Here is a 57,671-nt window from a genome sequence, read left to right as displayed (position 1 = left end):
GATCGGCTATCCCGAGCGCTGTCCGTACCGTAGGGCCATCAGCGGATGACTGAGTGGTTGACTCATCTGGTGCTGACGTGGAATCAGATTCAGTCGTCTCGGTCTCTGCTTCGTCTTGCGTGCCATCCTGTCCAGTAGTGGCTGTCGAGGTGTCGGTGGCAGGCGGTGGTGAATCCATGGTGAATTACTGATGGGAGTCGTGGTCGTCTTCCGCTTCGATTGTCTCGATGTCGAGCCCAGCGTGGCGGACACCAACCACATCTTGGGTTTTCGTCGTTTCCGCGTCGGGTCGTATCCGGCGATTGCGGTAGGTGGTCGTACCGAGGTAGTAGTGTACACAGGCTCGCGCGTAGCTCAGCGGCCGCTGTGCAGCAGGCGTGATGAGGAGAATCACCACACCGAGAGCAAGCGCAATTCCGGTGGCAATGAGAAAGAGATCGCCTGAGGCGCCGAGACTCTGGGCAATGCCCAGACCGAGAAACGGAATGACGAGTGCTTCGCCAATATCACGGGCAGTCAGACCAAAAATGAGCTTTGTATTGATGATCTGGCCGGCGATTGGGAACGTTTCCATTTGATATTATCTTATGCTATGACTAGTTAATAATTACTCTAAATGTCGATTTTTGATTTGATTCTCACCAACACTAAGGTATTATTCTAACCACGATACGTCCCACAAGAGCCGATGTACACCAGTTCCCCCGTAACGCAACAAAACGAGATAATTAGCCGGAGAAAGAATTATCTCGCTTAAGCATCTATACGCTAGTATGTCGACTGACCCACCGTTCTCAGATCGTCCACCGATCGATGACCTCGAATCGGTCTTCACTGACACTCCCTCGACCGAAGAACGCATCTACAGTCTCCTCGTGCAGAACACGGGCGGTGTGAGTGCGCCAGACGTCGCCGAGCAACTCTCGTGTTCAACAGACACCGCTCGCAAGTATCTCAACTGGTTCACTGAACTCGGCGTCGCGACCAAACGCGACGGCCGACCAGTCCGGTATGAACGTAACACAGAATATTTCGAATGGCGGTATGTGAGTGAACTCGCCAATACCCATTCACTGGAGGACCTTAGAGGGAATGTGCTCGAAATTCGGGATCAGCTCACAACGTTCCGTGATCGCTATGACGCCGATACACCAGCCAGCATCGACGTCGTCGAGGCGGCCGATCGCCTCGATATTGATCTCGAAGAAGCGTGGGACGATCTTTCGACATGGGCGAGCCTCAAGGAAGAACTGCGACTCCACGACCGCGCTCGCCGTCGTCTCAGTGACCGCGCTGAAGCGAGCGCTGACTAACGATGGGTTCTCACGACGCGCATACTCCTGTCGGGAGTGTTGACCGCACAATCCTTATGAGTATCAAACAGCGCTTGGATACCGCGGCCTACATCGGCACCACTACCATCTCGTTGAAACACGGGAAACCGACGCTCACGGCGACATTCATCCAAGACTATTTTCCACCGGACGTCGAGGACGCCTACTACGATATTCGCTGGTACACGAGTGGCGACTTCGAACTGCATTATCAAGAGAACTGGAGCGACGAACGAGGATGGAAACGCCGGTGGGACAAGCATCCCCGGGATGGCAAGCGAACCCACTACCATCGCCCACCAGATGCCGGTCACCCACCCGAACCAGCCGAGTTCCCGGACAATTACTACGAGATGCTTCGGTACATCGACGAGCAAACGCTTGCCCATATCAAAGAACATCCACTCCTCGAGATGGACTGAGTGCTGTTACTCGCTCTGTCTATAGGTGGGAATACCACCGACGTATTATGGGTTTGATCCGCTTGTACTTCCTCGAACGATTGGTGAGAACCTCAATATTGCAAAGCGTGCGGTTTCTCTTGCGGCTGAGCACCGCCAATGTACGATACTCAATTTCCATCATTTTGATTCCAGCAATACGATGGGAGTACATGATTATAAAAAAACTCCTTGCGTATATCGATCATACAGCGGGTATCGAAGTTATTACGTTCTCAGATCTATGGGATATACGGCGAAACAAAACCTGAGAATATTCTAATTTTACGGATACTTTCCAATCCACATTTCGTGAAATCGAACTAATTCAATAGACGAACTTCAATGCGAGCCCATGTTTTGTAATCCTCTCGCTGGGGTAAATGGTATTAGTATTTCTCCGAGAGTAGCGACTCGCCCGTTCTCCACTTCCGCTTTTGAAATTAGGAATGTCGCTTCTCACGGTTGCGCAGTTCACGGCGTCAGAATTGCAGTGTTGTGCCTTTGCTGACTACGAAATCACAGTCTCGCCACCGTACGAGGAGACAGTGTTGACCATAACAGGTCCCGATGAAACGCGACAAATGTTCCGCGACGGGATGGTCGACCAACTTGAGGTCGAGACGGATTAGCCACCAACTTGATCCAGAATATGAAACGGACGAACCTCACGACACTGCAATTGGACACGACGCTGTCAATCCGTAGCGTAACTAGCGCCACATACAATATCAATATTATGATTAAATTGGTTTGAGTACAGTATTATTTAGAATGGAGTGAGTAGAGAAGAATCCCGATTCCGGTAGCTTCGGATGCTCTTGAGGCGATGGTTGTATAATCAATAGCTGGAGATGCAGGAGTGACAAATCGTGCGAAAATAGGAAGTAGCATCTCGATGATACTTGGTATAACAGTGATGAATAGTAGCCCAATAGCGAGCAACAGCATCGCCCGGCTGTCATTGCGACGGGCGCCTTGATAAGCTCGCCAAATGATGCTGAAACCAAGGACAATGACGAGTAAGGCAAGACCATTGTTGACGACTGTGATAACATCAATCTGTGACATTAAATCCCCTCCCAAACATCGGTAAATCGATCCGCGGGGTGATCACTCCGGTTTATTCTAATAGAAAATTGGTCATCTGTTAGGTCAACTATAACGCGATCGAGTCGCGCTTGGTAGATCCCTCGATGATGTCCATCTGCATCGATATCAGTTGTTTCTGAGAGAAGGTTGAGTGATTGCAATTGCTCGATTCGCCGATAGACTGTTGGACGTGAAATGTCGAGTGTAGCTGCGAGTTGTGGTGCTGACATGGGTTGGGTGTTCGTTAACTTGAGGATGGCCCGTGCGTATTCATCATCAAGGATGGCGAACATATCAGCGGGGGCATGATCCTCAGGCACGCTTGAAACAACTACTGAACAGGGTATAAAAAGCAGTGCACTGTTTCTGTGCCTGTAACACTGAATCCTAATTTATAAACGTCTCTCGTGTCGTTTCTCCTGCAGGCCCTTGCCTTCCCTTCTGGCGCCCCTCCTTTCTAGATGTGTATCAGTAACTGTATCACCCACCCTTGTGCACTTCCAGTATTTCAAATCGGAACATCGCTAGATTTTGTGATTCGCTGAGAACATGGTGGTGCTCCCAACCACTGCCGTTTATGACTTTAGATGGAAGTGCCCGCTGGCACTCATTCTCTGGAACGGGTTTATTTTATCAAGATGAATGGAGTAACCCACGTCAGTAGTTGATTTGACTAGCTTGGTCAGTCCGGCTATTCTTCGTATATGTACGCTGATCCCGCATGAGTCCATTCAAACCCGTTTTCATCAAAAGATGCTCCAATAAGGGCCGTTTCGCCACCAGAGTCGAGAGCAACTGACAGTCCGAAACGATCATTTTCGTCACCATCATCTGCGATAAGCTTAGTCATTTGGCTCCACTCATCATTGCGCTTCGCAAAGATATACGCCGAGCCAGAAACAGCCCCGTTGTCATCGTCTTCGGAAGCCCCAATGAGGGCGGTCTCCCCACGGTCGTCAAGTGCAACCGAACTGCCAAAACTGTCGCCTGGGTCGCCATCATCTGCGGTGAGGGTGGTTATCTTGCGCCACCCTTCATCAGTCTGCGTAAAGATATATGCCGGACTCCTCTCCGACGACTCGTGATTATCATCAACGGAAGCCCCAATGATGGCAGTTTTGCCACCGCAATCAAGGGCAACTGAACGACCGAAGGCGACGACATAATCACAATCACCTGCGGTGAGTTTAGCCGTCTGAATCCACTCATCACAATCTTTGGCAAAGATGTATGCCGCACCCGAGTTACTCCTGTTTTCATCGTCACGATAATCCCCAATGAGTGCAGTCCTGCCATCATTGTCGAGTGCGACTGACCCACCGAATGAATCGTGATTAGTCTCATCATCTGCGGTGAGCTTAGCCGTCTGACTCCACCCTGTATTAGTCTTCTTAAACATGTACGCTGCGCCCGAATAACCCCCGTCGGGGTCGCCAATGGAAGCACCAATGAGTACAGTTTTGCCGTTGCACGCAAAGGCAACTGAAAGACCAAAGGCGTAAACCGGATTGTCTTCATCTACGGTGAGTTTGGCCGTCTGGTTCCACCTATTATCAGCCTTCGTAAAGAGATATGCTGAATCTGTGTTACGGCCATTGGCTGTAACAAGGGCGGTTTTACCATCGTCATCGAGTGCCACCGACCAACCGAAAATGTCGCGTTCATCCGCATCATCTGCGGTGAGTTTAGCTGTTTGGCTCCACTCCGAATTCATCTGCGTGAAGATGTAGGCTGCGCCCGAGTCCTCCCCGTTGTCGTCGTTATTAAATGCTCCAATGAGTGCAGTTTCACCATCGCTGTCAAGGGAGACGGAATAACCAAATCTGTCGTCTTCAGCATTATCAGTGGGGACGAGTTTGACGAGTTGCTCCTCGACGTCGGTTTCCAAGCTATCACGAGTGTTCGAGGTTTTTAATTGGCCAGCAGGTGTAGTCGAGTTCTTTCCTCCGGCAACACCTCCGAGTCCAAGAGAAACAGCCCCGCAGAGTCCAGCAAAGAATGATCGACGGTCAACGGGTATGCGGGATTCGGATTTGTCTGCGTTGGTGAGCGGTGCGGTCTCATGTTGGTTATCGCGAGATCTCATAGTTTGAAGCTAAAACCTTCTGTAATAAGTTTTGTGATAGTGGAAGGTGCCGGAATTTCAGATCCAGAATTCGGAATTTTCCAACATTTGGTCACTGGTATTTTCGCGCACCGGTATACAGTTATTACAGTAAATTATTCGAGAATATTTTCCCTCCAGGGGGGCTCACCCCTATTATAGTGCTGATCTGTCTATTCTCTATGAATCACGACCTCGTTTCGTATGGGCGCAATGAACTATTCAAAGAGGTATCCGAGGAAATCGCCGAACTCTGCGATACATCACAGAAAGATGCCGAGCTGATGGCAAGCAAAGTGTTGAGTCGTGCGTACAGCCAAATCAAGTTAGTCGGGCTCTAGATTGATGGTAAGCGAGCACTCTACCATTGGGATACGTCGAATCCACCCGCATTTGCGTCGTTAGTACCGTTTAACGAACGCGAAGTGGACAGCAAGAATGCAGTTATCGTGTAGCGATCTTCTGATGAAGATCAGTCGGATGAGTTTGAAACATGGCTCAAGCCACAAATCAACGGGTTGGACTGGATTCACTCGGACTATTTGTCCGTAGAATAGCGATTATCTACTGATTTGTACACCCGTCGCGAGCGCTGTCCGCTTGTGGCGACCGTGTAGAGTCATACAATAGATAGAGCTGTAGACACAGGCTAAAGGCTAAATTTCTGATTGGCATTACATTCACTTAGCAGTCTTTTTCAGAATAGGGTTATCTTTTAATTGGAAGATGAGAGACTTGTACTCATGTTCGATGAAGAAGGAGATGTCTTTCTCTCTGACGAGCCGATCGAGTCGGTTGACCAGGACAAATTTCAGCATCGAGAATATGTCGACGCGCTTGAACAGATACTGGAGATGAGACGGTAATCGAAGCCACACTTTTAATAGTGTTAGAACTTATTTTAATCATGACTGCAGACCGCCAATCACTCTACTTCGCAGCCATCATCGGGTTATTAGGGATTGTTATCACGCAGAATATCGATTGGAGAAATCTGGCGATTTTCGGCGAGTATATTCTGTCATCCCCACTCACAGCTCTTGCCCGGATAGGTTCGCACCCCGAGTGGCTGATTCCCTGCGTGTTTGCACTAATCGGGGTGAGCGCCATTGTCTTTGGACTGTATACATTCACCACCACAGCATACCACGTCTCTCGAACTCACGAAAGGCGACGATTAGAACGGAAATAGAATTGGACCATTCATCGATCAAACAAACATACAGATATTTAAGATGACTCACTGGTTACAGACGTACGATGAGCGACCTCCTCCGCAAACTCTCAGGAACCCGCTCCCAACCAACCCAAGACGGTCTCCTCTGCGATCTTGCCGATGATTCTGGTGCTGCGGTCTTTAGTGTGCTCTCGTCAGAAACAGCACGCGCAATCTATCTTTATTTGCAGGACGAACCCGCCACGGCCACGGAAATAGCCGAGCATGCCGATACCTCAATCCAAAATGCGCAGTACCATCTCAAAAACCTCATCGAGGCAGAGTTAATCGAGATGGTTGATACGGAGTACTCTTCGCGAGGAAGTGAAATGCATGTTTATGCGGCGACTGACGATCCATTGATTATTGTGAGTGGCTCGGAGAGCCGACTCGAAAAAGTACGTTCACGACTCTCGGATCTTCTGGGCGGAATTGGCCTCTTGCTCGGGGGAAGTCTTGTGGTTGAGTGGTTGGCCCAACGTGAGTATCTAACAACAGAATCATCAACGGTTGGGCTCCTCAGTCTCGCAAGCAATACTTCAGAGCCTCATTCATCCCTCTGGGTACCACCGGGATTGATTTTCTTTGCTGGCGGACTTACGGTCTTAATCGGAGTTGCGCTATGGCGAACACTCCATCATAGCAATCGGTAAAATTGGGATTTGAGTGTACGCCAGACCTTTGATACAAACAAGAATAGAAGCAGGCATGCAGAGACTCAGTGCTCGTCTAATCGGTGTCTTTTGGGTGCTGATCGGAGTGCGACTGATTCCAATGACGTTGGGCGCAGAAACCGGGACACTACAGCTTTGTCGAGCGTATGAGCCTGATTTTCTACAGATTGATCTCAGTCGTGCACGACTTTCAGGAGTTGATGTGCGAACAATGACGGTGTCATGGTTCGATGGATGTAACTTGCATGGTTCTCCCTTTCTGCCCCTTCTTTTTGCGCTCTTTTTGATTATTGGCGGATCACTCTTGATCGGTAGTCCGACGATTCGGAGCAAGCTCTGAAGTTGCGTCTGGAGTACTTAGACACAAATTGAGAGAGGTACCGGAAGAGGCCCATTTCATTCATGATTTTGTGGAGGGTCAGCCGAGTGGGTTAGTATACTATACTAACTTCGATAATACACCTACTGACTCCAGAGCATATCTCTGTTAATCATTCGATCGCACACGAAAGTCGGTTGCCAAGAAGGGGTTTGTTCCGAGGATTACGAATCGATAGAGCCCAGTGGTCAAGTCGTATTGAACCGTTTTTGTCTCACTGAGCGTTTCAAGTGCAGAGCGTGTCAGTGTCACCTTCTCAGTGAAGGATTTGCCAGAGGGAAGGATGGATGCGCAGAGGAGGACGCCGTCACTTGTTGACCAAAGCAGTTCACGCCAGCGACCGTTTATCTGCTGTTGAAGCGTCCATGGATTATGACATCCGAGCGTGATTTCGGTCGCACTCGTGTTTGTGATGGTAAATTCGACAGTATCACCGAGCGCTACTGGCTGATCTGGGCCTGAAAGCCGTATTTGATCGTGTTCGTACGTGATCGAGTCACCCAGAACATCTAGATCATTATCGTACAGCTCGGTGAGTGGTTGGCCATTCTTCTTGCGCCCTAATGCCGAACAGCCAGCGAGTGGGATAGCGGTAATCCCGGTAAGGTGGAGGAGTTTCCGACGCGACCATCGACGGTTCATAGCGATAAGCAGTTTCTTCTCCGGTAAATATCTTCTACAGACTGAAATTCCTCTTGTAGTGTTGAGAGTCCCAAATTGATGCATGAGCTCCACGAACTAAGCACAGATCGATTCGGGGATCCCGGGGGGTAACCTACTTCTGCTTATACTGCCCACAGGAAGTAAATCCGCTAAATCGGCCAAATTCAAGAAACCGACCTCGCTACCGTCGCACGTACGAGAGTACAAGAATCCCATGGTGAGTACCGCAACTCGTTTGAGTGTGTACGCCGGACGAGATCTTCTTCGAACCAGTGATCAGGCCGATAGCCACGTATCCAAAGCACGGCTAAGCTGGCGAAGTTGATCGAGAGAATGTTGACCAACACGAGAATTCCAGCACTGACGGCAAGCACGGAATCACCATAGGAGATTCCGAGGCCGACCGCAGCAGTCAGTGGAATGAGAGCGGCCGCAATCATCACTCCAACCAACGGTGCACTTGCGCCTGCAGTGAGTGAAATCGCACCAGCTGCTCCTGAGCCGAGCGCAACAACGAGTGAAAGCGCACCTGGATTGACGCGTGCCGCAACTTCACCGAGCGCTCGAATGTCGATATTTGGGAACAGAGTAAGTTTTGCAACCACTGCAAACACTGTCGCACTGGTTATCGCAATGACTAGGCCGAGAAACTGGGCTTTCACTCCTTCGCGAAACAACTCGTTATCGTTGACGAATACTCCCAACACTTGCCCCGACAGTTGGTCCAAGTAGGGGAGCGATCACCATACTGTCGACGACAACAGCAGCACTGTCAGTCAGTAGACCAGCAGCGGCGACGACAGTGCTGATGATCGTGAACAGCATGAAATTTGGGGTGAACGCAGACATCTCTGCTGCCTGTGCTCGGAGTTCGTCGCGTGAGATTAGAGTAACATCGATTAGTCCATTGTCATCGGCTTCTGTTTCAGGTTGCTGAAACAGGATTGCTTTGACATCAGTAACGATAGCGTAGCCATCACGCTCGATGCCGACACTACGAAAGGCATCTAACAGATCCTCTACTTCGTCCGTTTCGACGGGAGTTGCGATAACAGCAGTATAGTCTCGATCAGACGTCTCGGCGGTGAGAGTAAAATTAAGATCCCGCTGTTCAAGAATCCGGCAGACAATATCCTGCTTGTCCTGCGGGATCGTTAGTTGAATCAATCGTATCCGTGTAAAGGAGGCTTTCGGCAGTATCTGTATAGAACTATGCTTTTAAATCTCTATGATTTTGACACCCTCCAGACAGCCAGTCATCGTTATACAGTAACTTGTTCGATAGTTTTACCACCCTTGTTTGTTTGTCTCCAGTAATGGAGGGTGTTTTATGGTACGTGTTTACCGGAACCCGCGGGGGGCCCAATCGCGTTCGTATTGTCCGCGCCCTCCGAGAACAACCTCGTAACGCGAATCAACTCGCTGAGGAGTTAGATCTCGATTATAAGACGGTCCGTCATCATCTAGATGTCCTTTTGGAGAACAATATCCTGGATCGTGGTGGGGATGGGTATGGCGCGATCTACCTGATTAGTGATCAAGCAACGCAACACTGGGAAACTATTGAGCGAATTAGTGAGCAGATGGGTTAAACTATGGTTGAAATTGGGAAAGCATGTAACCGTGTCCGAAACCGAGGGAGGAATAGATAGATGGCAATCTGGATCGACTCACTGCGGCTCACCATCGGTGTCAATCTCCTGCTGATACTGGGATTGCTCTCGATCTGGGGCCGGAACTTCCTCCAATTTCGCTCAAAGCATACGCTTGGGCTTTTTGTGTTTGGGTTAATGTTGCTCTCGGAGAACCTCTTAGCACTGTATTTCTTCCAGTTTGATCCCGTTCTACACGTGTGGTTTTCGGCGGAAATGCCGATGATTGCCCAGCGAGCGATTATGCTCATCCGGATCTTTGAGACGATCGGACTCGTCTTTCTGATCTGGATCACCTGGGACTGAGATCGCTGTTTCTGCTCGGGTTGCGTGTCGAATTATAATCCATCTGGCTTCTGGAAGTGATATTGGGTTGAATTTGGGTGAGAATCCGGAAATCGTTCTTGTAGGACATGCCTGTATCTAAGCCTGTACCAGACGGGTACAGTGATCGATCATGACCCAGGATCCACAGAACAAGCCAGACACCAAAGGCATCGAACAGGCCAATACCAGCATGCGCGAACAACTCAGTTCTCGCCGTACATTTCTCGCTGGCACTGCAGCCGTCGGGGCAGCAGGTGTAACCGGCTTCGGCATGGGGACGGCCGGTGCGGATGAGCACGAATCGAGCGGTGATGAAAGCAATAGCGGTAGTGACAGCAGCTCCGGAGACAATAGCATGAACGACATCGACATTCTGAATTACGCACTGACCCTCGAACACCTCGAAGCAACCTTCTACCAGGAAGGCCTCGAGAAATTCTCCGCTGACGACTTCATGAATGCCGATCTGGGCTGTGGCGTCTGTGATGAAGTAAAAGAACAGATCCCAGAACAGGTCAAAGTCGTTGGGCAGCACGAAGCAGCCCACGTTGACCAGCTCACTGCAGTGATTAACGACCTCGGTGGCGAGCCCGTCGCAACCGCTGAGTACGACTTCGGCTACGAGACGCCCGCTGAATTCTTGGGCGTGGCGATGGCCCTCGAGAACACGGGTGTGGCCGCCTACGCAGGTGCAGCGCCGTCGATCCAGAACAGTGACTTGCTCTCGGCGGCACTCTCGATTCACAGTGTCGAGGCTCGCCACGCGGCTGTGTTCAACGGCGTGAATATGGAGTCGCCGTATCCGAACGCCTTCGACGAGGCCAAATCCATGGAGGAAGTCAAGAAGATCGCTGGTCAGTTCATCGTCTCGGAATAAGACACCTAACAGGATCCGATTACAGGATTCCTGTTGGTGCGATAAAACGAGCACACCCCCTTTTCACGAAAGCGAATAAGATTAAAGATAGGATTAGCACATGAGCACGACCCCCGAGACAAACAAAACAGACGATGGTGATCTATTTTCTGACGAAGCGAGTGCGACCCACCAGCTTTCGAAAGATACGATTTATCATCTCCTACAAGTCCAACGCCGTCGATATGCACTCCAGTATCTTCAGGGGACAACAGAGCCAGTCGTAATGCGGGATCTCGCGGAGCAAGTCGCTGCCCGGGAACATGGAACAGTGGTCGAGAATCTCCAATCAAAGGAGCGTCAGCGAACCTATATCAGTCTCTATCAATCACATCTCCCGAAGCTCGACAAGGAGGGAGTGATTGAGTACGATCAAACCAATGGTCTGGTAACCCGAACGGACACCGCCACTCAATGTGATCCGTATCTTATAGCATGTCAAACACAGCAAACTATCCCAGAAGCAACCGAGTCTGAGTTGAGCACAACTCCAAGTCGGTGGTGGATACAATGGTACTGGAGTGTAGCGATAGTCAGTTGTAGCCTTCTAATAATTACTGCTGTTGATGTTTCCGTTGGTACACAGTTATCTGAGCAACTGGTGTTGACCATTACTGTTCTCCTCTTTGGGCTAGTTACAGGAGGATACCACGTGAGTCAACAGCGATCAGATTCAGTCACGATGCAAAACTAACCAGGGTGGATTGAACAAACGCTTCAAGAGAAACGACTGATCTGTGGGCTGCCTTGTAGCAATACAATGGCATAGAATTCGACAATCGATGTTACTACTAGCCAGAGTAAGTCTAAAAGAAAGATTGAGCGCGACTGATTTCGACTTACTGGTCGACGATGAATTGTCCGGCTGCAGCCAAGACTTCTTCCATGGTTTTCGGTTCATCGAACGCCGTCGGAAACGGCACATCCGCGTTGAGAATGTTCAGATACGAGGCGTGACGGGCTTCGACCGTCGCAATCGTCGCGCCCGCCGTTTGGAGGTCCGGATTTTCGATGAGTGCAATCGCACCATCATACGCCGAGACACCGAGGTTTTCGAACGTCTGGGCAAGCACGAAGTATTGTTGGACACTATCGAGCGGGAATTCGAACTCCAGCCCAGAGACGGGCGTACCACCGAGATCGGTGATAACCTCGGTGAGCCGTTTGACGTGCGTCTGTTCATGATCTCGAATGAGGTTGAAGTAATCGTACGTCGAACATTGGAGCGATGTGCCGAGGCGCTTGGCGGCGTCCGAACTCTCAATTTCGCTCTCAGTGAACATCTGTTGCCCCCGTGTGTAGAACGTGGCCTCTAGTTGTTCGAGTGTAAGCGCGTAGTTCAACACGTCAATATCGGTCATCTTATCATCGTCCTTGCACGTCGAATCATCGCCGTGTGCACTACCGACACCGGTTGCCGCAAGCGAGAGCGCTGTCGCACCGGCCGCGGTTTTCCCGAGGAAGTCGCGTCGGGAGTTGAGTTGCTGTTTTGCGTCGGTACACAGGTCTGTGATTGAATCAATGGTCTGCTCGTCTGTTGGGGGATCGTTGTTTGAGGTCATAACTGGGTTAGTTTCGCAACACCACCTGATTCCGCTGAGAAGTGGCGTGACCGCTCCTACTCCTCTACCGACACAACTAATAAACCGAGGTGACTGTTCAATCAGAAATCAATTGCCTTAGAGTGATAGTGTGGTACTATCGAGATTGTAGACCCCACCAGTAGAATCCGGAAGGAACAACAGGCAAGACCTGATCCAAATTGGAGCCCGGCTACGTACGCACTCAAACCGAATCTGAGCAAGATGTGATACTGGAAGAACTGTCGACAGTGGATGGGAACAAATGAGCAAACCTCACTGTGTATTCATTCTCTATCGTAACTCGGAGTACTGTTCCAGACAGACTAATGTCTTCATATTGTTAAGAGTTGTTTGGAAGGTGACATTGTATGTTAACTCATGACAACGTACATGGCATTAGTCACCATCCGCGAATCAATCCAGAATAGTCAGGAGTTCACTTCTGTCTGGGGAGATATCCGCGTTGACGATGTCTTCCCACATCATTCCCACGTCCTGAAGACGACTTTGGACCTGCTCTACCTCGTCACTCTGCAAACGCTGGATGTGATACGAGGACAGCTCTGGACACATGCACTACAGTTGCCCCCCGTCAAAGCTTAATCGCTGCGATCGTCCTCCTGGACAAATCACACATGGATTAGTTCGAGGGTCCCGGGGTGTGTGCACTTCCGCTTATGGATTTCATGAGTAGTGAACACGCAAAACATTGGTAGCTAAACAAGGATCGACAAAGCGGACGTGTTGATGTACACCTGGCTGCTCGCCGCCAATACCTAGAACAACGGCGTCACCGCCAACGCCGCTTCACTCTACGTTGTCGAAAACTTGGACGTATTACCCGACGACCTGCCACGTGGTCGCCCGCGAAATTTGACGACGTAGTACAGGCGATTCGGTTCTTCCCTGCGACGACAGCGACTACCTGAGCGGTGTTACGTCGAAGGGGACGGTAGTTGGCTTCTAGAAAAAGAAACCACCGCCCCTCCCGACCGAATGAGATACCGCCTAATCGGCGAGAAATCCCGGAAGAATCGCTGCCATCCCCATCATCACGACGACAGCGATGGTGAAGGCGAATGAATCACCGAGATTCACGGATAGAAGCGTCGAGTAGAGTAGGTACCCAACCGGAATTGCGACGACTGCGACGACGGCAGTGACGAGGGTTTTAGATACCATAATTGATTAAGAGAAACAGTAAATATAAATTTAACACTGGCAGACTTTTTGGCAGGCCTTCATGCTGATTCCCGTGTAATCACACCTGTAGATACCGATAACAGCACAGGAACCAGCAACAAACGCACCATAGGCGAGTCCACCGAGTCCGCCAGTCGGAACTGCCAGCAGACCGTGCAAGATCCAAATTGGGGCACCACAACTTCGTATATGGATTGTCATCATCGGTGTCGATCAAGTGGTTCCCGACCGACAGGCGTTCTGCGTTAGCTTCACTCGAAATTTCGAGTTGCAGTTGGAAGGGTATAAATTGGCAAACCAATAGTTAGTATTTCATACTAACCCACGAATGACCTCACCCACATGTGACTCTACTCTTCGAGCAATCGAAACCCGGTTCTGAAGCCTTCTCGTCGTGGCAACGGCTGACACCCCGAACACCTTTCCAACCGCAGTACCATCTCTCTCTCATGACGATTCTCGCACTCGCAGAGACAGCGCATGCACCCGACCCGGACTGCGGTCTGAGCGAGGGGACCATTCGAGCCGCAGAAGAGAAAGACGTCGCCCCAAGCGAGACGGATCTCCGACTGTGTCCAGACTGTTTCCCCGAGCGAGCACTCTGATAAGTAACTGTTTACGACTGAAACCGATGCCCTCTACGACGTTTGTGAATACATTGAAAACCCCTTATCACGCGTTGGTCGACAACGTCTCATTTTCAACCGCCGCTGCTAGTCCAGTGTACGACGGTCACGATCGCGAGCGTTGATCGTCGACGAAAAACGATAGTCTCCGCTCCGGGCTCTGCTGAAACCATCAGTAGATGACATATTCGGCGTGCAAGATACAGTTCAAGGGAACATCGATGCCCCGACCCGAGTGGACGTAAGGAGAGCCTGGAACCGGCTTGCCTGCCTTAGCAGTCGGGGCCGGTTTACGGTCGCGACGAAACCTCCCGCCACGTTTCCCCCGCCAGCGACGCCTATTTGCGCACCCTTCACCTAGTTTATTCGGCCATGGCGATCAAGCAAATGGACAACGTCCTCATCGTGGTTGAGGATCTCGAAGCTGCAAAGGCGTTCTTCGCGGAGCTCGGCATGCAGTTGGAGGGCGAGACGCGCGTCGAGGGAGAGTGGGTGGACCGCGTTGTGGGCCTCAAGAACGTCCAGAACGACATCGCCATGATGCGGACCCCCGACGGCCACGGCCGCGTTGAGCTCGCGAAATTCATCACGCCCGAGGCCACCCACGACGGATCCGAGGAACCGGCGGTGAACACCCTGGGAATCCGCCGTATCATGTTCGCCGTCGACGACATCGATGAAGTCCTTGACCGCCTCCGCCCCCACGGCGCCGAACTCGTGGACGAAGTCGCCCAGTACGAAGACGAGTACCGCCTCTGCTATGTACGCGGCCCCGAAGGCATCATCGTCGGGTTGGCCGAGGAACTCGACGGAGCCTAGTGGGTTGCCCGCTGTTTTTCACCGAAACTCAAGGAGATCGTCTTTCGTGTTCGCCTTAGCGTCGCACTCAGCCGCACGCATCGTCGCATCATCGACCATTCCAACGATATCCGCTGCGCTGCGATCCGCTGCCGCTCAGTCCCACCGCTACTCCCTTATCAGGTACGGTGTGATTCGAGACTCTCGAATATCTTCTTCCCCTTTCGTGTTGCAAGTTCCGATGGTGGGGCAACGCGATACGCGAGTTCGGTTCGATGCTGCTCATCGTTTCGTGAGTCGTCACGAAGAATCGCGACCAACATTCCATCAGACGATCGCAAGAAGATGCCGTCCTCGGTGACTGACGACCGCAGCCCCTTCAATGACTGGTCAACGAGTTCTTGGGCTTCTGCTGGCTCGATTGTGAGTTGCACGGTGTCAAATTCTGGTCGATCGCGAGTCGTTGCTGTCATGCTTCGTTTTCATCGGGCTAGGTGCTTGTAAACCCATCTCTCACCAACTCGTTACGGGATAGTGAACGAGAAACTGGCGGCTGCCTTGCTGGTTGCTGTGGTCTTGGCCTGAACGTATTGTTTGCTTTGGTGACTATGTGATACGCCAGTAGTTATCGAGATAGACTATTTTATCTACGGAAAGATTATCACACGTAGGGTCGAAGAAGTACTGATGACGGATTCATCGTCGGATTCAGGAAAAGGGACAGATCCGTCCTATGTCCAGCGGTGGAAAGAACAGACGACGGGCTTCGATCGAGTGCGATCAGTAGCGTTCGCACTCCAAGAGCCACGGACAGCAGGCTGGATTGCTGACGAAGCATACGTTTCGGAACCCACGACCCGAAACCATCTGAGCCGACTCGTCGATCTTGGGATTCTCGTCACGGACGATACGAGTAACGGGCGAACTTACTATCCAGATCCGATTTACTCGCGGTTAACCGCACTCCGCGAGCTCGTGAACGAGAATTCAGCAGCCGAACTCGCTGAACAAGCCGTTGCGATACAGCGCGACATCGAAGCGTGGAAACACGAATACGAGGTCGATGATCCGTCTGGCCTCCGAGCGACCGTCGCTGGTGAAGAGCTTGCTGCCGAAGAGGCCCGTACTCGTCTCCAGCAAGCAGACGATTGGGGATCCGCGAAGTATCATCTTTCCTTGCTCCGAGATGCCATTGATCACTATGACACCTACACTGCTCGCCCCTCTGCCTCGGCATGACTGATTCATCTAAAGGGCCGATTCTAGCGGCGCACCGTCAATCAGAACGAGACACAGAAGTGAGGAAATCACGCTTACCGCTTCGGTCAGATGGTGGATCACACAACCCGGATGAGTCAGCCGAGAAACGTCACCGTATCCTTCGAGCACTGCGAGAACAACTGGATCATCATCCAGCAATCGCGAACGCACATGGCATTCCAGATGGGTACTACGCCGAAGTGCGGACAGACATCGATCCTCGGTATTTCGGACACGACGCGGACACTGCAACGTTCCGGGTGACATGGCACCCAAACCCGACGTTTCCACCAAGAACTAGCCTCGAAGACCGCAAACGCACATCGCTGACCGCTAACTTTGCCTTTCATTACAGCGAGTCCTCGGGATTTGATTGCGGATGGCATCTCGAACCAAATCCGCATGTGAGCGGTCATCTCCACTCTCAAGAACGGGAGTCACCGGACGAAAACTACGTCTATGACGAGTTCACGCTTACCGCGACCTCGGTTGTTGGAGTGCTCTGGGAAGTGTTGGACGCTCTCGAAGCTCGACTACGGGAGGAAGAGAGTCCGTAGAAGGGACGATCCTGTTGAACTTAGAGAAAGCGATTGACAATCGTCTCTATCCGCCCTTTGATTCCGCTCTCGCCCTGGACTGTTCCATCATGGTCGATGGTATGCTCAACCCCGTACTTCTCAACCAGCAGCTCCTGGGCGTCTGCATTGTACGCAACAGAGAAGTCATTCTGCTCAAGGCGCTCGATAACTGGCGTGAACTTGTCCGGTGGTTTCGCTTTTTGCTCAGTCAGCTCTGCAGCCGTATTCGTTTCACTTTCATTCTCGTCGGCGGGTGCTAATCGCGGTTCGGGAAACCCATACCGATGGACGCCATTGTCTTCTACACCGTTGAATAACTCGTCTGGCTCGACATTTTGCCATCCTTCCCAATAGCCGTTCAGCTCGGAGCGGAACGAAATGATGACTAATTGCGTGTCGGCTGGATACTCCGGATTCGTGTCGGCAGTCGTCATCGGTCCGTCGCTGGTCGAAAATTCCCAATCCTCAATTGTTTGCTCAGGTGGTCTCGCAATGACAATCCCCACGTCTGGATCGTCGTCTTCGGTGTCGATCACCCGATCCCCGACTGACAACCGTGTCATGTCAGAGTTACTCATACGGTCGAGTAACCACTGATGCCGTATAAATCGATGGGCAGCGTCGAGTAGTATAGAATACTAACCTGCGAATAACCGATTGACCACTCCATGGCAATCTGCTCACTCACAATCAGGGGACGTAATCGGAGAATACTGGTTCTGTTAAAATCCAATCTGTTCGACGGTCATTCGGGTGAAACTGCGGTTAACACTATGTACTTATATAGGGGGTACTGACAGAGTCGAAAGATTCCAATGAGCACAAAGAGACCCACTTTGTGTCTGTTCAAGTTCTTTGAGTACCCGCTCAACGATGCGACTCACATGCTTATCCAGCAGGCTCTTCGCTGAGGCAGTCACTGACCTAGTTCTTTCGGTTTGAGCGAATAGGCGTCGATGGGCTCAAACATAGCATCGTTCTCGTATCTCTGAACATGTATCTCATCCACGTGTGAGTAGTAGTATGAAAGAGCTTCAGACATCTCCGTGAGCGCGATATCAAGATGATCAGCGATATATACAGGAGACTGACTCTTGTCAATCACTCTCGCTGCGATGTGACGAACGCCGATGCGAGTCCCGTTGATTGCGAGAGATCGTCATAGGTCGAAGTACGCCGCAACGTCAATAATATCTTGTCAGCTTCGTTCGTTCTCATACAATGGAAAATCCAATTTGGTGCCGTCAATCACGTCGATTCTGTAACATCAGCATGCTTAACGAACATACCTAATGGACTAATAGAGAGTGCATATAGTTGCACTCTCGATAGAATTATTGCACTTCGCAACCAATTACCGAGTATGACTGACGCACCGGGAACCGACGTGTGGAGAGAAAACACGAGTGCGTTCGACCGCGTTCGCTCGATCGCCGTGACACTCTCGCAACCACGCACCGCCGACTGGATCGCCGAAGAAGCCCTGGTCGCTGGGAATACTGCCCGTGACCATCTTCAGCGACTCGTCGATATGAACGTCCTCCAGACTGTTTCGGGTGAACAGGCAACGCTCTATCAGCCTGACCCGCTCTACACACGGATGCGAGCACTCCGTGACTTGCTGGATGACCGCGATCGCGATGATCTCATCCAGTTGCGTGCTGACCTCCAAGAGCAAATCGAATCCTGGCAACATGAGTACGATGTCCGCTCCCCAGATGGCCTACGTGAACTGGCTGCGCAGGTAGAGACAGCTGCGGAAACACGAGAAGTGTGGCAGGTCGCGAGTGACTGGGATATCGTCCGGTATCGACTGCGCCTTATCGAGGATGCGATCGAACACTACTCGGATTACTCGGGCACAGCGCCTGCACCTGCCTAACGTGATTACCCATGTTTGCTGCTGACGGTGGGTATGATGCTGGAGAGGCGTCACACGACATACTGCTCGAACTGCGAAGAAACGTTGGGAGACACCCAGGCGTGACCGAGGCACGCGGTGTTCCAGATGGACAGTTCACTCGTATCCAAGCGACGCTTGATCCCACTGTATTTAGTGGATCGGCTCGGTCAGGGTCGCTCACGATCCGATGGTTTGCCGGAGAGGCTCCAACCGAACGAGCCGAGTTTTCATTTCACTATAGTGACCCGTCGAGATTTGATTGCGGGTGGCATTGCGAGCCAAATCCGCATGTGAATGGCTGGGAACACTATCAAGAGCGAGAGACACCTGCTGAGGAGTACACATATGAGTCAGTGGCGTTTGGAAGTGAACATCCTGTGCGGGTACTGTGGGAAGTTCTTGATCGGTTAGAGACGGTACTCCAGCGTCGGTGAGTTTGGTCAACGACACTCAAGGAGATCGTCTTTCGTGATCGCCTCAGCGTCGCGTTCGGCCGCACGCATCGCAGCATCATCGACCATCCCGACGATATCCGCCGCGCTGCGATCTGCTGTCTGTTCAGCAAGCGTCTCATACTCGTCGTCATCGAGATCCGATGGGAGTTCACGAAGTCGTACGCGGAAAATCAGTTCCCGTGCCTTTTTGTCGGGCAGACCCACCTCATACTGCTGATCAAAGCGACCACGACGCGTCGCGGCTTCATCAAGCAAGTCCGCACGATTCGTTGCTGCAATAAGCAGAAAGCTCGGGTCTTCATCGTCCAAGTGTGCGAGAAACTCGTTGACGACTTGGGCGTGCTCCCGGTGAAGATCGTTTCCGCGACCCGCGAGGAGTGCGTCAATCTCGTCGACGAAGATCACACACCGGTCGAATTGCTCGGCCTCATTGAACAACTGATTGACTTGCTCAGTGGACTCATTGACCCACCGACTTTTGATATCGCCAGCACTCAGCTCGAGGTATGGATGGCCGAGTTCGCCAGCAATTGCTCGAGCGAAGTGTGTTTTTCCGGTACCGGGAGGGCCATGCAGGAGGATACCGTTTGGTGGCGAGACGTTGAACCGCTCGTAGGCAGCATCGGTGTGGGAGAGCGGGCGAAGAACTGACCGCATTATATTGCGTTTGAGGGTGTCCATGCCACCGACATCGCGAAACCTCATGGTGGGTGCTGACCGCCAGTCAAAGGTGAGTGCTGAAGATGGCTGATTACTGGTCGCTCGACGACTCTTATCGGGATTATCAGTAGAGGATTGGTTTTTTTGAAATTCTCCGTGTGTCTGCTGACCAGACTCGCTCTCTGTTAAACTCACCTGCTGACTCTTTGTTGCGTTTGTGGAATTATTTGTTTCCTGATCTTCAATTGCTGAAAGCGTCGCATACACTGGAATTGGGATACACACGAGCCAGCTAAGTCCTATCAACCATGGGTTATCGAACATAGAGGCAACGTGAAACGGCTGCAAAATTGCTGCAAACGCAGGAAAAACGTGATTCCAAAGCGGGAGAAACCAGAGTATGGTTAACAAAGATGTCCCAATTATCATCCCAAAGAGATCGCCCACCTGACCACGATTATTCTTTCCAGTAAGAATGTCTATAGCCTCTGCTATCGCACCTGAGATCATCGTTGGCAGATACCAAATACCAAGGACGCTAAGAACCGCTGGAATGATAACTCCTATTCGGCTTGTTAATTTTCCAGCAACTATGAACACACCAACCGGAATGAAGAGATAACATACTGATGTCAAAGTAACCATTAGCAAAAATGGTAGGATCGTGTTGAGAGCGCTAAAAAATCGTCTCTTAGTTGCGGAGTTCTTTCCTGTGGTGGACGTAGTGTTTTCCTGGCCGTCCATAGTTCAGTTCATCTCTTCTTTTTAGCTCTTAAATATATTCTGTCAACAAAATCTACTTTGACCGATCTTTACTAGTAGATGAGCCAGACCATTCGTCCAAGGTATATTGATTTGCTTTCGTTTTATCATCGTTCACACCGATGATTGGGTCTTCGCGATAATGTTCCAGGCCTGCCTCTGCCCAATCGAGAGGTGAGCGATCGAGATTCCGTAAAGTGAAGTTGGTTCCTGCACGGGCGTCTTTCACTGTACGTTTTCCAGCTTTTTTCCCATATTCACTCATTCCCTTTTTCTTCGCCCATTCCGGAGTGACCGATGAAGCGGTAGATCCAATACCTTCTTTTGTTTTTCCAACAGCGGAACTTGCCGAGTTGATGGACCCTGTGACTTTTCCTCCAGTAGCGCGATTATCGGCCTTGCTAATCGCGGATCCCGCTGCAGCACTCGCTGTTGTCGCAGCGCTGCCGGCACGTTTCCCACCAAACCGAGCCTGCTTCATGATACTCGCACGGCTCGACTCCTGCGACCCGCCTGTTGATGCCGACGACCGACGTCCAGAGGTCCGTTTTCGACGACTGCGGATCCGACCGGGGACAAAACCCGATGACATGGCTGTTTTCAACCCATAGACGGCAGGCGCCACCAAACCGATTAACCAGAAGAGGAACGACTCGAGAACATCATTAAACGAACCCGGATCCGACCCTGCAGTGGCTGCTGCATGTGTAGCTGTGCCAGATCCAGTGGCACCGATCGCGGCAGCGCCAACATACATGAGGGCAGCCATGAAGATTCCTGCGAGAAACAGCGAGAGCGTGGCGTTGATGAACATCTTCGCGGCCTTCGCTGAATCCTCGAACGGCCCGAAGTCGAGATAGAGCATCACTGCCAGAATCGGCAGTGTCACAAACATCGCGACAAAAAGGAACTCCCGAATCACCAGCATCGCAAACAACAAGAGAATCCCAGCAATGGAGGTTACACTCAGAATCACCATGCCGACTGCGACGACACCTGCTGAAGCTGCTGCACCTTCCATCCCGGTTTTGAGCACTTGCGTCCCGAATGCGCCATAGCTCTCGGGGTAGATGTAGGCGATGACCGCGTTCACGAGCAACAGGCCGAAATGCATGAGCTGGCGACCAACGGCGACGAAAATAATCGCCTTGAGTGCTTTCCAAACCAGGATGACACTATCCACGTCGGCTTTCTTTGAAAATGGCTGTGAGGCAAAGCCAGCCATCACCACGACCACCAACAATTGGGGAAAGATACCCAATAGGTGGTCAAACGCCTGGAGGTACTGCGGATCGGTATAGGGGCTATCGAAGACCAAGAAGGTGTACACGCCGCCGGACATCAACAGTCCAACAAAGCCCATGAGCTTCGTCATGAGCCAGGTGAACAGATCCGCGATCCATCCGGTGAATCCAGCGGCAAGAACGAATGACGTCATCTCTGCGGGGAGGTGGCTGGCGTCGAGTACGAGCTTGGGAACACTGTGAACGATGGTTGTGCCGTGTGATTGGAGGGTGGGGATCATTGGGTGTCAAAAAGATGGTGTTTGCTTGTATATCAATACCATCGCGTAAAAATATTTTCTTAGTCTTTATGAATTATCGTCGGCGGAGATAGTGAAATGGAAGATAAAATAGCACAAACGCGATGACAGCCACGAACCCCTTACTCAGTGCCACCAGTGCGCTATAGATGTTAAACGGTGTTGGCGCAAATCGAACCTGGTTGTGCGATGGGGCGTAGTAGATTCCCTGCGAATCGTTGGCGACACCGCGAAACGTGGCCTCGACAGCACTCTCATCACGCGTGACGACAGCAACACCATCACTGTTGGTGGTGACACGGCCCTGGACGGCCCCGTGAAGGTAGATCGATTGGTTAGTGATCGGGCTCCCGGTCTGGGCGTCAGTGAGTTCAATCCGAACATGTCTCTTATTCTGTTTCGTTAATGTGAGCGAGGCTGGGTGTTCGGAGACAGTCCTCGTTTTCAGTGGAATTGCATCGCCGTGAATATCGTAGAGCGTGGTGAGTGGCTGATCGACGTTCGTGATGACTACACGAGTGGACGCCCGTGGTGGAACCGATGAGAGGTTGACGGTCGGCTTAAGCGGTACAGCCTTTGGAGCAAGCGGAACAGTACGAACGCGACTAACAGTCGCCGTCGACGCTGTCTGGGAGGCTGTGCGAGCGATTGCTGGCTTGCTTCGAATGGCGATCAGCTGTTTCTCGAGCACGTCTGGTGGCGGGACTGTTCGCTGTGAGGTCGTGCCGAGTGGCGAGGAGCGATTGACTGGCCTGTTAAGCGGGATTGACGGCTGTGATGTATTGAGTGAGAGCGTCGTGTTGGGGCGTTGGGTACCGATCGTTGCATTCCGGTAGCGATGCTGGGAGTAGATACCCCATACATTTTGGAGGCGCATTTGTCCCGATTTGAATGTCGCGTAACTCCAGTGTCGACGATTGGTGACTGTCGTGGGCCCGTCGAGGTGGAGAATAATCCGTTTGAGGTCGCCGTTGTCAGTAACGAGAGTTTGTGTTGCGTTGAGCTGCTGGTTCGGTGTGATCACGACGGGCGCTGCATCGCGAACAGTATGCGAAAGGAGAGTCGTATTTGAGGTCACATTCGTTTGCTCCCACCCCGAACTCGTCCGAATTGAGACGGTCTTGTGAATGGCCAACTGCGTTGTGATTGTTCCTTTCACGACCATTGTCGTGCGTTCAGTCGCCTGTGCGTTCGTGTATGTGAGCGGCTGCGATGCTCTGGCTTCCTGTGAAGTCTCTCCAGTAGACCATGTTTGCGAGCCGATTCTGAGTGACCGGTTGATTGACTGGCTCGTGATGGAGTAATTGATGCAGGTCTTGGTGCCATTCGTGACTGTACAGGTCTGATTTGGAATCGCCGTCGAGTAATCGAGCGAGGCGAGAAGAGACCCGTTTCGGGGAAGCAAGAAGAGATTTTGTGATGATGTGTTTGTTCGTCCCAGACGGGTTTGGGTTCCGTTCTGTGTCCCGAGGATCGTCACATGCGCATTTGTGACGACGGTGCCGTTCGTACGATTCGAATCAGGAAACCACACGCTGGTCGACCGATTGTGCGGCAGGTTCTGGAGGTTGTTATGGCGATACTCGGCAAGCGTCTGATTGTGAGGCCCGACTTCGTAGGATGGCTGGGACGTTGCATACGTGAAATCACGAGCGCGACTGGCATTCGCTGCGGAGATATTCGGGGACTGGAAAATCGTACGGAGGTCTGGCAGAATGAACGGCGGCAGTGCGCCGATGGTGGGGTCTGTGTCATCAGAAACGAAGACGTCAGTGGCGTTCGCGAATCGGTTGGTGCTGACGCCAGTTGCAAATGAGCTCAGCAATAGGAGCAACACAATGAGTCCAAGAATGAGTGGCCGAAGACGTGTATCCGAGAGTGGTGGCATTCGTGGGGAAAGTGCTCAGGGCGATGGTCGGTCGATGATATACGGGAGACGAAACTGACGCACCGTCGTTAGAAGAACGGTGGGACGATCACCCCCGGAGCAAGGTTTTCAAAGAGAGTGACGAACACATTATAGCTGACCGAGAGTACAATCATCCCAGCGCCACCCCAGAGGGCGCGCCAGCCCCACTGTGTGCGACTTGCGTTCCGCCCGGAGACGAACCACAGCGCTGCGCCAACGAGAAAGACGATGACCCCGATTTGGCCCAGTGTAGTTGCGACGAATTGCTCAATCTCACTGAGCGAGTTGTTGATCTCGCTTTGTTGAGCGGCGGCAAGACCGGTACTGACACCGAAGGCGAGCAGGGCAGTGACCAGAGACGTAATTCGATGGCGGAATGGGAAGTGCATACACGGTTTCGTTCTTTTTCCCGTGATAAAAACTTTAGCCCTTATGAATAATATACTGAATTTTATCTGGCGTGGGGGAGCAATCTGGGCTCATTTTGAAGATGGTTTCGGACGATCAAGATAGTCTCTACTCATCTTCTCCCAGTAAAGACGAGCGTTGATCCCGTATTCTTCCACGTGTTTTACATTGATTATTCACTATATATTATAGTAGGATTTAAGTAGCGAAGATTAGTCACTCTAGTATGACTAATTCAGAATACGATCAAGGCGACTCTGCTGACAGACACGAGAACAAATCCACTCTTGATTTTGCGTCCTATAATCTCCCGACTGATCTCACTGCCTTTCAGGCACACTTGTTGTGCGTCATCTACCGCTTAGGGCCCGCTGAGGGTGTCGATCTGCAGGAGGCGTTGGAAGACATCTATCCCGAGCCGATCAATCACGGGCGATTATATCCTGGCCTCGATCGACTCGTGGAGAAAGGGTTGATCTCGAAGCAGACGAAAGCAAGCGATAAGCGACGAAACGCGTATGCGACTGTCGGTCGTGGCGACTGGGCTGTCGAAGAGTATCACCGATTCATGCACGATATTGTGACGCCAGAGTAGCCATCAAATCACCTCTTACTGCTGATTGTCGGTCTCACGGTCGGTCACATCATCGTCAACGATAGGACTTGATTCGGGTCTGATTCTCTTACGGAAAGGCTCCTGCGAACGGAGAGAGTGCGAAAATGACTGTCACCATCGCGAGCACGCCAAGCAGCAAGAAGATAGTGTTTGTGAGTGTGCTCGCCGCACGAAGGCGTGAAAGTGAGATCCGCCGTCGAGAGAACGGGAGGAACGGCTGGATACCACTGACTGTGATGATGTCGCCGGCAAGATGGACACATATACCGAGAACACCGATGACAAACCCGAGTCCGGCGAGTGTCTCGGGAGTGAGTGCGGCAAGTTGCTCAGTCGCGATTGTGACTGCCGTGATATTGGTCGCTGGAAGGACGGTCGTCTGCAGCCAGTGCGCAAGTGGGACGGTAAGATACCGTCCAAGAACCCAGCCACACCCGGCACACACGAGTCCGACAATGCAAGCGGTCAGCAGCGAGTGACTCACGCCACGGTGCGAAAGTCCAGGTATCCAGTGGTCATTGTCAGGAAGAGGTTCAACGAAGAGTAGGCCAAGAGCGAGCAATCCAGCAAATGCGAACTGACCATTTTGGACGAGTGCATAGGAGATTGGCGCAAGAGTAAGGAGCGTAATGCCGATGTGGCCATGTCGGTACATGCTAGGTCTCCTCTATGTCTAATTCGGACTCGTTCTGCTACTAGTATAATAGTTTTGTATCAATTGTAGACATCACTAAGACAATAGCAGAGAACTATGGATGTCAAAATCCAGTAATCAGAACAGTTGCTTAAGTAGCATAGGAAAGCAATAGCCGTTAGTATCCTATACTAACAAACGTCTGCCGCTGTTTTAGACGATTCCCCTGAAGATGCCTACGTGTTCGTCAGAAATGGCGGACAAAATGACGACAGAGACACTGTCGCATGGTGTTTCCGTTGCACTCTTCACTACCGGAGCGACGATCATTGCCAGCCAGTAACCTTCTGGATGGATACTCGTCGCTGCTGGAGTAGTGGTAACAAGATGGAAACAGGGCGAATGAAGCTCTCTAAGCAGACTCGCCCAAACGTCGCATTTTTATTGTTTTCGTGACGCCGAGCACCCGGGCTCGACAGTATACGATTACATGCAAACCCACATCAGTTTTTCGCGTGGTCGCTCATTTGTACGGAAATTAGCCAGAATAGTTCAGAATCTTGTCCATACACCCTCAGTTGAACGGCAATTTATTATTCATTTTGAAAATATAGAGTTATACATAAGCAAAGTCAGATGAAATATAAAGAGATGATTAGTAGGGAGGCTATGCATAATCTGCCCTTGATTGTCAAGGGCAAACCAGTCAGAATTTGGTTCACGAGGTTCGAACCTGATTGCCATACTCCGTCATCTATCGCACCGCTCATTCCGTGCGGCACTCACACTTAGTGGGAGTATCTCCAACTCCCATTTGACCTCAGTAAAAATCAAAAATTCCGAGTTTCATCGGGACTGAGACGTGTTAATCTCGTAAGTGAACAGATGTGATGTATTATCTTCCGGTAAGAAGTAGAAACGGAGACTATCAGTGCGTTCTTCGGCTAAAAATGGGTTTCGAGTCATTACCATTCCATCGGGAGTCCACTCAGTAACAGGAACCTGATATTCCGGCGTGACTGAACGGAGATCCACTAAGTCGATGCCACCGAGTTGGACGTCGGAAGCATTGGACGGCTGATAAACGGCTACACCAGAACAGAGTGCTAGGTCATCGCCGATGTACTGGCAATCTTGGTAATCCACGTAGTGTTCCGGATTCTGAATCGCTTGTTCTGTCAGTGGCTTATTCTGATTGATGATCTCTCCGGTGCCAGTCAGATTCCATCGATAGAACGTTCTGGATCCCCAATTTACACCGTAGAGAGAATCCCGGTCGGCATTATAGATGAGTCCACCGATGTGGTCGGCAACCCGAAACACAGGGGTCGCTTCCATCGACTCAGGGTCGACGCGATAGATAATCGAACGGCTGTCGGGGCGATACTCGGCCACTGGAACCCACAGATAGTTTCCATCATAGTCAATGCCGCCCGGGTGGTAAATGGCTTCTTTGCCGAGTTCGATTTTGTCAACTAGCTGCCCTTGTTCATTCATCTTGAAGAGATGCCCGACACCACGACCAGGGCTATCATTGTCGTCATCACGCTCTGTATAGCGACCCGGAAGCTCCAGGACTTCAACAGAGGAGAGAAACAGCTGATCGCCGACCTTACTCATCCCCTGTGGATGGTACGTATCAAAATTAACTTGCTGTTGACTTACCTGTTGCCACTCTGTGCCACGAGAAAGCGTTTTGAATTTCTCTGCAAGTGAATTCTGCCGTGGACCCCGGGCGTGAGTTGGTGTCCGCTGTTCGGACATACCCTTTGATCGATTCTCGTTCTTGGCTGCTACGGTGCTACTTCCGAGTACAAGCGATCCGAGTCCGAGAAACGAGAGGTATGATCGTCGGCTGGCTCGTGGGCTACTTTGGAAATCAGCTTGATCCTGGTCGTCGGAATTACTCATTACAGTAGCACCTATCCAAGGTATTGAAATAAAATTTGGGATACAATAGACAAACATTGTCAAAGATAGAAATTTAGGTTCTGTATTCAACGCAAATCCAAAGTATTATCAAAATAGTGCTCTCTCTTCAGCTCAACAATCACTGCCAAACGGCAAGGGATCATCGCGAATTTCTTCGAGTACGCGCTGGGCAATTTGATGGATGTCACCCGTCGGCTCGATCGCATAGTCGTTTTGTTTCTGGGCCCACCTGCTTTCAAATGAGTACCAGTCGATCTTGTCAGGTTTGCGGTTCTCAACCAATGCAGCCTCTCGTTCATCGAAGAATTGTTGCCATCGGCTGTAATAGAAATCATCAAGCAATCCTGCCCACTCTCGGTTCGCATAATCGTGGAGCACGGAAGCGACGTCCTGATTGCCCCATACAGTGATGAGTGACCGGGCGTCGTATTCGAGTCGCGCGGCTTCTTCTTCACTACTTGCCATCGACCTCGCATCTTTTACCCACGGTCCGAGCAGCATCTGTTCATGTGTCGAGACAACTGCGTCCATCAGTTCAATGTAGCGCAACCATAGGTCAGCGTATTCACGAAACTGCTCAATATTTTGCTCGTTATACGCGGTCTCGATACGCGGTATCAGGTCGAAGCTGCGGTTCGAGAGTACTTGTCTCGTGACATCCATGAGATCGTATCTATACGCGCTGTTGTCTCGGTGAGCGGGGTCAACATTTAGTAAGGCAGGAAATGCACGAGCAAATTCTGCGGTGTCATATCTCTGTGAGACCGTATCGAAACTCGGTCGAGAGCCATAGAGCCCCACCTGTGCCATCGTTCGTGAACCATTGTCCGGCATCGAGTATGCTGTCTGTGCGAGCGCACGCCATGCTGTTACGGCATCTTCATCCTCGCTACCATATCGGAACCGCGTCCAGGTCTCGAACCAATCGTCGAAATCGACAGGTTCGTCTCGCCACGCCAACTCGGTAAAGAATTCAAAAGCCACGGGATTGTTGTCGACGGCTTCTGGCATCATCGCAATCCCCGAGAGCGCACTATTTGACTTTGTGTGCCACTGCCAGAATTTCTCATTCCAGACGGCCATGTTGGCGCCCATCGTCGTATTGCCACCGAAGTTCCAGATAGTGCCGAACGCGTATGGTGTGCCGTTCCATTCTTGTTCTCGGTTCAGATCGCTATACATCTCCGAGATACCGTCAAGAATGAGCATCTTGCTCGTATCGACCGCTTCAATCGTTTCGGGCAATGGATTGTCCCGCCATCCTAGGATCGCCCAGGTCGCATCAGGGTGTGCATCTCGAAGCCCTTTCTGCACTGCTTTCGAAGCGGCACGAACATCCACATTGCCAGCTGTCCCTCCTTCATGGAGTAAGTCCATTTTGTACATCGAGGTGTCGCCAAACAGTTCGGATTGGTGACGATAGAAGGCTTCTGCGACTTCAGAAAAGTACTCGCCTGTGGGATCCAACCATCCTGGTCGTTCGAATCCACCTGCCCACGTTCCCTGCGGAATTACGTGTGCATCTGAGTGTTTCTCGTCGAAGTCTCGGGGAACCGTTCCGTAGTACCCGGGGAAGACGGGTGTCATCCCTAATTCACGGAGTCGTTCGACGATTTGCTGTCCGAGTCCAATCCGCTTTTGAATGAGTTCCTCGGAGATCGGGTTGGCGAAACAGCACATATTCTGCAGGAGCCACCACGGCTGATGCGCCGGATTCGGTATCCAGTTGCGCACTTCTGTTTCACTGTAACCGAATTCTTGGAGCGCATGATAGTAGACTGCTTCTTGGCCGGGGTACACGAGGACTTTGTTGATCCCATGTAGTGCTAAGAGATCGATTTCGTGTTCCCAATAGTCCCAGTTTTCATACGGTTCAGTGTACCCATCGGTGGTGTCGTTGAGTGCAAATCGATTGTCCACCGATGCGTCTTTGCGAATCGATTGTGACGGTGCAGGGAGTTTGTTTGGGAGATTCAACTGTGCACCATTCCATGTGATATTTGCGCCGACGATGTACTTCAGGTACCAATTAAAGCCAGTAAGAAGGACAGCCGGACTCGTGCCTTTGATAACGGGCCGGTTACCACGCGCCCCAATTTCGAAATAATCGGCTCCGTCCTTTGTTGGTCTCGCTTCGAAGTCGATTTGGTTAACGTACTGTTTGCCACGAGTGGTTTGGTTACTGTGCTCAGTCTGAGTAGCGAGCATTCGCTCAATCGCACGTTTTGCGGGTGTGACGTCAAATGGTGGTTGATCAGATGTTTTGAGGTTTTGCTTTTTGGATGTTTCTTTGCCGGATGAGCTGCCACCGAAGGATGAGATGCTAATTCCTGCAGCCGCCATCGCTTTGAGAGCGCTTCGTCGGTTGACATACTCTCTGTTCTTCATACTGGTGGATATTTCGAATAAGACTATATGCTGTTTTATATTATCTATATATAGTAGCAAATTATAAACAAAGATGAAATTGAGAACCCATTGCATTACAAAGGTTCGTTTTGACTAAAGAATACTTCACGTACGGGGCTGGCCTCAGGTTCGAGTATTACAGGTGCCAGTCTCGCTAGCAATTCCTATCTGACTCTGCCACCCATCCATCAAAAAATCTAATCACCGACTATCATCGATCTTAGGTCGGTTGATAGGATTCTTCGTCGAGAATGATGCCCTCGTCGTTGGCAACGACCACTGTGTCAGGGTTACTGTTGTTCAGGACTGCACCGTCCCATCCAGTATAGAAGGTCGATTCAGTATCTTCGCCACTTCCGTTCCGGACAGTGATCGTCTCGCCTGCTCCAAGGATGACATCACCAAACGTATAGTTTTGTCCGCGTCCGCCTTCGAAGCTGAGGATGAAGTCCGTCATGTCGATCCCCGAATCACCTTCGTTCTTCACTGTGGCGTACTCGTTGTTGAGGTCTCCTTCCTGATTTGGTCGAATATCAGTGATCTCAATGGGTTCTTCCTCTGGTCGTTCAGAGACTAACTGTGCTCCTGGATTGCCAGCCTCGGTCACGAACGACGCGAGGGTGTCGATCGTTGCGCTCTGTTCCTCAACGGTCGAGACGACTCGATAGTCAGCCTGCCACTGCTCGGGCGTCAGCGTGCACCGGACGTAGCCACGGCCGACATTATAGAATCGTTGCCAGGGTTCGCCTGCCGATGGGCCGTACTGAGTGAGTCCAGACGTATCTCCAAACGAGGAGATCGACGTACCCACATATTCGGTACCCACTGTTTCGGAATCCGGATTCGAAAAGTCGGCTTTGAGATTGTAGGCATAGTTGCGGTGAACGTCGCCAGTGATAACAACCGGATTAAGATCTGCATCATTGGCCATCGCATCAAGTAATGTTTGCCGATCGGCCCGATATCCGTCCCATTTGTCACCACCACCAAAGTCCACTTCGGTCGGGTCCGCATTTTCGTCTGTCGCCGCGACGGGAACTTGATTCGCAAGGACGTTCCACTTGGATGCAGACTCATTAAACCCATCCAGCAGCCACTGTTCCTGTTCGTCACCGAGAATGGTCCGTTCAGGATCTTTTGCCTCTTCGCTGGAATGGGTCTGGTCATCACGGTACTGCCGAGTGTCGAGCACGTTGAACTCGGCGAGCTGGCCAAACGTAAATCGACGGTAGAGCGGCATGTCGGGACCATCGGGCATCCGCGAGCGGCGTATCGGTTGGTGCTCCCAGTAGGCCTGGTAGGCAGCGGCCCGCCGTTCAAGGAACTCTTCGGGCGGAGTACCTTCGTCGATCTCGTCAGCATAATTATTTGCCACCTCGTGATCGTCCCAGGTAATGAACCAGGGGAAGGCTGCGTGGGCGTCTTGGAGGTTCGAATCAGACTTGTACTGTGCGTGTCGAATGCGGTAGTCAGCTAAACTCTTGATCTCTCGCGGTGGTTCATGGCCACGACCAAATGAACCCTGTGCACCGCCTTCGTAAATATAGTCGCCAAGGTGGAAGACCATATCTAGATCTTCCTGGGCCAAGTGTTGATGCGAGGTGTAGTATCCTGAGGGATAGTTCTGACAGGAAGCGAATGCGAAATTGAGTTCGTCAATCTCCGAGTCAGGTGCTGGCGCAGTCTTTGTCCGACCGACTGGACTCTTGTTCTGCCCAACGTGGAATTGATAATAGTACTCGGTGTTGGGCTCGAGCCCCTCAGGCTCAACGTGGACAGAATGAGCGTGTTCCGGGCGGGCGTACGCCGTGCCATCTTTCACAACCTGCTGCATGTTTTCACGAGTGGCTACCTTCCACGTGACTGGAACTTTCTTGTCCGGCATCCCACCATCAGCTTGGAGTGGTTCTGGTGCAAGACGCGTCCAAAGGACAACCGAGTCCGGAAGAGGGTCACCAGAAGCGACACCAAGGGTGAACGGATCGTCGCTGAATTGACCCGTGTTGTCGTTTTTCGCTGTAGCAAGTCCTATCGTTCCGAACGTCGTCAGCCCGGCCACACCCGTTGCCGTCTGAAGGAACTCACGGCGGTTAGAGGAGGAAAGTTTGTTTTGTTGAGCATCCATCTTATTGTTACTGTCAGTTTCTGCCATTTTATCCGCATGAAGAGCATAATCGTCCAAACATGAGCGTTTATAATAGAGCTCTATGGATGTATTTCCAATGCGAGGATATAGGAGAAATAAATTCTCGTCTTAGTAGTAAGAGAATCACATATACCTATATAAGAAATAATTCTACTGTAGATGTTATTTACCAATTTACATATAAGGTTGTTTTACCGTGTCGTTGATCAACGGTAGAAAGGAAATTAGTGCAATAAATCTATGGAATGAATATACTTATAATTAAAATATAATTATGGGAATAATTCCAATCGAACGAATGAATACCCGCCTTATTCCTATGTCGGTTCTTCCAAAAATCGATTATTTAGATAAAACAGTTCAGTATTTATTTGACAGTTCTGCTATTTTCTCTGCGGAGAGAGCCGTACTATAGATGGATGTGGCGTCGATGTGACCACCAAAGTAGTTCCCAGTGGTATCCCACACGTCCTGAGACGAGCTCCCACCGGAGCGACCGATTTCGCCTTCGTCACCGTGGGAAGAGACGCTCTCGAAGCCAACATCCGCTTTCGATGCTACTTCACTTCCGTCAACGTAGAGTGTAAGCGAGCCCGTGTCAAACACCACAGCAACGTGTACCCAATCCGTCCGAGTGAACGGGTTTTCGATAGTGCTTAGGTTTCTATTGTCAATCACACCGGCTTCCAGGGTGTCGTCTTTGATACGCATCCCCAGGCCGTTCGCGCTTCCACCTTCGTCGTAGATGCTTTGTGTCCCTGCCGTCGAATCAGGCTTCACCCACATGGATACTGTTCGTTCGGTGAATGCATCATGGAGAAAATCGCTACTCGACGTTCGGATGTAATCGTCGGTCCCATCCAATTGCAGCGAGTACTCGCCTTCGACAGCGGCTTGATCGTCATATCTGGCACCGTTTCTGAGCGAGAAGGTGTGATCGTAGCTTGAGCTGTCCTCGTTACTATTCTCGAACTTCCAATACGCAATCTGAACCTCACTCATCTGCTCCTGAAACACATGCCGATAGCTTTCGCTCCCGATATCGTATGTTGTTTCTAATTCAAGTTTCACGTCACCATCAGGTGTGTCGTCAGGGGTTACATTCCAGCTTGTGGTGACAGTTTCACCATTTGAAACGGTATCAAACTGGGTTGCGGTATTAGCTTTCACAGACCATCCATCTGGGAATCCTGAGACATCGAGATTGACACCCTCCATTGTGTTTGCCTCGGCGTCCGCACCTGCAGGATTGGTAAACGCGGCGGTGATTTCAAACGATTCGGCCGACCCACTAGATGAATCATACGAATCAGGAGCAGTGAAGTCAACCTGCGCGGTGATGAGTTGTGCTCCTGGATTTCCTGCTTCGGTAAGGAATGAGGCAATGGTATTCACGGATGCAGTCGGCTCTCTGACGGTTGAGACGACTCGATAGTCAGTGCGACACTCCTCGGGCGTCAGCGTACACCGGACATACCCGCGGTTATTGTTGTAGAATTTGCGCCACGGGGTGTTTTCGCGATCACCATATGTTGTCGTGCCACTTGAATCGCCACCCGAGGAAATCGAAGACCCGACATATTCAGTTCCGACCGTTTGGGAGTCGGGATCCGAGAAGTCAGACTTGAGATTATAGACGTAGCTTCGATGAACGTCGCCCGTAATGACGATTGGATTCAAATCCGGATGCTCGGTCATGGAATCCAAGATGGTTTGCCGGTCGGCTCGATAGCCATCCCATTTGTCGCCACCACCGAAGTCTACTTCGTCAGGATCCGAGTTGTTATCCCTTGCTGCGAACGGAACCTGATTTGCTAGGACATTCCACTTAGAACTAGAACTGTCGAATCCGTCAAGCAGCCACTGCTCTTGCTCATCGCCGAGGATTGTTCGCTCGGGGTCTTTTGCTTCCTCGGACGACGAGGTTTGGTCATCGCGATACTGCCTCGTGTCCAGCACATTGAACTCAGCAATTTCACCGAAAGTGAACCGGCGATAGAGAGGGAGATCCGGGCCGTCAGGCCGTCGCTTTCGGCGGAGGGGCATGTGCTCCCAGTAGGCCTGGTACGCAGCGGCTCGTCGCTTGAGAAACTCTTCAGGGGGCGCACCGTCGTCCTCGTCAGCGTAGTTGTTCTCGACTTCGTGATCATCCCATGTGAGGATCCACGGGAAGGCGGCATGTGAGTCTTGGAGGTTTGGATCCGTCTTGTGCTGGGCATGACGGATTCGGTAATCAGACAGGGTTTCACATTGATGCGGTGGCTTATAGCCACGACCAAGAGAACCCTGTGCGTCTCCCTCGTAGATGTAGTCGCCGAGGTGGAATGCTACATCAAGGTCTTCCTCAGCAAGGTGCTGGTGGGAAGTGTAGTACCCGGAGGGATAGTTTTGGCAGGAGGCAAACGCAAAGTTAAGTTCGTCAACCGCTGAACCTGGTGCTTGTGCGGTTTTCGTCCGACCGATTGGGCTCTGGTAGGTGCTTACTTTGAATTGATAGTAGTACTCGGTGTTCGGTTCCAAGCCCTCTGGTTCAACGTGCACGGAGTGGGCATGTTCTGGGCGGGCATACACAGTGCCGTCTTGGACGACATTCTGGACTTTGCCATTCTTTTTGTTCGCTGCGAGTTTCCACTGAACTTCGATGTTTTGATCGGGCATGCCCCCATCAGCTTGGAGTGGTTTCGGAGCAAGGCGCGTCCAGAGCACGACCGAGTCAGGAAGAGGATCACCGGAGGCAACGCCGAGTTGGAAGGGATCGTCGCCGAAACGGCCAGCTTCCTCACTCTTTGCGGTGGCGAGGCCAGTGGTTCCGAACGTGGTCAGGCCTGCGACGCCTGTTGCATTGCGCAGGAAGTCGCGTCGTTTAGTAGAAAGAAAGGTGGTTTGTTGGGCATCCATCTTATTTCCATTGTCAGGTTCTGTCATTTTACGCACACAATAGCTCAATCGACCAAGTATGAAGGTTTATAATAGATCTATATCAACGTGAGTCTAGTTTAGAAGGGTTTAGATTAAGCAATACATCTCTATATGCGTGATTATATTTTTGATATATTATACCATGATGAAGTGCCAGAAGAGTACCACGGAGGAATCTATGACTGACAAAATACTTGGTTAGCCAGCGTTTCTAAGGATCTGACCGCTCATAAAAATTTTATCGCTGCAGTACCTCTGTTATTAAATTATTGACATAGGTTTGCGGATGACGAATCGTTATTTACTGCAAAAAATCAAATAAGTGTTGTGATCGTTTCGGAGAATATTTCACAATTATGTGATTAACTCGGGTTGTACACCCAGATCATGTTTGGTGGGTCGTGACCCTCATTACCGGTGTCTTCACCGATGATCACTCGACCGTCATCCATCACGACGATGTTGTCGGGTTCGGAAATCGTGTTCTCGGGATCATAGCTCTCTTGACTCGAGAATGCCTGCTTCATCGACTGCATTCCTTTTCCGACCATGCCACTCTCGTCCTCCTTTGTAGGGTTGTGTTCACAGTCCTGGCAGACAGTGCTGGCCGAGTTAGGTCGAGCATCGTACGGACAGCCACCACAGATATTCGCGTTCGGGCCACCCGTCACGACCGGCTCCATTCGGCCCACGTTGTAGTCAGCACCGAGTTGCATGCGATAGACCGCTCCCCATTCGTTGCCCTCAAGTCTGATTTCGTCCTGCGGATCGTCGTGCTTCGCCGGCGCATCCTCGTTCGAGAGCATCGTTTTGTTTGTATTCGACATCGCCATGTACAGATAGTCGCCGGGCTTGGCGTTCCGCTTGATGTTCACGCCTTCCATCTTGCGGAATTCGTTCGTCGCGCCCTTTGCGGCGGCCGCTTTGCGCGCTTCGAGGAACGCGGCTCGATCGTCGTCCGCATTTCCGCGTGCCCATCGAGCAACTTCTTCATCGGTGATGTAGTCGGCATTCGTTCCCGGCTCTTGGTCGTCGTACTCGGTGATCCACGATTCAATCTGATCGTTCGTGCCATGGGCGAGTTCGATCCATTCGAGATCGAACCCAGTGGTTGCGACGTCGTTTCCGGCGTCTTGAGTTGCTTTTGCAGCGTAGAGCGTCCCGGCGGAGAGATCGCCGGGGGTGTCTGCCACGAACTTGAAAAAGACCGTCCCGGTGCCATCGTCGCTCAGGTACACCGTTTGTCGGTCTGGCATCACGACCGCGTTCTCGTGCGAGAACCGGCCCATTGCAAACTGCTTGACGGGCGTTGCATCGCCAGTCGGTTCATCAATTTCGATGACGTAGCCGTACCGATACGGATTCGCTGTCCGGCCGAGGTACTCCGACATCCGCTCGCGCGCGCCGTTGCCTGGATTGTACCAGTCAGCAGCACTTGGCTCGTATTCTTCGGAGGTCAGTGGTGTAGTCCACGGCGTAACCGTTCCAAAGCAATTGTTCCAGGTGCCTTCAACGTCACGGAAGTTGAGGTTCTGGCTCCCGAGAACCTCCCATTTGTGGTTCGTGCTTTTTCCCTGTCGACCGCGCATTCGAAGGTGGAGTCGGCTGACCATCCCGGGTCGAGTCTCCCAATTCGTAAAGAGATAGCCTTCGTTCGGATGGTCGCCGGGAATGAATCCGTTATAGTCGGGACTATTTCCGTCCGTCATCGGTTCACCGTCTGCGGAGTACGGGATACCGAGTTTCTTTCCGTTATCCGTCTCGTCGCCGCCGGTCGCTAGCGCTTGATACTGGCCGACGGCAGTGTGAACCGTTTCGGCTTCTTCTTTGTTGTCAGGAACTTGTACGCTTGCAAAATCCTGGGGAAGGGCGTGCAGGTTCGCTCCGACGAGTGCTCCGACAGTACCCTTGTTATAGGGTTTGTCATTGGCATCACTGGGGTGTTGGATGTTGAAGAAAAACCGACCAGGCTGTGTGAGATACATCCCGGTGATTTCTGCGCCTCGAACCGTGGTTGCCAAGCGGTTGAGCGACTGTTCGTCCTCATGGTCATGGTCGTCATTCCCGCGACGAGCGGCCGCGGAGGTGCTCGCGATACCGCCTAACCCGGAAACAGTTAGGATAGCTATTGCGTCACGACGAGTATATTCACCGGACATCGCACTAAGAAAGAGAGAAAGCGTTCTTGAACGTTTATAATAGATCCTCGGTTCGTCCAGTGTGACACTATTTCTCACAGACATCATGGTTGAGTACGAGAAAAACAAAACTGACGATCCCTGCCTGCAACTAAACGGCTTGCTTGACACCAACGATATTGACATTGGTGAGGATAACTCCAAGCCCAATCCCGGCGAATGTAGGCAAACTGGTTGAGATATTGATGAGCAGAAGTAATCTCGTTGGGCGGGCAGGGACGAAATCGTGCCAGCCCTGCTGGTTTTCCGAGAGCTGAATCGGGTCACCCGTACAGTATTTCTCCCTGGATGAAAGTGTACCAGCCTCGCGTTCCGCAAGGTACTGCTGTGCGTCGAACGCCAACCGTTCGATGATGTGGAACGGGACGAGCTACCCAGCATTCTACGGACCATTATTTCTTGTAAATAGAAATATTATAAAGCACTATCTAACGGGCATTCATCTGCGAAATCGATGTCAGAAGCTCACACAGAGAGTGCTGCAGAATCGAATCAGCGGAACGCACCGTCTGCAACACGACGCCAGACACTGGCGTTCGTCGGCGGCCTTGGCGGACTGGGGTTCACGGCAAGTCACCGAACTGCAGCGCAGCGTGCGAGTGAGAGTAGCGAACCAACTGTTGACTCTAGCACCGAGTTCAGCGTTGCAATCTTCCCAGATACGCAGTACTATGCACAGCAGGATAATGGCATCTTTGAGCAGATGGGTCAATGGGTCGCCGATAATAAGGAGCAGTACAATATCCAGATGTTCCTGCACGAAGGGGACATCGTACAGAGTTACGGATCAGACAACGATGCCGAATGGGATGTTGCACAAGATGCAATCGGCAGAATGGACGACGCGAATATCCCAACCGTGCTGTCGCTTGGGAACCACGATGCAGACAATATCCGAGATCCGCAAACATTTCGCAGTCGGTTCCCGGCGACCCGCTATAAGGAGACCAAGGAGAGCAACGAGACGATCCTTGACTGGGGGACGTTCGAGGGATATGCCGAAAACGCCTATTTCCTCCAAGAGATTCATGGGGAGCAATTTCTCTTCCTCACGCTGGAGTTCGGGCCGCGTGACGCGGTGTTGAAGTGGGCCGGCCAGCTTCTGGAAACCTATGCTGAAGCGACCGCGTTTCTCGTCACGCATACATACACATATCACGACGGCACCCGAACGGATGCGAACGACAACTTCGCCCCGAACTGGTACGAAGGTGGAGGCCTCCCTGAAGGCAGCAACTACAACAACGGAGAGCAGATGTGGCAATCTGAATTGCGCTACCACGAGAATCTAGCGAATGTTCACTCTGGGCACCATATCACTGGCTCATACGTTGCACGACGTACCGCCCATGCAGAAGGCAATCGTACCACCCAGATGTTCATGGATTACCAAACGATCGATAACGGCGGGGATGGTTGGTTCCGCCTTTTGACGGTAAACACACAAACATACAATGCAGAGATAACCACGTATTCACCATATCTCGACAAGTGGAGTGACGACAAAGAGGAATCATTCAAGTTCAATTTGTACCCGAACAAGAAAGGCGCTTGAGGTGCTGAAATCGCCGGGATACAAGCCGATAAGCGATGATTTTGTTTTTACGGGCGAATTGTTTTATCGGCCGTTGCGACATTGATACCTCTATTCCACGATACTGTTTATCAATTACGGCTATATATTGCTATGTAGCAAACTTAGCAAGTTGTTTATTGGCGTGAGCGGCCACACTTTTACTACGAACAGTTCTATGAGCCGGACTCCTCGATTCAACGATTCTATCGAAGCACAGCACCAACACGTAGATGCCAACGCCTGGGACGACATCTATATCATTGGCGATATCCACGGCTGTCTGTCAGAACTTGAGACGCTCCTCAATGAACTGGCCCCAAGCGAGGATGACCTTGTGGTGTTCGTGGGGGATCTCATCAGGAAAGGTCCCAACAATCACGGTGTTGTCGACCTCGTCCGCTCATCACCGAATATGCTCTCGATTCGTGGAAACAACGAGGAGAAACTACTTCGGGGAACCAAAGTCGTCGACGATCTGACCGAAGAAGACCTCCAGTGGATTCGTGGCCTTCCAGTCGCAATTTCGTGGGAAGACACGCTTGTCGTCCACGGTGGGATCGACCCTCAGATGGACCGCGAAGACCACACGGTTGACGACCTGCAGAACACTCGCTCGCTCGTTCCCGATGGAAGCTACGACCCACCGTTCTGGTGGGATAAGTACGAGGGTCCCGAGCGCGTCTTCTTCGGCCATACCGTCCTTGAAGCACCCGTTCACAGAGAGTACGCTGTCGGCCTCGACACTGGCTGTGTCTACGGGGGCGAGTTGACCGCCTACGACTGGCGGAAGGGCAAACTCGTCAGCGTTGGTGTCGACCGGACGGTCCAACACCGCAAGGATTCTAAGTTCATCAACCCCCGCTCCGTTCCAGTGTAGCACAACCCCCGAAACAGACGACAAGCAAGTTCCGACTAAATGACGGCAGATGAAGACGTAGACGAATCAGCACAGCACGTAAACGCTCATCCCAACGGCCATGACCCAAAAGCAAATCCGGCCGAGCGAGAGGCAGTCGACGAGATTCTCATCGGAAGTGACGCCGATCTCGACAATGAACTTAACGAAACGCTAGCGGACGACAGTGACCAAGCCACAGCGGTCGACTTGGAGGCATCGGAGTTCTATCTTAACCGCGAACTGAGCGAACTCGCGTTCCAACGACGAGTACTTCATGAAGCACTCGACGACCGAAACCCGCTTCTGGAGCGCGTGAAGTTCCTCTCGATCTTCACGCAGAACATGGACGAGTTCTTCATGAAACGTGTTGGCGGACTCAAACAGCAGATGGCCGCTGGGGTGTCGGAACGCACACCGGATGGCCGCACCCCTGATCAGCAGTGGCGTGAAATCCTCTCGACTACCCACGAGATGTTCGAGATGCAAAATCGCTGCTATCATGAGGATATCAAACCTGCCCTCGACGAAGCGGGAATCCACATCGTCGACCACGAAACACTCGAATATGAAAAGCAGAAATTACTACGGCAGTATTTCGAAAGTTCCGTCCTCCCAACGCTGACGCCGCTTACGTTTGACCCGGCGCATCCGTTTCCGTTTATTTCTAATCTCAGCCTCTCGATGGCAGTTCTCACGCGCAACGATGCAACAGACGAGACGCTGAAATTCTCCCGAGTGAAGATTCCACAGAACCGTCCTCGATTCGTCCGTCTCGATGGACTCGGAGACGATGATGACGGCCGTATAGACGAAGCAAACAGTGACGAGGATATAACCTATATCCCACTTGAACAGGTCATCGAGGCGAATCTGGATCTCTTGTTCCCGAATGTCGAGATTGTTGATACTGCCCTGTTTCGTGTCACGCGAAACGCCGAAGTCAGGCGGAACGAGGAAGTAGCGGAAGGACTTATCGAAGTCATCGAAGACGTCCTCAGACAGCGACGCTTCGCGACCGTGGTTCGACTTGAAGTCGCGTCGAGTATGCCTGCAGCGGCACGTGAACTCCTCATCAACCAACTCGATGTCGACGAACGCGAAGTGTTCGAACTAGAAGGCCATCTCGACTACCGCGGCCTCTTCGACCTAGTGGATCTGAATCGCCCGGAACTCAAACTCGACTCATGGACGCCACAGATACACCCTCGGTTCGCAGACATTACTCTGGATCATCCATCAGAGCTCTTTGCGGAGATTCGCCAGAAGGATGTCCTCATCCACCATCCATACCACTCATTCTCGAGTACGGTTCAGAAGTTCCTCGACACGGCGGCCAACGACCCGGAAGTATTGGCGATTAAAGCTGCCATCTACCGGACGGCGTCAGACTCACAGGTAATCGAGAGTCTTATCGAAGCCGCGAAGAACGGCAAACAGGTCGCCGTGATGGTCGAACTGAAGGCACGGTTTGACGAGGAAAACAACCTCCGGTGGGTCAAGCGGCTTGAAGAGGAGGGAATCCACGTGGCGTACGGCACCATCGGCTTGAAGACACACTCGAAGACGACACTCGTCGTCCGGGAGGAGGACGACGGTGTCCAACTTTACTCACACGTTTCCACAGGTAACTACCATTCAGAGACAGCAAAGACCTACGCCGACCTTGGTCTCTTGACGTCGGATCGTAATATCGGACAAGACCTCGTCAAACTATTTAACTTCTTCACGGGCCACTCGCTGCACGAGCAGTACCGAAAATTACTCGTTGCCCCCGAAAACATGCGCGAGGAGTTTGTCCAACGTATCAGACGGGAGGCCAAACATGCCCGTGAGGGGACGGAGGCAAGAATCGTCGCGAAGATGAATGCACTCGAAGACCCCAAAATGGTCAGAGAACTGTACGAGGCATCGATGGCGGGTGTCGATATCGACCTCCTGGTTCGTGGCATTTGTCGGCTCCGACCCGGAATCGAGGGTGTAAGCGAGAACATTGCTGTCTACAGCGTTGTTGGCCGGTTTCTCGAACATTCGCGTATCTTTTACTTCCATAATCGAGGGCAGTCGGATTACTACATTGGGTCGGCCGACTGGATGACCCGGAATCTGGACCGACGGATCGAAGCAGTCGCGCCGGTAGAGGATCCTCTCCTCCGTGAGAACCTACAAACGATTCTCGACATCATGCTCTCGGACAACCGTAAACGCTGGCGGATGGACGCTGATGGGAACTACAAACAACTCATGCCTGCGGATGGGGAGCCGGTTCGAAGCACCCATCAGCGACTTATCGATGCCACGAAGGAATCGGTGCCCGAAGAGGACCACCGACCACTGCCGAGCGAGCAGAGACGCGAGTCACAAGTTGATCTTCGGGGAACATTCACTGACGGTCAACCCTGAGCACGGAAGCCACCGCCGCACCATACTTGTCTGCACACTTTCGTTGGTGTCCGGGTTTCACGTGTTCCACACTCTTCTGGAGCAGAAAACATATCTCGCAGGTAGATTATTAATTGTGAAAATTAAATGTGTGTATTACTGTCTATCTTGATCTACACATGAGTATATATGCCGTTGCTGTTTTGGTTTGCTTGTGATGAGTTTCAAGTTAGATTGTCTCCGTGGCTGTGGTTTTGTTGCGAGAGCGGAGAATAGACCCAAAGTCGGATACGAGGCGATGGCCCATCTTGCCAAAAAACATCAGATGCCTGCAGACCCAACTGAATTAGCGAACTGTGCGATCCCTGCCTACGATGATCCGAGAGAAACTCATCGAAGACTCAACTTCCCACGTTCTAACTCATCTCACTCACGCAGCTCCTCAAACCGTTGATGTACTGACCGCCGCTCCATCTCAACCGTATCTACGACCCATCGAGCGGTCACTGCCGGAAACTTGGACTCACAGATCACTCGAAGAATATCGTCTTTAGTTAATTCTGTGAAGGAAGTATATCGGCTCACAAGCGGTTGAACAGGAAGGGGAGCTAGGGAACTCCCGATGGGAGAGTACTTCGAAGGGGTGGGAGACAACATGGAGCCAGACATGGACGGCATGTCGATGCGGACCTTTCCCCAACTCGCTGAAACCGAGGACAACGAATCGGTCGTGTTCTCATTCATTGTGTACGAGTCTCGAGAGCACCGCGACGAGGTGAATGCGAGGGTGATGGACGATTCCGCAATGGACCAGAAAGTTTCGATGAAGAGATGCCCTTCGACGAGAAGCGTATGGCGTACGGTGGTTTCCGCTCCAGCATCAGTTATGAGGAGTAATCTAATGCTATATGATAGCTATTGTCGTACAGCAGTCAGAGTATCTTGATAATAGACATAGAATTTTGTGACCTCCAGCCAGTATAGGATACATGGAAACTCGACCACTCGGCGACATCGATCACAACAGTTCGATCCTGACGTTCGGCGCAATCGCGCTGAATTTCCTCGAACAAGACGACGCGAATCAAATGGTGGAGGATGTTCTCGATGCAGGCGTCAATCACTTCGACGTCGCTCCTACCTATGGTGACGCCGAAGTGAAGCTGGCCCCCAAGCTGAACGAACACCGGGACGAGATCTTTCTCGGATGCAAGACCCAAGAGCGTACCTACTACGGCGCTTGGGGCGAACTTCACAAGTCATTTGAGCGCCTCGACACCGATTACATCGATCTGTATCAGTTCCACGCAGTAACCCGCTATGATGAACTGGACACTATCACAGGCGACTATCACCCAGAGATGTCACAAGGCGACCACGACCCTGGCGCGTTGGAGGCATTCAAGGAAGCGAAAGAGGAGGGGCTTATCGGTCACATCGGTCTGACGAGCCACGGTGATCCGAGCATCATTCGCACCAGTATCAAACGAATCCCTGAACTGGAATCGGTTATGTTCCCGTTCAACTACACACTCGACTCAAAGAAAGGTCCTGAATACGACTACCGATCGGTGCTTGAATTCGCCCAAGAGCGCGGTCTCGGTACCCTCTGCATCAAAGGCTTCGCGAAACAATCATGGCCCGAGGATCTTTCCGAGGATGAGCGTCCCTATGAGACCTGGTATGAACCGTTCGATACAAAAGAGGAACTCGTCGACTGCTTCCGCTACGCGCTCTCGCAAGGTATGACCACCATCCCGAGCGCTGGCGATCCGAACCTGGTGGCGGACATTCTTGAAGCAGCGAACGAGTACGAGCCGCTCGCCGAAGCAGAACAAGAGCGCCTACGTGAAGCTGGACGCGATCACGAATCACCGGTTCCAGCCCCCTGAACAGCACGGCATCCAGAAATGTGAAAGCGGGATTCTTTGACATCCGATTTGTTACGAGCTCCTAGCCGGTAGCAGCTAGTAATCGGCCAATCTCTTTTTTCGGAGGAGTACATGTGATGTAACCGATCGCAGTATCCAGCAATAGCAACAGAACGAGGGCAAGTTGAGCGTGAGGAAGGCAATCTGAGATGCGTTTCCATTACGAACTGCGCACAGATTGACCTGAGAGTCCCGTAGGTATTCCACTTCTGCTTACTGCGCTAACCAGAAGTAGCATCTGAGGGGTCTTGTTTAGTGATTTCGAGTAGTAAAGAGCCCATATCGAAAAAACACCAATCTATAAACCGTATATGGCTATATCGAATTTAGAATCGGAAATATTCACAAGTTCGGCGGATAGCACGGTAGAATACATCGTCATTGACCATCTCTCTGAGATTCGACCCCACCCGATCTTGATCTAACTGTTTTATTTCTGATTCACGAGTCTGCTCACTGTTGATTCACGATTGGTTTGAGAAACCACGTTTGTATCGGTCTCGAGTCATCATTCCCAACTCATACTTCGGTTATCCGACTAACAACAATTCGATAAATGTTCATGAGTCGAGAATACGTTACATGTGTAGGGTTGTAATGGTGGCTGAGAGATAATAGACTCGACTTCGGAGACCAGGCGTGAGACACTACCGGTGATGCAGCCTATGAGCGGAGCCGAATATCATCGAATCGGACTCGAGACTATTTCCTCTAACGTCGCTTCGTCGGGCTACAGAATCGTAATCCGGTGAGTCCCAAATCATGGGACTATCGATAGTTGAAGTTCACTTCAATCATGTTCGCCGCTCGGCTCAGAAGGTCGGGAAGCTCCTCCCAATACCAATCGTTTTTTAATCTCGTGGTCGCTCCCGCTATAGTCAGTCCACCGATGAGAACGTCGTCAGCCCTATTGTGAACGGGAACAGCAATGCCACGAACACCTTCTAACCGTTCCTCGTCGTCGAACGCAACGCCTCGTTCACGGATGGTTCGCAGTTCGTCAAGCAATTCCTTCCGGTCAGTCGCTGTGTTATCTGTCCGTCTCTTGAAAGTACAATCGGCGAGAAGCTCGTTAGTACGCGGTTCGGGGTTGAATGCGAGTATTATCTTTCCGATAGCCGTACAGTATAGGTCGAGGTCAATGCCGATGTGTGCGTCCGTGGTCACTGCTTCAGAGGACTCTGAGTAGTATAGCCAACCTGCCCGTCCGTACTCTTTTTGTGCGATTGCGACTCGCTCACCCGTTTCGTTCGCGAACTCGTCGACGACCGGTTTCGCGATGGTATGTAGTTGCTCCCGGTTTCGAGCGTCGTGGTTCATTCCGAATCGATCGCTCTGAGCGAGTCGAGCAAGATGAATGGGACTTTTTCATACACATTGCGACTTTGTTTACGAAAATGGTAGCTTGCTTGCTATATTAACAAATCCAATTAGATAATTAATTATCTTATATATTGTATTATTGAAATTTAAGGTCGAACAATAAATGGCCGCTCATATTTTGCGGAGACATTACAACACTGCTATCGTAATTGATAGTACCTTAAAATATCAGCGGGAAAACTTCCATTACAAGGGAAGGTAATTGGTTCACGGTAATTAGATGAATTTGGGAAGGTTGGTTTCGCTCTCGGACATATTTATGTTCACTTCGATGACGTTCGCCGCGTTCACCACCTTCTCGACAACCATGTTGTGGTACTCCGTTTCGTTCATTCGGTTGGTCGGTCCCGAAATACTAAGCGAGCCGAGAACGCGACCGTTTCTATCCAGAACTGGCGCACCGATTGCTTTTAGACCCTCAATTTCTTCCTCGTCGTTGTACGCATATCCCCGTTCTCGAATCCGTTCAAGTTCCGTGAATAGTGCCTCACGGTCGGTGATCGTATTCTCTGTCTTACGGATCAACCCGTAGCGGTCGACGATCTCGTCCACGTGATCGGAGGGAAGAAACGCGAGAATCGACTTTCCAGTCCCCGAGAAGTGCAAATAGTCCGGCTTTTGCAATTTGCTCGTCTGGTACTCGCTTCCGACTGCCTTCTCCCCTCGTACTTTATAGAGGTTCACATTGAGCCCATGCTGTTCGGTGGCGAGGTGGGCGTATTCTCCTGTCTCGTCCGCTAGTTTTTCTATCTCCGATTTGCCGATCTCGTATAATTTGTTCTGGTTACGAACGTACTCGCCGAGAAGGAGAAACTGCAGCGACAACGAGTACGTGGTTCCCTCCTGAATCACGAATTTGTTATCGCGAAGCGTCGTGAGGTGGTTGTAAACCGCGCTCTTTGACATGTCGAGGTGGTCGGCGAGTTCGGTGACGCGCGCTCCATCTAACTCTTCTAGCGCCCGAATCACGTCGAACGCTCTTGTAACTGTTTTCAACGTCCTTGACGAGCTGGTTTCGGTTCGATCTGCCATGTTATGTCGTACCAAAACCTACCGTAAAACTGTTTGCATATGGTGCAAATACTTCCACCGAACGGAATCGATAGCAGAGGCTGCTACCGCACCACACATCATTATGTTAGAAAGAGAATAGATCCCGTATGGCATCTTACTCCGGCGATTTTCCAAGAATTCGGACGAATATCTCGATTAATATCGTTCAGAATGCGTGTAAACAGATTCCTGGCACAATTCCCCTCAGTCCCTATTTTTCGGATGTCTCCAAGTAGAATATCTCTCTCCGTAAAATTTGTAGAGTAGATAGACTGTACGACCGGGTTCAAAGTTCGAAGCCGTTCTCTTTTGAGACAATTCTCCGCTTGTATGCCAACCGAACTAATTACTGTACGAAAACGGGATGTAACGGACTAACAGTCGGAATTTGGCAATGGCATCGTATTCAGCTCTCTGTGCACGAACACCGTACTAGGGACTAAACCCTCTCAATGGGGGCTCTTTCGAGTGATATGATAATTCGCTCGCTCGCAAACGGTACTATTCGCAGGCGAGTCGTTTCAGCGCACCACCGAGAACCTGTGTCGATGCAGCACAATCGTCCCAATCCGTCCACTCCAGCGGATTGTGCGAAATTCCGTTTCGTGACGGCGCAAAGAGCAATCCAGCGTCCGTGACTTTCGCGACGTGCATCGTATCGTGAGCTGCTCCGGAGTGGAGCTCCTGCGTATTGATGTCTGCCGCCTCCCCCGCAGCGCGCAAAGCATTACGACAGCGGTCGCTCATCGGAATCGGGCGCCGATTCCACGGGCGCTCGAATTCGGTAACGATGTCACATTCGGTCTCGATTCGCTCGAGACTTTCCTTTGCGCCGTCGATGATCCGCTCGATGGAACCAACTTCGATATCGCGGACATCGAGGCTCAATTCGATGTGCCCCGGAATGACGTTCGGTGCATTCGGTCGAACGCGAAGTTTGCCGACGGTGGCGACGGCAGTAGCCGATACCGAATCGGCACACTCACGGGCAGTATTCTCGAGATCGAGAACGAATTCGCTCCCGGCGGTGAGCGCGTCTGACCGATCCCTCATGGGCGTCGAGCCTGCGTGATTCGCCTCGCCGGTAATCTCGATGGCGCAGCGGGAAAGTCCAGTGATCGTCGTTACGATTCCAGCGGGGACATTTGCCTCTTCGAGACGCTCGCTCTGTTCGATGTGAAGTTCCAGCCATGCGTGCCATTCGTCGGCCACTAATTGACCTTCTCCGTGAAAGCCGATTTCGTCAAGGGCGGATTTGAGCGTCACTCCGGAGTCGTCCTCGAGCGCAAGTGCCGTTTCCGGAGTCATCTCGCCAGCAGCGACGGCCGAACCCAACAATCCACCGTCGAAACGCTGACCCTCCTCTTCGGTAAAACAAACGACCTCGATTGGACGAGTCGGGGTGACTCCTGCATCTTGCATCGCTCGGACGCTTTCTAGTGCCGCGTATATTCCAAGGGGCCCATCGAAGATACCACCGTCTGGAACCGAGTCAAGATGACTCCCAGCGGCTACCGGCTTTGCAGTTGGGTCAGCGCTTTCGGGAGTCCACCGCCCTACGATGTTTCCCACCCGGTCAACCCGAATGGCGAGACCAGCGTCCCGCAACCGTTCGCAAAAATACTCTCGTGCCTTTCTGTCCGCCTCCGTACCGGTGAGAACAGACCGACCGTGACCGCTTTCAACCACGACGGAACCGAACTCCGCATTAGCTTCGATATCACGTCGCAGCCGGTGCTCGCTTATCTGCATGCCTATCTAGGCAAGTTGCCGTATCGATCTATTTAACTGTTTCTCAAATAAAAAGAAATGTTGCATTTTGTAGTTCCGTTGCAACTCGTCGCGTGGAGTGCCCATCTACTACGATTGTTGGCTGTCATAAGGAGTGGAAATCTTTTGTTCACTAATACGATGATCGATAATTCCATAAACTATATTATGGGTGTCTGAGTGTGTTTCTCTATGCCAAGCGATAGTAATAGGCGAAACTTTGAAAATAACAGCCACGCCGCTAGTGGCAGGAGGCTTGACCGCCGAGCGTTCCTCGCTGCGTCGGCCACTGGAATTCCAGTTGCGCTCGCTGGTTGTCTCGGAGGAAGCGATTCTGACAACTCCGGCGGCAACAATGGAGCCAACGGGAAGCCACAATCAGGCGGCACGCTGCAATGGGGAGGTGCCGTTCCAGTTCAGGGGCTGGATCCGCATCTCGAGAGCGCCGCGGCAACGAACCGAGTGCTCGAAAACATCACCGAACCTCTCATCAAACTAGACTTTGACTATTCGCTACAACCGCATCTCGCGAAGGATTGGACTACTTCCGAGGACAATACGAAGCTGGAGTTCACGCTTCAGAAGGGAGTGAAATTCCACAATGGGAAGGAGATGACCTCCGATGACGTGATCGCAACCTACGAGAGAATCGCTAACGGCGATTATCTCGCCAGCGGCTTCTTCGAGTTTGTTGACTCGATGGAAAATCCGGACGACCAAACCTTCATCGTGCAGTTGTCGGAGCCGTTTGCACCGTTCATCTCACGGATGGCGACTGGAGAGATGCACATCGTACCAAAGGAACAGACGAACAAGGAGAAAATCGGGGAACCCATCGGGACGGGCCCCTACCAGTTCGAGAGTCATGAGGTAGAGACTTCGTTCACGATGACGAAATTCGACGAGTACTGGAATGCTAGCGAAGATGGCGGCCCCTTCCTCGACAAAATCGTCAAAAGTGAAATAACTGATCCAAGCGTGCGCCTCCAGTCGTTCCGCGCGGGGGAGTACGACTTTATCAACGGCGTTCCGCCGAAAGACGTTGAGTCGCTCAAGAACGATTCCTCCGTCCGGTTCGAAAAGCAGTTTCCGAAAGCTCTCGTTTACCTCGGGCTGAACTGCAATAAGAAGCCGTTCAACAATAAACATGCTCGCCTCGCGCTCGACTACGCGATCGACAAGGAAGAGATAACGGAGGCGGCGCTGTACGGTACTGGCAAACCCGCCGCGACGCCCGCAGCACCTGACAGTCCGTGGGTGAATCCGGACGTGAAACCACGCCCACGAAACCTCGAAAAGGCCAAAGAGCACCTGAAGAAGGCGGGAATGGCGAACGGATTCTCGGTTTCGTTCAAGATTCCACAGTCCTACCCGACGCAAGTGCAGGGGGCGAAAGTCATCTCCGATCAGGCATCGGACGTCGGCATCAACCTCAACATCCAGAAAATAACGTGGAGCACGTGGCTCTCGGACGTGTACAGTAAGCAGAATTTCGAGGCGACAACCAGTTCGTATCTCGCACTCAACTACCCGGACGTGTCCTTCTACAAGTTCCTCCATCCGGATGGAGCGTTCTTCTTCACCGGATGGGAAAACGAGGAGTACAATGAACTGGTTGAGAAGGCTCGGCACATGTACGACGAACAGAAGCGTGCGGATCTCTATCACAAGGCAACCGAGATTCTGCACGAGGAGCGCGCGGGTCACCTCCTGCTCTGGTGGCAGGCGAACCTGTACAGTGGTTCGACGAAATACAAGGGCAAAATCGGCGCACCCGACGGTTCGACACTCCGATTCCAAGATAACTGGCTCAACGGGTAACTGGAGGAACGACAATGTCCATGTCTAACTATCTACTCAGACGATTGGGGTTCATGACGCTGACCCTCCTGTTCGTGACGTTAATCACATTCATCGTCACGACGATTTTGCCCGGAGATGTCGCGTTGCTCATCCTCGGGCCGAACGCGACTGACCAATCCATTCAGGCGTTACAGGCGCAACTGGGTCTCGATAAGCCGCTACATCTCCAGTACGTAGATTGGGTGATTGGGATCTTACAGGGTGATATGGGAACGTCACTCCGGTTTGGCGACCCAGTCGTGACGCTCATCGCTGAGAAACTGCCGAAATCGCTCATGCTCGCCGGGGCGGCGACGTTCATCGCGGTTTTCCTGGCGCTGCCGCTCGGCGTTGTCGCTGCGGTAAAACAAAATGAGGCACCCGATCTCTTCGCGTCGATGTTCGGATTCATCGGCGTTTCCATCCCGATCTTCCTGTGGGGACTCGTGTTCATCCTCGTTTTTGCCGTGTGGCTGAACATCTTCCCGACAGGAGGCTATGTCCCGCCGAACGAAGACCCAGTAGGAACGCTTACTCATCTCGTCCTCCCGGCGTCGGCGATGGGATTCGCCCTCACCGCCTATATCATGCGCATGACCCGGTCATCGATGCTCGAGGTCATGTCGGAAGAGTACATCAAACTAGCACGTTCTAAGGGGATGACGCAACGCATCATCGTCCTCAAACACGCGCTCCGAAACGCCATCATTCCCGTCATCACGGTTATCGCGTTTCAGTTCAGCTACGCGTTTGGTGGTGTCGTCGTTCTAGAGGAGGTGTTCTTCTGGCCGGGCATTGGCAGGCTGACGCTGACCGCCATTCAAAGTCGGGACATCCCGCTGTTGCAAGGTTGTATCATCGTCGTCGCGCTGATGTACATGCTCTCAAACCTCGCGGCGGACATCCTCTACGGCTACTTCGACCCGCGGATTCGCTACGGAGGTGAGGACTGATGGCGACCTCAACGTCGAACTCGACGGTCACGTCCGCGCGGATAGAGCGCCTCCAACGGTTCACGCGGCAGTTCAGGAGCAATACGAAGGCGATGATCGGGCTCTTCATCGTGGTTGCGCTCGTCGTCATCGCTATTTTCGCACCTGTCATCGCACCCTACGCAATCGATACGACGTCCGTTGCGGATCGAACACAACCGCCGTCGGTCGACCATCCGTTTGGAACCGACGATCTCGGCCGAGATATCTTCAGTCGCGTCGTGATGGGCAGTCGAATTTCGCTGTACGTCGGCTTCGGCGCCATCACTGGCGCGCTCTTGATCGGGACGATAATCGGGCTCGTCTCCGGCTACTACGGTGGGCTTATCGATGAGTTGCTGATGCGGTTTATGGACGCCGCGATGTCCTTCCCACCAATCCTCCTCGCACTGACTCTGATGGTAGTCCTCGGTCCGGATCTCACGAACGTCATTATTGCGCTAGCGTTCGTGTACACGCCGTACATTGCTCGCGTCGCCCGAAGCGCGACGTTGTCCGAGCGAAACGAGGCGTACGTCGAGTCGGCTATCGCCCGCGGGGAGAACAATCCGCACATCATCTTCCGGGAAGTGTTACCGAACTGCTCTGCCCCGCTGCTCGTGCAAGGGTCGTTGAACATCGCGTTCGCGATGCTCGCGGAGGCAAGCCTGTCGTTCCTCGGTCTCGGTGCGCAACCGCCGACACCGTCGTGGGGACTGATGATTAACACCGGACGGGGATTTATGCAATCTGCACCCTGGATAATCATCTTCCCTGGTATCGCAATCGCGATTACCGTCATCGGGTTCAATCTGCTCGGTGATGGCCTCAGAGACGTTCTCGACCCCAAGGTGGATTCGATAGAATGAACTGCAAAAACATAGACGATGGGCGGTCGCCGCTCCTCCAAGTTCGAAACCTCAGGACGGAGTTCCTGACGGAGGACGGAACAGTCGTTGCCGCCAATGATGTATCGTTTGCCCTTGATACGGGCGAGACAATGGGTTTGGTCGGCGAAAGTGGTGCCGGAAAGAGCGTGACCGCACGTTCGTTGTTACAACTCGTCGATTCACCCGGAGAAATCGCTGGCGGCGAGGTCATCTTCGACGGAGAGAATTTACTGGAGTTCTCCGAGAAAGCGATGCGGACGGTACGTGGAAACAAGATTGCACTCATTCCGCAAGATCCGATGTCGTCACTCAATCCGGTTCTTACGGTCGGCGAGCAGATCGTCGAGACAATAATGCACCACCAGGATAGCGACCGACCGGCAGCGCGCGAACAGGCTATCGAGGTGATGCGCGACGTCGAAATTCCGGATGCTGCGGAACGCTTCGACGATTACCCACACGAATTTTCCGGAGGCATGCGCCAACGCGTCCTCATCGCCATCGGACTCTCCTGTAAACCGGATTTAATCATCGCGGACGAACCGACGACGGCGCTTGACGTGACGACGCAGGCGAAGATCCTCGATCTGTTGAACGAATTGCAGGACGAAAAGGGGATGGCCATCTTGATGATTACACACAATCTGGGTGTCGTCGCCCAAACGTGTGATCACGTGGGAGTGATGTACGCAGGGAACCTCGTTGAAACTGCAGCGCTCGACGAGCTGTTTCGAAATCCGCAACATCCGTACACGCGTGGGCTAATCGATTCGATTCCTCAACCAGACATTCAATACGACGACCTTCCAACGCTCGACGGAGCGATGCCGGATCTCACCGATCTGCCGCAGGGCTGTAACTTCGCACCCCGGTGTTCATACGCTACTGACGCCTGTCGGACCGGTGGAAACCCCACGCTTGCCCCGGCGACAGGGACGACTTCTCGTGCAGCGTGTATCCATGCGGACGAACTCGATCTCAGTCAGGGATACGAACCTACGAACTCGAGAAACAAGCGGAAGGACCTCCATCGAAGCGGCGAGCCGCTGTTCGCAGTGAAGAATCTGAAGAAGCATTTCGCTGCGGGAGACGGATTCCTGGGCGAATTCACACTCACGCGTTCCGACGGTGGCCTGCCAAAACTCGAACGGCGGGCCGTCAAGGCTGTCGATGGCATCGACTTCGACATCTACGAGGGTGAGACGGTGGGTCTTGTCGGGGAAAGCGGATGTGGAAAATCGACCGTCGCGCGAACCGCACTCAAGCTCCTCGAACCGACCGAGGGAGAGGTTTACTTCGAGGGAGAACCCGTACACGAAATGAGTAGTACGGAGGTTCGAAGTCTTCGACGCGAAATGCAGATGATATTTCAGGATCCGCACAGCTCTCTCAACCCGCGAAAGACGGTAGGGCAGATTATCGGGCGAGCGATGGAGCGACACGACATCGCGACCGGCAATGCAAAGCGTCAGCGCACGCGGGAGTTACTGACGCGCGTCGGTCTCTCACCGGACGCGGTCAATAAATATCCGCATCAGTTCTCTGGCGGGCAACAGCAACGTATTGCTATTGCACACGCGCTCGCCGTCGAACCGAAACTCATCGTCTGCGACGAACCGGTTTCGGCGCTCGATGTATCGGTGCAGGCTCAGATATTGAACCTCCTCAACGAGATTCAGGCGGAGTACGGGCTCTCGTACCTGTTCATCTCCCACAATATCGGCGTTGTCCAACACATCTGTGACCGAATCGCGGTGATGTATCTCGGGAAAATAGCCGAGTTTGGCACGGTCGAACAGATATTCTCGCCGCCATTTCACCCCTACACGGAGAGTCTTCTATCGGCAGTTCCACACGCCAACCCGGCACAGAAGACCGACCGCATCCTGCTCGAAGGGAGCGTTCCGAGTCCGCTGAATCCGCCATCGGGATGCCCGTTCCAGACCCGCTGTCCGAAGAAAATTGGCGAAGTTTGTGAACGAACTGAACCAAATCTGGAAGAAATAGACTCCGGCTCTGGCCATCGTATATCCTGCCTTCTGTCGAGAGAGAAGATGAGCGAGCGCCAATCGCTTATTGGGTCGGTTGAACCGGAATCCGATGATTGAACTATAGAGTCAGTATTTTACTCCGAACTCGAGAATTTCGTCCGGATACGAACCTAACTGTCGGGCAGTTTCGTCCTGCAAATTTCGTTCGGTCTCCCGCGCTGTCTCGTATAGTTCACGAAGTTCTCGAATCGGTTGCTCGGCAGCGTCGATTCGAAGGTTATGATACAATTTCGGCTCGGGTGCGTGAACGAGCAACGCCGAACTCACTTTTCCCCGCTTGTCTCCACCCGCTTTCTGCCCCGCCTCAAGGCCGCTAAGCAACTGTTCGGAGAGTGGGCCGGTGGCTGCGGTAAACGCATCGCTCACTGCGTCGATGACGGCAGCATCGCTGAGCATGTTCCCCGCTACCGAGTAGTTCGCTCCAGTCGTTGAACCGCACCATTCGATGCAATCGTCGCCAGTGAACGCAAACTGCCCGCCGTTCCGGTTGACGCCGTGTAGTTGGCGGTAGTTCGAGTATTTGTCTTCCGCTAACACTGATTCACATGCCGACTCAATGCCTTCACCGTCCGCAACCCGTGAAAGGACGTCCGACCCGTGAGACGTTTTCGTAAACGATTGGGTGACGACCGCGGCTGTGTCACTAACGTATGGACACGTCGCGCCCACGGCGACGATACCGGTTGCCACGGCGACGCCGAACGACTCCTCTTCTGAATCGTAAGCCGCGATAGAGAACGTTCCCGGTCGGTAACCACGCTTCCACTCGGTCGGCGCACTTGTCTTCCTTTGCATCCGTTGGACATACACGGGAGGGTATATTGTATTCAACGAAGATGTACAGCGATAGATGATGCCCTATGTTACTAGTTCTCGGCACTTATACGACGGATTTTGTCAAAGACGACGACTGGGGCCGGATGTTCGCCGACGTGGGAGGCTGGTCGCCGAAGACACTGGACACGACGGGGAACAGAGGCGGTTTACGGTATTCGAGCAGAACGCGGATATCGACTGCGTGGGACGGAACGCGACGTGTTACACTCGGTTGCGTCGGTCGTTCGTCGGTACCGTAACCGCTAGACGGTAGAGAACTCGTTCAAGAGCATCAGGCAGTTCACGGTTCCGACGACTTCTCGGTCGCCCGTCCTGCGTTTTTTCAACTTCGCGTTCGCGTGCCTACTGTTCGACGTGTGGCGACTCGTGGATCTCTTGGTTCGACAGGCTTTCGGCGTCGAAGACGGCCCAGTCGTCCCCTTCTCTCGTGTCCTCCAGTTCGTCCGCCGGGAGAGCGGTATCGGATAGCTGGTTCTCCAGCACCGACCGAGACCGCTGTTCGGGAGCGGCAGGTCTGTTTGAACCCGGCGGTTCCGCTGTTCTCACTCGCTTCTCGCCAGCTTTCTCCTCGTTCTGCTAGAGCTAACTGGCAGATTTTGACTGCTAGAGCCTCCGAAACGTGCGTCTTGCTTATACAAAGTCTCATCTTCTGTAGCGATTTTTGATATAGCCATATCTGATTTATAGATGCTTGATTGCCATTCTATGACAACTACGGCCCTTCTCTCGGTGTTTTACGTTGGAAGTAGTGGTGTGTGATGTACTTCCCCATTTTTGTTTGTAAGCGGAAGTGGAATTGGCAAGGTCGCCGCCCTCAGCGAAGCAGATTCGACGTCTGCGCCAGCGAAAGCCTACTACAGACGGTTTCTCAAACTAGCTCAAGGATATCAACACTTGCCGTAATACGGCAAAGAATCACGTTATTGACGTCGCTCAGCAATAATCTCGACGAGTCGCTCGGGTTCTTCCACCGCGAGCGTGAGAACGGCATCGTGAATTTCACGCTTTTCTTCATCTCGAATGCCTTGTCGACGCAGTTCTGGGACAACTGAAATCCCAACTGCATCTTCAAATTCGTCCCACGTATCTCCCCGAGCATACAATGGACGTTGACGAACCTCCGAATATTCGAACGGTGGGCCAGAGATATTCGTAGTCGACTCGCTTTGTAACGATTCCGATGACGCTGTCGTCTCGACTGTCGATTGTTCCTCTACTTGTGGAGAATCAGCTTCTAATTTCGAGAAGGATTCCGGAGGGGTTTCGGATGGTTCTTCCCCTGCATCTTCGTTGTCAACGCCGCTCAGGTCGTCGAAAGGGTTTGCATCAGTCATCGCTCGACACCACCGTTTACGACGATCGATGCCAGTTCTTTGAAGTTCTCGATTTGGCTGTTTTCGGGGTCATAATCCAGCAGTGGTTGATGTTCTTTGAGCGATTTTGAAAGTGCTGCACTGTATCGGATACCAGGCTTCGGTGGTTGCAGCTCTCCGTTGTCGATCGCGTCGAACTGTTCTGCCGTGATGCGTGCAAAATTCGGAACCTTTCCTTCCGTCGTCTCCGCCGTGTTCAGATTTTCGAGCAGCTCGCGGTCTTCGGTTTGTTGGTCGATTCGCTCGCGAAGTTTGTTCGGGATTAGTGCGAGCACGTCGATATCGATGTATTCCTGCGAAGGTGTGATGAGTCGTTCCATCGTGCGTTTGTAGCCGCCAATAGAACTGGAACCTGGCTCAAGAGGAATCAAAACATTTCCAGATGCAACCAATGCGTTATTGTTGAGCATCCCAGGGTAAGCCGGGCAATCAAACACGATGTAGTCGTATCGATCCCCGAGAAGCGGATCGACAATTTTGGTCTTGACGCGTGCGGATCCCTGAAGCGCACCTGCAAGGTCTTTTTCAACGTCTTCAAGCGTGTTCGACGATGGAAGGAGGTCAAACCCGAATTCGGTATCCTGAATGAGATCTGCAGCAGTGGCGTTTCCTTGGTCAAGAATAACGTCACCGAGGTTCGTCTCACCTCTGTAGACGTCACCGAATCCGAGACCGTTGGTCGCGTGTCCGTTTGGATCGAGATCTGCAAACAAGACACGGCCACGTTCGGTGAGTTGCCGCGCAAGGTTCATCGAAATTGTTGATTTGCCGACGCCTCCTTTCAAAATGACCACGCTCACAGCGCGTGGAGTGTCTACGTTAGCTCCCATTGTGTGAATTAGCCGCCATAGCGTCTGTTTCCAATAGGCACCTCGTATACATTAGTCACCTATTGTGCCTAATTCGCTCATCTCGGCGGTTGAGATAGCTATCTCACTAATCAAAGATAAATGTACCGCAAGTAGGTGGCTAAGTTACAATAGGTAGCTTAGCTATCTCAGCTATTGCACCTGAACCACCTATTGTAACAAACAGAGGTACACAGGATACACAGTGTGGACTCTGCGTAAACTCTTGTCAAAACATCTACGTTATCAGAGATAGATACTTAAGATACAATAGGTACAATAGATACAATAGGTACGATAGCCAAGGTAAGTTAGGTACCTATTGCACCTATTGTCTCAGACTTGCGCATTCGTATAGGCGATTTAACCGTAGCTCAGACGCTGAGAGTGGGGTTCTAGAAACAATAGGTAACTAAACCGCAATAGTTACCTCAACTACCCCACCGCACGATTGTACAGATGCACAAGAAGTGTTATCTTTGGAGGTAGAGACGACAGCACCATCAAACATTATTTCGATAACGGTTGTC

Annotated in this window: 54 protein-coding genes and 1 pseudogene (1 of these 55 running past the window's edge); 25 read left to right on the top strand and 30 right to left on the bottom strand. The window is 51.9% G+C overall.

Features of this window, described 5'->3' with window-relative positions; translation table 11 throughout:
- Together OOF89_RS16540 and OOF89_RS16535 are read right to left on the bottom strand one after the other, a co-directional pair.
- A protein-coding gene (locus OOF89_RS16540) for a hypothetical protein (RefSeq protein ID WP_266080719.1) crosses the window boundary here: on the bottom strand, window positions 1-178 show its start. 863 nt of this gene lie to the left of the window's left edge; 178 of the gene's 1,041 nt are visible here — the first part of the coding sequence; its start codon is at window positions 176-178; the stop codon falls past the left edge of the window.
- 6 nt (window positions 179-184) lie between these two features.
- Entirely contained in the window at window positions 185-574 is a 390-nt protein-coding gene (locus OOF89_RS16535; RefSeq protein ID WP_266080718.1) for a hypothetical protein, read from the bottom strand.
- 199 nt (window positions 575-773) lie between these two features.
- Between OOF89_RS16535 and OOF89_RS16530 the strand changes: the two genes are divergently transcribed.
- The 3 genes and pseudogenes from OOF89_RS16530 to OOF89_RS16520 all read left to right on the top strand — a co-directional run.
- On the top strand, window positions 774-1,313 hold the full coding sequence (locus tag OOF89_RS16530) for a DUF7342 family protein (RefSeq protein WP_266080717.1): 540 nt from the start codon (window positions 774-776) through the stop codon (window positions 1,311-1,313).
- Between the two features lie 56 nt (window positions 1,314-1,369).
- Window positions 1,370-1,756, top strand: coding sequence for a hypothetical protein (locus OOF89_RS16525; RefSeq protein WP_266080716.1), 387 nt, complete (start codon window positions 1,370-1,372; stop codon window positions 1,754-1,756).
- Window positions 1,757-1,802: 46 nt separating this feature from the next.
- Window positions 1,803-2,046, top strand: a pseudogene (locus OOF89_RS16520) (polysaccharide deacetylase family protein); the annotation flags it as partial.
- A gap of 493 nt (window positions 2,047-2,539) precedes the next feature.
- On the opposite strand, the gene OOF89_RS16515 reads toward OOF89_RS16520, so the two are convergent.
- The 3 genes from OOF89_RS16515 to OOF89_RS16505 all read right to left on the bottom strand — a co-directional run bounded on the left by OOF89_RS16515 (window position 2,540) and on the right by OOF89_RS16505 (window position 4,952).
- Window positions 2,540-2,845, bottom strand: coding sequence for a DUF7521 family protein (locus OOF89_RS16515; RefSeq protein WP_266080715.1), 306 nt, complete (start codon window positions 2,843-2,845; stop codon window positions 2,540-2,542).
- A complete protein-coding gene (locus tag OOF89_RS16510; RefSeq protein WP_266080739.1) occupies window positions 2,845-3,159 on the bottom strand; it encodes a winged helix-turn-helix domain-containing protein in 315 nt (104 codons plus the stop codon). The genes OOF89_RS16515 and OOF89_RS16510 overlap by 1 nt, the downstream gene beginning before the upstream one ends.
- Window positions 3,160-3,557: 398 nt before the next feature.
- Complete coding sequence (locus OOF89_RS16505) at window positions 3,558-4,952, bottom strand: FG-GAP repeat protein (protein WP_266080713.1); 1,395 nt, start codon at window positions 4,950-4,952, stop codon at window positions 3,558-3,560.
- 200 nt (window positions 4,953-5,152) lie between these two features.
- Here OOF89_RS16505 and OOF89_RS16500 point away from each other — a divergent pair, with 200 nt between their 5' ends.
- From OOF89_RS16500 to OOF89_RS16490, 3 genes are all read left to right on the top strand, one after another.
- Window positions 5,153-5,311: a hypothetical protein gene (locus OOF89_RS16500; RefSeq protein ID WP_266080711.1), complete on the top strand. Its 159-nt coding sequence runs from the start codon at window positions 5,153-5,155 to the stop codon at window positions 5,309-5,311.
- Window positions 5,312-5,713: 402 nt separating this feature from the next.
- The gene (locus OOF89_RS16495; protein ID WP_266080709.1) at window positions 5,714-5,836 is read left to right on the top strand and encodes a hypothetical protein; all 123 of its coding nucleotides are present in this window, start codon (window positions 5,714-5,716) and stop codon (window positions 5,834-5,836) included.
- A 394-nt stretch (window positions 5,837-6,230) separates the two neighbouring features.
- A complete protein-coding gene (locus OOF89_RS16490; RefSeq protein WP_266080707.1) occupies window positions 6,231-6,839 on the top strand; it encodes an ArsR/SmtB family transcription factor in 609 nt (202 codons plus the stop codon).
- A 508-nt stretch (window positions 6,840-7,347) separates the two neighbouring features.
- On the opposite strand, the gene OOF89_RS16485 is transcribed toward OOF89_RS16490, so the two are convergent.
- From OOF89_RS16485 to OOF89_RS16475, 3 genes are all read right to left on the bottom strand, one after another.
- Window positions 7,348-7,881, bottom strand: a complete 534-nt coding sequence (locus OOF89_RS16485) for an immunoglobulin-like domain-containing protein (RefSeq protein ID WP_266080705.1) — start codon at window positions 7,879-7,881, stop codon at window positions 7,348-7,350.
- Between the two features lie 185 nt (window positions 7,882-8,066).
- On the bottom strand, window positions 8,067-8,606 hold the full coding sequence (locus OOF89_RS16480; RefSeq protein ID WP_266080703.1) for a DUF389 domain-containing protein: 540 nt from the start codon (window positions 8,604-8,606) through the stop codon (window positions 8,067-8,069).
- The gene (locus OOF89_RS16475; RefSeq protein ID WP_266080701.1) at window positions 8,584-9,069 is read right to left on the bottom strand and encodes a DUF389 domain-containing protein; all 486 of its coding nucleotides are present in this window, start codon (window positions 9,067-9,069) and stop codon (window positions 8,584-8,586) included. Before OOF89_RS16475 ends, OOF89_RS16480 begins: the two co-directional genes overlap by 23 nt.
- Before the next feature lie 149 nt (window positions 9,070-9,218).
- On the opposite strand from OOF89_RS16475, the gene OOF89_RS16470 reads away from it, so the two are divergent.
- From OOF89_RS16470 to OOF89_RS24780, 4 genes are all read left to right on the top strand, one after another.
- Entirely contained in the window at window positions 9,219-9,494 is a 276-nt protein-coding gene (locus OOF89_RS16470) for a winged helix-turn-helix domain-containing protein (RefSeq protein ID WP_266080699.1), read from the top strand.
- A gap of 60 nt (window positions 9,495-9,554) precedes the next feature.
- Complete coding sequence (locus tag OOF89_RS16465; RefSeq protein WP_266080697.1) at window positions 9,555-9,860, top strand: hypothetical protein; 306 nt, start codon at window positions 9,555-9,557, stop codon at window positions 9,858-9,860.
- A gap of 151 nt (window positions 9,861-10,011) precedes the next feature.
- Window positions 10,012-10,758, top strand: a complete 747-nt coding sequence (locus OOF89_RS16460) for a ferritin-like domain-containing protein (RefSeq protein WP_266080695.1) — start codon at window positions 10,012-10,014, stop codon at window positions 10,756-10,758.
- Window positions 10,759-10,858: 100 nt separating this feature from the next.
- The gene (locus tag OOF89_RS24780) at window positions 10,859-11,491 is read left to right on the top strand and encodes a DUF7344 domain-containing protein (RefSeq protein WP_456071288.1); all 633 of its coding nucleotides are present in this window, start codon (window positions 10,859-10,861) and stop codon (window positions 11,489-11,491) included.
- Between the two features lie 145 nt (window positions 11,492-11,636).
- Here the strand turns inward: OOF89_RS24780 and OOF89_RS16455 are convergent, their stop codons facing one another.
- The 3 genes from OOF89_RS16455 to OOF89_RS16445 form a co-directional block, all read right to left on the bottom strand.
- Window positions 11,637-12,359 (bottom strand): ferritin-like domain-containing protein, encoded by a 723-nt coding sequence (locus OOF89_RS16455; RefSeq protein ID WP_266080693.1) that lies wholly within the window; start codon window positions 12,357-12,359, stop codon window positions 11,637-11,639.
- 435 nt (window positions 12,360-12,794) lie between these two features.
- The gene (locus OOF89_RS16450; RefSeq protein ID WP_266080692.1) at window positions 12,795-12,953 is read right to left on the bottom strand and encodes a hypothetical protein; all 159 of its coding nucleotides are present in this window, start codon (window positions 12,951-12,953) and stop codon (window positions 12,795-12,797) included.
- Between the two features lie 435 nt (window positions 12,954-13,388).
- On the bottom strand, window positions 13,389-13,562 hold the full coding sequence (locus OOF89_RS16445; protein ID WP_266080691.1) for a hypothetical protein: 174 nt from the start codon (window positions 13,560-13,562) through the stop codon (window positions 13,389-13,391).
- Between the two features lie 470 nt (window positions 13,563-14,032).
- Here OOF89_RS16445 and OOF89_RS16440 point away from each other — a divergent pair, with 470 nt between their 5' ends.
- Window positions 14,033-14,188, top strand: coding sequence for a hypothetical protein (locus tag OOF89_RS16440; RefSeq protein WP_266080690.1), 156 nt, complete (start codon window positions 14,033-14,035; stop codon window positions 14,186-14,188).
- A 393-nt stretch (window positions 14,189-14,581) separates the two neighbouring features.
- Window positions 14,582-15,028, top strand: coding sequence for a VOC family protein (locus OOF89_RS16435; protein WP_266080689.1), 447 nt, complete (start codon window positions 14,582-14,584; stop codon window positions 15,026-15,028).
- A gap of 158 nt (window positions 15,029-15,186) precedes the next feature.
- Here the strand turns inward: OOF89_RS16435 and OOF89_RS16430 are convergent, their stop codons facing one another.
- Entirely contained in the window at window positions 15,187-15,480 is a 294-nt protein-coding gene (locus OOF89_RS16430; RefSeq protein WP_266080688.1) for a hypothetical protein, read from the bottom strand.
- Between the two features lie 214 nt (window positions 15,481-15,694).
- Between OOF89_RS16430 and OOF89_RS16425 the strand changes: the two genes are divergently transcribed.
- Together OOF89_RS16425 and OOF89_RS16420 are read left to right on the top strand one after the other, a co-directional pair.
- The gene (locus OOF89_RS16425) at window positions 15,695-16,246 is read left to right on the top strand and encodes a winged helix-turn-helix domain-containing protein (RefSeq protein WP_266080687.1); all 552 of its coding nucleotides are present in this window, start codon (window positions 15,695-15,697) and stop codon (window positions 16,244-16,246) included.
- A 59-nt stretch (window positions 16,247-16,305) separates the two neighbouring features.
- Window positions 16,306-16,824, top strand: coding sequence for a hypothetical protein (locus OOF89_RS16420; protein ID WP_266080686.1), 519 nt, complete (start codon window positions 16,306-16,308; stop codon window positions 16,822-16,824).
- 20 nt (window positions 16,825-16,844) lie between these two features.
- On the opposite strand, the gene OOF89_RS16415 is transcribed toward OOF89_RS16420, so the two are convergent.
- Window positions 16,845-17,423, bottom strand: coding sequence for a hypothetical protein (locus OOF89_RS16415; RefSeq protein WP_266080685.1), 579 nt, complete (start codon window positions 17,421-17,423; stop codon window positions 16,845-16,847).
- 785 nt (window positions 17,424-18,208) lie between these two features.
- Here OOF89_RS16415 and OOF89_RS16410 point away from each other — a divergent pair.
- The gene (locus tag OOF89_RS16410; protein WP_266080684.1) at window positions 18,209-18,727 is read left to right on the top strand and encodes a DUF7342 family protein; all 519 of its coding nucleotides are present in this window, start codon (window positions 18,209-18,211) and stop codon (window positions 18,725-18,727) included.
- Between the two features lie 461 nt (window positions 18,728-19,188).
- On the opposite strand, the gene OOF89_RS16405 is transcribed toward OOF89_RS16410, so the two are convergent.
- The 4 genes from OOF89_RS16405 to OOF89_RS16390 all read right to left on the bottom strand — a co-directional run bounded on the left by OOF89_RS16405 (window position 19,189) and on the right by OOF89_RS16390 (window position 24,466).
- Window positions 19,189-19,908: an ATP-binding protein gene (locus tag OOF89_RS16405; protein WP_266080683.1), complete on the bottom strand. Its 720-nt coding sequence runs from the start codon at window positions 19,906-19,908 to the stop codon at window positions 19,189-19,191.
- Between the two features lie 751 nt (window positions 19,909-20,659).
- Window positions 20,660-22,150: a hypothetical protein gene (locus tag OOF89_RS16400; RefSeq protein ID WP_266080682.1), complete on the bottom strand. Its 1,491-nt coding sequence runs from the start codon at window positions 22,148-22,150 to the stop codon at window positions 20,660-20,662.
- A gap of 73 nt (window positions 22,151-22,223) precedes the next feature.
- Window positions 22,224-24,056, bottom strand: coding sequence for a hypothetical protein (locus tag OOF89_RS16395; protein ID WP_266080681.1), 1,833 nt, complete (start codon window positions 24,054-24,056; stop codon window positions 22,224-22,226).
- 68 nt (window positions 24,057-24,124) lie between these two features.
- On the bottom strand, window positions 24,125-24,466 hold the full coding sequence (locus OOF89_RS16390; RefSeq protein ID WP_266080680.1) for a hypothetical protein: 342 nt from the start codon (window positions 24,464-24,466) through the stop codon (window positions 24,125-24,127).
- Between the two features lie 245 nt (window positions 24,467-24,711).
- Here OOF89_RS16390 and OOF89_RS16385 point away from each other — a divergent pair, with 245 nt between their 5' ends.
- Window positions 24,712-25,080, top strand: coding sequence for a helix-turn-helix transcriptional regulator (locus OOF89_RS16385; RefSeq protein WP_266080679.1), 369 nt, complete (start codon window positions 24,712-24,714; stop codon window positions 25,078-25,080).
- Window positions 25,081-25,168: 88 nt separating this feature from the next.
- Here the strand turns inward: OOF89_RS16385 and OOF89_RS16380 are convergent, their stop codons facing one another.
- The 6 genes from OOF89_RS16380 to OOF89_RS16355 form a co-directional block, all read right to left on the bottom strand.
- Window positions 25,169-25,756 (bottom strand): metal-dependent hydrolase, encoded by a 588-nt coding sequence (locus OOF89_RS16380; RefSeq protein WP_266080678.1) that lies wholly within the window; start codon window positions 25,754-25,756, stop codon window positions 25,169-25,171.
- Between the two features lie 825 nt (window positions 25,757-26,581).
- Entirely contained in the window at window positions 26,582-27,499 is a 918-nt protein-coding gene (locus OOF89_RS16375; protein ID WP_266080677.1) for a DUF6454 family protein, read from the bottom strand.
- A gap of 279 nt (window positions 27,500-27,778) precedes the next feature.
- A complete protein-coding gene (locus tag OOF89_RS16370; protein WP_266080676.1) occupies window positions 27,779-30,055 on the bottom strand; it encodes an alpha-N-acetylglucosaminidase in 2,277 nt (758 codons plus the stop codon).
- A gap of 241 nt (window positions 30,056-30,296) precedes the next feature.
- Window positions 30,297-32,228 carry an alkaline phosphatase D family protein gene (locus OOF89_RS16365; protein WP_266080675.1) on the bottom strand — a complete coding sequence of 644 codons (1,932 nt, stop codon included), beginning with the start codon at window positions 32,226-32,228 and terminating at the stop codon, window positions 30,297-30,299.
- 354 nt (window positions 32,229-32,582) lie between these two features.
- Window positions 32,583-35,147 (bottom strand): alkaline phosphatase D family protein, encoded by a 2,565-nt coding sequence (locus OOF89_RS16360; protein WP_266080674.1) that lies wholly within the window; start codon window positions 35,145-35,147, stop codon window positions 32,583-32,585.
- Window positions 35,148-35,503: 356 nt separating this feature from the next.
- A complete protein-coding gene (locus tag OOF89_RS16355; protein ID WP_266080673.1) occupies window positions 35,504-37,300 on the bottom strand; it encodes an alkaline phosphatase PhoX in 1,797 nt (598 codons plus the stop codon).
- A 493-nt stretch (window positions 37,301-37,793) separates the two neighbouring features.
- Here OOF89_RS16355 and OOF89_RS16350 point away from each other — a divergent pair, with 493 nt between their 5' ends.
- The 5 genes from OOF89_RS16350 (at window position 37,794) to OOF89_RS16330 (ending at window position 44,084) form a co-directional block, all read left to right on the top strand.
- Window positions 37,794-38,894: a metallophosphoesterase gene (locus OOF89_RS16350; protein WP_266080672.1), complete on the top strand. Its 1,101-nt coding sequence runs from the start codon at window positions 37,794-37,796 to the stop codon at window positions 38,892-38,894.
- Between the two features lie 196 nt (window positions 38,895-39,090).
- Window positions 39,091-39,792 (top strand): metallophosphoesterase family protein, encoded by a 702-nt coding sequence (locus OOF89_RS16345; RefSeq protein ID WP_266080671.1) that lies wholly within the window; start codon window positions 39,091-39,093, stop codon window positions 39,790-39,792.
- A gap of 39 nt (window positions 39,793-39,831) precedes the next feature.
- A complete protein-coding gene (gene ppk1 / locus OOF89_RS16340; protein WP_266080670.1) occupies window positions 39,832-42,213 on the top strand; it encodes a polyphosphate kinase 1 in 2,382 nt (793 codons plus the stop codon).
- Between the two features lie 601 nt (window positions 42,214-42,814).
- The gene (locus OOF89_RS16335) at window positions 42,815-43,138 is read left to right on the top strand and encodes a DUF1428 family protein (protein ID WP_328517195.1); all 324 of its coding nucleotides are present in this window, start codon (window positions 42,815-42,817) and stop codon (window positions 43,136-43,138) included.
- Window positions 43,139-43,181: 43 nt separating this feature from the next.
- Window positions 43,182-44,084 carry an aldo/keto reductase gene (locus OOF89_RS16330; RefSeq protein ID WP_266080669.1) on the top strand — a complete coding sequence of 301 codons (903 nt, stop codon included), beginning with the start codon at window positions 43,182-43,184 and terminating at the stop codon, window positions 44,082-44,084.
- Between the two features lie 807 nt (window positions 44,085-44,891).
- On the opposite strand, the gene OOF89_RS16325 is transcribed toward OOF89_RS16330, so the two are convergent.
- From OOF89_RS16325 to OOF89_RS16315, 3 genes are all read right to left on the bottom strand, one after another.
- Window positions 44,892-45,443 (bottom strand): IclR family transcriptional regulator, encoded by a 552-nt coding sequence (locus OOF89_RS16325; protein ID WP_266080668.1) that lies wholly within the window; start codon window positions 45,441-45,443, stop codon window positions 44,892-44,894.
- A 279-nt stretch (window positions 45,444-45,722) separates the two neighbouring features.
- A complete protein-coding gene (locus OOF89_RS16320) occupies window positions 45,723-46,538 on the bottom strand; it encodes an IclR family transcriptional regulator (RefSeq protein ID WP_266080667.1) in 816 nt (271 codons plus the stop codon).
- Window positions 46,539-47,060: 522 nt separating this feature from the next.
- Window positions 47,061-48,311 (bottom strand): Zn-dependent hydrolase, encoded by a 1,251-nt coding sequence (locus OOF89_RS16315; RefSeq protein WP_266080666.1) that lies wholly within the window; start codon window positions 48,309-48,311, stop codon window positions 47,061-47,063.
- Between the two features lie 210 nt (window positions 48,312-48,521).
- Here OOF89_RS16315 and OOF89_RS16310 point away from each other — a divergent pair, with 210 nt between their 5' ends.
- Genes OOF89_RS16310 through OOF89_RS16295 form a run of 4 tightly spaced genes read left to right on the top strand, consistent with a single transcriptional unit; the run spans window position 48,522 to window position 54,140 of the window.
- Window positions 48,522-50,150, top strand: a complete 1,629-nt coding sequence (locus tag OOF89_RS16310) for an ABC transporter substrate-binding protein (RefSeq protein WP_266080665.1) — start codon at window positions 48,522-48,524, stop codon at window positions 50,148-50,150.
- A gap of 14 nt (window positions 50,151-50,164) precedes the next feature.
- Entirely contained in the window at window positions 50,165-51,124 is a 960-nt protein-coding gene (locus OOF89_RS16305; RefSeq protein WP_266080664.1) for an ABC transporter permease, read from the top strand.
- A complete protein-coding gene (locus OOF89_RS16300) occupies window positions 51,124-52,011 on the top strand; it encodes an ABC transporter permease (RefSeq protein ID WP_266080663.1) in 888 nt (295 codons plus the stop codon). The genes OOF89_RS16305 and OOF89_RS16300 overlap by 1 nt, the downstream gene beginning before the upstream one ends.
- Window positions 52,008-54,140, top strand: a complete 2,133-nt coding sequence (locus OOF89_RS16295) for a dipeptide ABC transporter ATP-binding protein (protein WP_266080662.1) — start codon at window positions 52,008-52,010, stop codon at window positions 54,138-54,140. The genes OOF89_RS16300 and OOF89_RS16295 overlap by 4 nt, the downstream gene beginning before the upstream one ends.
- 9 nt (window positions 54,141-54,149) lie before the next feature.
- Here OOF89_RS16295 and OOF89_RS16290 read toward each other — a convergent pair whose 3' ends face one another.
- The 4 genes from OOF89_RS16290 to OOF89_RS16275 form a co-directional block, all read right to left on the bottom strand.
- Window positions 54,150-54,878, bottom strand: a complete 729-nt coding sequence (locus OOF89_RS16290; RefSeq protein WP_266080661.1) for a DUF1028 domain-containing protein — start codon at window positions 54,876-54,878, stop codon at window positions 54,150-54,152.
- Window positions 54,879-55,262: 384 nt separating this feature from the next.
- Window positions 55,263-55,466: a hypothetical protein gene (locus OOF89_RS16285; protein WP_266080660.1), complete on the bottom strand. Its 204-nt coding sequence runs from the start codon at window positions 55,464-55,466 to the stop codon at window positions 55,263-55,265.
- Between the two features lie 374 nt (window positions 55,467-55,840).
- Window positions 55,841-56,254 (bottom strand): hypothetical protein, encoded by a 414-nt coding sequence (locus tag OOF89_RS16280; RefSeq protein ID WP_266080659.1) that lies wholly within the window; start codon window positions 56,252-56,254, stop codon window positions 55,841-55,843.
- Complete coding sequence (locus OOF89_RS16275; RefSeq protein WP_266080658.1) at window positions 56,251-57,123, bottom strand: ParA family protein; 873 nt, start codon at window positions 57,121-57,123, stop codon at window positions 56,251-56,253. Before OOF89_RS16275 ends, OOF89_RS16280 begins: the two co-directional genes overlap by 4 nt.
- Between the last annotated feature and the right edge of the window lie 548 nt (window positions 57,124-57,671).

This window comes from Haladaptatus caseinilyticus, from assembly GCF_026248685.1.
Taxonomy (GTDB): domain Archaea; phylum Halobacteriota; class Halobacteria; order Halobacteriales; family Haladaptataceae; genus Haladaptatus; species Haladaptatus caseinilyticus.
This window is presented reverse-complemented; position numbering and strand designations above follow the sequence as displayed.

What these genes read in the sequence shown, in the direction of transcription:
- OOF89_RS16535 (WP_266080718.1), bottom strand. Translation starts at nt 574, where the DNA reads ATGGAAACGTTCCCAATCGCCGGCCAGATCATCAATACAAAGCTCATT.
- OOF89_RS16530 (WP_266080717.1), top strand. Translation starts at nt 774, where the DNA reads ATGTCGACTGACCCACCGTTCTCAGATCGTCCACCGATCGATGACCTC.
- OOF89_RS16525 (WP_266080716.1), top strand. Translation starts at nt 1,370, where the DNA reads ATGAGTATCAAACAGCGCTTGGATACCGCGGCCTACATCGGCACCACT.
- OOF89_RS16515 (WP_266080715.1), bottom strand. Translation starts at nt 2,845, where the DNA reads ATGTCACAGATTGATGTTATCACAGTCGTCAACAATGGTCTTGCCTTA.
- OOF89_RS16510 (WP_266080739.1), bottom strand. Translation starts at nt 3,159, where the DNA reads ATGTTCGCCATCCTTGATGATGAATACGCACGGGCCATCCTCAAGTTA.
- OOF89_RS16505 (WP_266080713.1), bottom strand. Translation starts at nt 4,952, where the DNA reads ATGAGATCTCGCGATAACCAACATGAGACCGCACCGCTCACCAACGCA.
- OOF89_RS16500 (WP_266080711.1), top strand. Translation starts at nt 5,153, where the DNA reads ATGAATCACGACCTCGTTTCGTATGGGCGCAATGAACTATTCAAAGAG.
- OOF89_RS16495 (WP_266080709.1), top strand. Translation starts at nt 5,714, where the DNA reads ATGTTCGATGAAGAAGGAGATGTCTTTCTCTCTGACGAGCCGATCGAG.
- OOF89_RS16490 (WP_266080707.1), top strand. Translation starts at nt 6,231, where the DNA reads ATGAGCGACCTCCTCCGCAAACTCTCAGGAACCCGCTCCCAACCAACC.
- OOF89_RS16485 (WP_266080705.1), bottom strand. Translation starts at nt 7,881, where the DNA reads ATGAACCGTCGATGGTCGCGTCGGAAACTCCTCCACCTTACCGGGATT.
- OOF89_RS16470 (WP_266080699.1), top strand. Translation starts at nt 9,219, where the DNA reads ATGGAGGGTGTTTTATGGTACGTGTTTACCGGAACCCGCGGGGGGCCC.
- OOF89_RS16465 (WP_266080697.1), top strand. Translation starts at nt 9,555, where the DNA reads ATGGCAATCTGGATCGACTCACTGCGGCTCACCATCGGTGTCAATCTC.
- OOF89_RS16460 (WP_266080695.1), top strand. Translation starts at nt 10,012, where the DNA reads ATGACCCAGGATCCACAGAACAAGCCAGACACCAAAGGCATCGAACAG.
- OOF89_RS24780 (WP_456071288.1), top strand. Translation starts at nt 10,859, where the DNA reads ATGAGCACGACCCCCGAGACAAACAAAACAGACGATGGTGATCTATTT.
- OOF89_RS16455 (WP_266080693.1), bottom strand. Translation starts at nt 12,359, where the DNA reads ATGACCTCAAACAACGATCCCCCAACAGACGAGCAGACCATTGATTCA.
- OOF89_RS16450 (WP_266080692.1), bottom strand. Translation starts at nt 12,953, where the DNA reads ATGTGTCCAGAGCTGTCCTCGTATCACATCCAGCGTTTGCAGAGTGAC.
- OOF89_RS16445 (WP_266080691.1), bottom strand. Translation starts at nt 13,562, where the DNA reads ATGGTATCTAAAACCCTCGTCACTGCCGTCGTCGCAGTCGTCGCAATT.
- OOF89_RS16440 (WP_266080690.1), top strand. Translation starts at nt 14,033, where the DNA reads ATGACGATTCTCGCACTCGCAGAGACAGCGCATGCACCCGACCCGGAC.
- OOF89_RS16435 (WP_266080689.1), top strand. Translation starts at nt 14,582, where the DNA reads ATGGCGATCAAGCAAATGGACAACGTCCTCATCGTGGTTGAGGATCTC.
- OOF89_RS16430 (WP_266080688.1), bottom strand. Translation starts at nt 15,480, where the DNA reads ATGACAGCAACGACTCGCGATCGACCAGAATTTGACACCGTGCAACTC.
- OOF89_RS16425 (WP_266080687.1), top strand. Translation starts at nt 15,695, where the DNA reads ATGACGGATTCATCGTCGGATTCAGGAAAAGGGACAGATCCGTCCTAT.
- OOF89_RS16415 (WP_266080685.1), bottom strand. Translation starts at nt 17,423, where the DNA reads ATGAGTAACTCTGACATGACACGGTTGTCAGTCGGGGATCGGGTGATC.
- OOF89_RS16410 (WP_266080684.1), top strand. Translation starts at nt 18,209, where the DNA reads ATGACTGACGCACCGGGAACCGACGTGTGGAGAGAAAACACGAGTGCG.
- OOF89_RS16405 (WP_266080683.1), bottom strand. Translation starts at nt 19,908, where the DNA reads ATGAGGTTTCGCGATGTCGGTGGCATGGACACCCTCAAACGCAATATA.
- OOF89_RS16400 (WP_266080682.1), bottom strand. Translation starts at nt 22,150, where the DNA reads ATGATCCCCACCCTCCAATCACACGGCACAACCATCGTTCACAGTGTT.
- OOF89_RS16395 (WP_266080681.1), bottom strand. Translation starts at nt 24,056, where the DNA reads ATGCCACCACTCTCGGATACACGTCTTCGGCCACTCATTCTTGGACTC.
- OOF89_RS16390 (WP_266080680.1), bottom strand. Translation starts at nt 24,466, where the DNA reads ATGCACTTCCCATTCCGCCATCGAATTACGTCTCTGGTCACTGCCCTG.
- OOF89_RS16385 (WP_266080679.1), top strand. Translation starts at nt 24,712, where the DNA reads ATGACTAATTCAGAATACGATCAAGGCGACTCTGCTGACAGACACGAG.
- OOF89_RS16380 (WP_266080678.1), bottom strand. Translation starts at nt 25,756, where the DNA reads ATGTACCGACATGGCCACATCGGCATTACGCTCCTTACTCTTGCGCCA.
- OOF89_RS16375 (WP_266080677.1), bottom strand. Translation starts at nt 27,499, where the DNA reads ATGTCCGAACAGCGGACACCAACTCACGCCCGGGGTCCACGGCAGAAT.
- OOF89_RS16370 (WP_266080676.1), bottom strand. Translation starts at nt 30,055, where the DNA reads ATGAAGAACAGAGAGTATGTCAACCGACGAAGCGCTCTCAAAGCGATG.
- OOF89_RS16365 (WP_266080675.1), bottom strand. Translation starts at nt 32,228, where the DNA reads ATGGCAGAAACTGACAGTAACAATAAGATGGATGCTCAACAAAACAAA.
- OOF89_RS16360 (WP_266080674.1), bottom strand. Translation starts at nt 35,147, where the DNA reads ATGACAGAACCTGACAATGGAAATAAGATGGATGCCCAACAAACCACC.
- OOF89_RS16355 (WP_266080673.1), bottom strand. Translation starts at nt 37,300, where the DNA reads ATGTCCGGTGAATATACTCGTCGTGACGCAATAGCTATCCTAACTGTT.
- OOF89_RS16350 (WP_266080672.1), top strand. Translation starts at nt 37,794, where the DNA reads ATGTCAGAAGCTCACACAGAGAGTGCTGCAGAATCGAATCAGCGGAAC.
- OOF89_RS16345 (WP_266080671.1), top strand. Translation starts at nt 39,091, where the DNA reads ATGAGCCGGACTCCTCGATTCAACGATTCTATCGAAGCACAGCACCAA.
- ppk1 (WP_266080670.1), top strand. Translation starts at nt 39,832, where the DNA reads ATGACGGCAGATGAAGACGTAGACGAATCAGCACAGCACGTAAACGCT.
- OOF89_RS16335 (WP_328517195.1), top strand. Translation starts at nt 42,815, where the DNA reads ATGGGAGAGTACTTCGAAGGGGTGGGAGACAACATGGAGCCAGACATG.
- OOF89_RS16330 (WP_266080669.1), top strand. Translation starts at nt 43,182, where the DNA reads ATGGAAACTCGACCACTCGGCGACATCGATCACAACAGTTCGATCCTG.
- OOF89_RS16325 (WP_266080668.1), bottom strand. Translation starts at nt 45,443, where the DNA reads ATGAACCACGACGCTCGAAACCGGGAGCAACTACATACCATCGCGAAA.
- OOF89_RS16320 (WP_266080667.1), bottom strand. Translation starts at nt 46,538, where the DNA reads ATGGCAGATCGAACCGAAACCAGCTCGTCAAGGACGTTGAAAACAGTT.
- OOF89_RS16315 (WP_266080666.1), bottom strand. Translation starts at nt 48,311, where the DNA reads ATGCAGATAAGCGAGCACCGGCTGCGACGTGATATCGAAGCTAATGCG.
- OOF89_RS16310 (WP_266080665.1), top strand. Translation starts at nt 48,522, where the DNA reads ATGCCAAGCGATAGTAATAGGCGAAACTTTGAAAATAACAGCCACGCC.
- OOF89_RS16305 (WP_266080664.1), top strand. Translation starts at nt 50,165, where the DNA reads ATGTCCATGTCTAACTATCTACTCAGACGATTGGGGTTCATGACGCTG.
- OOF89_RS16300 (WP_266080663.1), top strand. Translation starts at nt 51,124, where the DNA reads ATGGCGACCTCAACGTCGAACTCGACGGTCACGTCCGCGCGGATAGAG.
- OOF89_RS16295 (WP_266080662.1), top strand. Translation starts at nt 52,008, where the DNA reads ATGAACTGCAAAAACATAGACGATGGGCGGTCGCCGCTCCTCCAAGTT.
- OOF89_RS16290 (WP_266080661.1), bottom strand. Translation starts at nt 54,878, where the DNA reads ATGCAAAGGAAGACAAGTGCGCCGACCGAGTGGAAGCGTGGTTACCGA.
- OOF89_RS16280 (WP_266080659.1), bottom strand. Translation starts at nt 56,254, where the DNA reads ATGACTGATGCAAACCCTTTCGACGACCTGAGCGGCGTTGACAACGAA.
- OOF89_RS16275 (WP_266080658.1), bottom strand. Translation starts at nt 57,123, where the DNA reads ATGGGAGCTAACGTAGACACTCCACGCGCTGTGAGCGTGGTCATTTTG.